The following is a 57,046-nucleotide window of genomic DNA, read 5'->3' on the forward strand; positions in this document are numbered from 1 at the left end:
CATGATCGGCAAGGGGCAGATGAACTGCCCCGCCGGCAAACCCATGTCCGCAGCGCAGCAGTTCTACAGCCTCGCTGTTTGATCTCCAGCTCAGCGACGCAACTTTTTTCGGCTAAGCTCCACTATTGCGACAGAACCGTGAATCCCGCATCCTTGAGTCCGTCGACCAACCAGTACCAATTGAAAGTGGATTCAACCACGACACCTGCCAATTCTGATTGCCAGGGTTTGACAAGCCCAATGATCTTTTCAAGATCATTGGGTAAGCGCTTCTCGGCCACAACGTGATCTTGCTCGTCGAGCACCGACACCACGCTATTGTTTGAATGAAGGTCAATTCCGCAGTATTTCATCTCAGGCTCCAGGTCAGTTAAAGAAAGTTTGCAAACTCACTTTAAGTCCACCACCTGCCTCGGGGGCAGGATGCCGGCTAGATGATTTTCAGAACCCTTTTTCGCGTCCCCGCCAATAGTTGAATATTTCAACCTGCTCAACAAATCTAAGTGACAGCACCCCGTCCATCGAGCACCGGCATCAAGTCATAAGTCAAATGAATGAGGCCGGTCAATGCAGCTTGATGCGCGGATTGCGTGCCCAGTTGATCGTTTCGGCCCAGGTCGACAGCCATGTATGGAACAGGCCGTTGATTGCGATTTGATGATGCTTGTGCAGCCACCAGTACATCCATTTGGCGATAGTGCCTTCAATGAACACAGAGCCGCGCGCAATCGTGCCCATCAGGCTGCCGACCGTATTGTATTCACCTAACGAAACCAGCGAGCCATAATCCTTGTAATGGAATGCCAGCAAGGGCTTATTTTCCAGTGATCGAATCAATGATTTTGCCAACGTGCTGGCTTGTTGGTGCGCCGACTGCGCCCTCGGTGGCACATTCGGCAAGCCTTCGCCTTGCGGGCAGGCGGCACAATCGCCGAATGCAAAAATGGAGGGATCGCGGCTCGACTGCATGGTGTTTCGTACCACCAATTGATTCAGGCGGTTGGTTTCCAGCCCATCGATGTCTTTCAGGAAATCGGCCGCCTTGATACCCGCCGCCCACACAACGATGCCGCTGGGGATGAATTTGCCGCTGGCCATTTGCACCCCATCTTGTGACACGTTGACGACTTTTTCGTCGGTGTGGACGTCGATGTCGAGCTTGCATAACTCGTATGCGACCGAGGTGGAGAGCCGTTCCGGCAACATCTGCAGCAAACGCGGTGCGGAATCGATGATAACGATTTTCAAGTCTTTTTCAGGATCGAAATGCGTCACACCGTAACTGGAAAGAATTCTGGTCGTCATGCGCAGTTCGGCCGATAGCTCCACGCCGGTCGCGCCGCCACCAATAATGGTGACGGTAAAACTGCCTTCGCCAGACGACTTGGCGGCAGTCTGGGCGCGGATGCAGCTGTTGATCAGGCGTTGATGAAAAAGCTCGGCTGCGACGGGCGTGTCGAGCAGGATGCAATGCTCGCGCACGCCGGGCGTGCCAAAATCATTGCCTTGGCTACCCAGCGCGAAAACCAGGCTGTCGTAAGGCACCAGTTGGCGCGGCAATAATTCTGCACCGTCCTCATCTCGCATCGGTGCCAGAACGACCTCTTTGCTGGCGCGCTGCAGGCCTTCCATGCGGCCAAGACGAAAAGAGAAGTGGTGCTTGCGCGCCAGTGCGAAATACTCCATCTCGTCCGCGCGACTATCGAGCGTGCCCGCAGCGACTTGGTGCAGCAGCGGTTTCCACAAATGGATTCGCGCGGCGTCAACCAGCGTGATTTTCGCTTTACCAGTCTGGCCAAGTTTTTTCCCCAGTGTGACCGCCAATTCCAAGCCGCCGGCACCACCGCCTACGATAACAATTCGGTGCAAACTGCGTGCGAGTAACTGGTTCATGTTCATATTCCTGACGCTGTTTTACTCTGATTGTCCTGATTCCGCATGCGAATTGTGGATGCATGCATACGGTACGAATTTGAATTTGAATAATCAACTACTTAGTCAGCCCTACTGAGTTCAACCAAAACTCCTGAGTTGACCCAGTTCAGGTGAAAGTCCCCGTTTTTGACTAACTTTCCCGTAAGCGGGAGAACAAAACGTGGTGAAGCACGCCGACAGTTTCTTAAATCGCGGGCAAGTCTGGCGTTGACTAACTCTTCGTCGAGCGCGACGAAGGTGGTATTGCGGCGCTCGGCCAGATGCCCCAGCCGGGAATCACGGCACCACTCCGGTCGCAACCGATCGCCTTGATCTTCCATACCCCGTTGATAAACTTCAGGTTACCTGCATGCTCGCCCTGGCCTGAGATGACGCGATAAACTTGGCCATCCAACCTGCCGAGCGTCGGCTTATTCAATGCAGTTCAGCCTCTTCGTTTTGCCTTGAGTTTTTCGAGGTTGAAGAAAATCAACCTCAGGTTTTTCCTCGGCAAGTTGACACAACCTAAACGAGCGCACGGCTTGACGGTTAATGCTACAAAACCATCGATCACGCCGCCTTTCTGGACGCCAGTTGACGCAGCACGTACTGCAGAATGCCGCCGTGGCGGAAGTACTCGACTTCCTTGGGCGTGATCAACAACACCTGCGCCTTGAAGGAAACCAGGCGCCCATCACCGCCGGTGGCAACCACATCGACGATTGGGCTGGCACCATCGCGCAGGCCGGTGATGTCGAACGACTCATCGCCCTTCAAGCCCAGCGACACGGTATTCTGGCTGGTCATGAATTGCAGCGGTAATACGCCCATGCCGACCAGGTTGGAGCGATGGATGCGCTCGAAGCTCTCGGCGATCACGGCCTTGACGCCCAGTAGCAACGTGCCCTTGGCCGCCCAGTCGCGCGATGAGCCCATGCCGTATTCCTTGCCGGCGACAACCACCAGCGGCACCCCGTCGGCCTTGTACTTCATCGCCGCGTCGTAAATCGCCAGCCTCTCGTTCGACGGGTAGTGGATGGTGTCACCCCCTTCTTCCCCGCCCAGCATCAGGTTCTTGATGCGGATGTTGGCGAAGGTGCCGCGCACCATCACGTCGTCATTGCCGCGACGCGAACCGTATGAGTTGAAGTGTTGTGGCTGCACGCCGCGCGATTGCAGGAAGCGACCCGCCGGTGAATTGGTCTTGATGTTGCCGGCTGGCGAAATATGGTCGGTGGTGATCGAGTCGCCAAACAGGCCAAGCAGCCGCGCGCCATGGATGTCCTCGATGCGGCCGACGCGCATTTGCATGCCGTCGAAGTAGGGCGGGTTCTTGATATAGGTTGAAGCCTCGTCCCATGCGAACGCTTCGCCATCTGGCGAGGTGATCTGGGTCCAGCGGCTGTCGCCGGCAAAAACATCGGCATAGTTGCGCTTGAACATTTCCGGGCCAACACTTGACGCTATCAAGTCGCCGATTTCCTTGTTCGACGGCCAGATGTCGCGCAGGTAAACCGGCTTGCCGTCGCTGCCGGTGCCCAGCGGGTCGATGGTCAAGTCGATATTCACCGTGCCTGCCAGCGCATAGGCCACCACCAGCGGCGGCGATGCCAGATAATTCATTTTCACTTCCGGATGTATCCTGCCTTCGAAGTTGCGGTTGCCGGACAGCACCGCGGCTACGACCAGGTCCTTGTCGGAGATGCGCCGAGACACGTCGTCGGGCAGTGGGCCAGAATTGCCGATGCACGTCGTACAACCGTAGCCGACGATGAAAAAGCCGAGCTTTTCCATGTCATCCATCAAACCCGCCTTGTTCAGGTAATCGGTGACCACCAGCGAACCCGGTGCCATCGACGTCTTGACCCAGGGCGCGGCCTTTAGACCCCTGGCCACGGCATTGCGGGCGAGCAGTCCGGCCGCCAGCATCACTGCGGGATTGGAGGTGTTGGTGCAGGACGTGATCGCGGCGATAACCACGGCGCCGTCCTTCAGGACGAAGCCATTGTCTTTGATCGACACCTGGCTCGAGGCGTTCACTGAAGCGTCATGCTCGACGGTGACGTCACCGCCCTCATTTTCGAAGCGTTGCACGGAACTCTTGAGCGGCTTGCGGTTGGCGACCATGCCAACCAGATTGGTCGTGAAATTGTTTTTCATGTCGGACAACAGCACGCGGTCTTGCGGTCGCTTCGGTCCGGCGAGCGACGGTAGCACCGTCCCCATGTCGAGGTGCAGGGTCGCGCTGTACTCGGCTTCCTGGTCACTGCGCCACAGGCCTTGCGCCTTGGCGTAGGCTTCGACCAGGCCAATCTGTTCCTCGCTGCGCCCGGTCAGGCGCAGGTAGCTTAACGATTCGCCATCGATCGGGAAGATGCCACAGGTGGCGCCGTATTCCGGGGCCATGTTTGCGATCGTCGCTCTGTTAGCCAGCGGCAGGTCATTCAATCCATCGCCATAAAATTCGACAAATTTGCCGACCACGCCGAGCGAACGCAGCATCTGCGTGACGGTTAGCACCAGATCGGTCGCGGTCGCGCCTTCAGGCAGCTTGCCGGTGAGTTTGAATCCGACCACCTGCGGGATCAGCATCGAGCTCGGCTGACCCAGCATCGCGGCCTCCGCTTCGATGCCGCCTACGCCCCAGCCGAGAACGCCCAGGCCATTGATCATCGTGGTGTGTGAATCGGTACCGAACACCGTGTCCGGGAAGGCGTACTTAACGCCGCCCATGTCGCGTGCCATCACCACGCGCGCCAGGTTTTCCAGGTTCACCTGATGCACGATACCGGTGCTGGGCGGCACCACCTTGAAATCGTTGAAGGCTTTCTGGCCCCAGCGCAGGAAGCTGTAACGCTCGCCGTTGCGGGAAAATTCGATCTGGGCGTTGATGTCGCGCGAGTTGGGCTTGCCGAAAGAATCGACCTGTACCGAATGATCGATCACCAGTTCGGAAGGGATCAATGGGTTGATGTTAGCCGCCGACCCGCCAAGCTTGACGACAGCATCGCGCATCGCCGCAAAATCGACGATGCAGGGCACGCCGGTGAAGTCTTGCAGTACCACGCGTGCCGGCATGAAGGCAATTTCGGTCTTCGGTTCGTCCTTTCCGTTCCACTGCGCGACGGCCTCGATCGAGGCCTTGGTGACCGACACGCCGTCTTCGCAGCGCAGCAGGTTTTCCAGCAGGATTTTCATCGAAAACGGCATTTTTGACAGATCGAAGCACTGTCCCAGTTTCGCCAGGCTGAAGATGGTGTAGTCGATGCCGTTGACGGTGAGATTGTCGCGGGTTGAAAATGAGTCGTTCATTGGATGGTCCTGACTAGGAGAAGAAAAGGATTGGAATGAATAGTGGAAATTTTTAGGCGAGTCCGTCGGTTTTTATTTAGCTCAGACTATTCCTGCCTTATACGCCTGCTGATCGGCATGGTAAGAACTGCGCACCATCGGGCCCGACGCTGCATTTAGAAACCCCATCTTGTAAGCTTCTTCCTCATACATCTTAAAAGTGTCCGGGTGCACATAGCGGCGCACCGGCAGGTGACCGCCGGACGGCTGCAGGTATTGGCCAATGGTCAACATCGTGACGCTGTGCGCGCGCAGGTCGCGCATCACTTGCAAGATTTCGGCATCGGTCTCGCCCAGCCCAACCATGATCCCGGACTTGGTCGGTATGCCTGCATGCCTATCCTTGAAATGCTGCAACAGGTTGAGCGAATTTTGAAAATCGGCGCCGGGACGGGCTTCCTTGTATAGGCGCGGCACTGTTTCGATGTTGTGGTTCAAGACGTCGGGCGGCGCGCCGCTGAGGATTTCCAGCGCGAGGTCAAGTCGACCACCGAAGTCGGGGGTCAGGATTTCGATGCGGGTGTTGGGTGACTGTGCGCGGATCTGGCGGATGCATTCGACGAAGTGGCTAGCGCCGCCGTCGCGCAAATCATCGCGGTCAACCGAGGTAATGACGACGTAATTGAGTTTCATCAACGCAATGGTTTTGGCGAGCCGTTCCGGTTCGTTGGCATCGAGTGCGTCGGGGCGACCCGTACTGACGTTGCAAAAGCGGCAGCGGCGCGTACATTTGTCGCCCATGATCATGAAGGTCGCCGTGCCCTTGCTCCAGCACTCGCCGATGTTGGGGCAAGAGGCTTCTTCGCACACGGTGACCAGTTGGTGGGCGCGCACGATGTCCTTGATCTCGCGAAAGCGGCCAGCGGGAATCGCCGCCTTGACGCGAATCCAGTCGGGCTTGCGCAGGCGGTCTTCGGGGTCGACCGGTTCGCGCTTGGTCTTGAGGCTGCCTCTTTGCTGGTCTGGCCGGGGAGACGTGGCGGAGGCCTGCGGCAGCACCGACACGATGCCTCTGAAGCGGATGGTCTCAAGGGTCATGTTGCGTATGTCCTGGTTAGCTTTGCCACGCTCAGGGCGTTGCAACAGCGATTGAAATGAGGTTCGGTCTTCTGGCGACTATCAGGTGATCAGTTGCTCGCCGGCCGCGGCACGCGGGTAGAACGGCTTGCGGCCGGCCGCGTGGTCGGTCGCATCGACGATTTCCGTGATTTCCGGGGCCACCCGCTTCACCATGACTTCAAAGCCCTGGCGCAACGTGACCTGCGACGATGCGCAGCCCTGGCAGCCGCCGCTCATGGTGATGAAAAGCCTGCCGTCGCGAACGTCCAACAGCGAAATCTTGCCGCCGTGGCTGGCGATGGAACGATTGACTTCCCGGTCCAGCAGCGCCTGAACCGCCGCGCCAAGCTCGGCGTCTGACGGGGCCTGCAGGCTGGTGCGGCCCGCCGCCTCCAATACCGCTGGCATGCCGCTCAGCAGTTGGGTGCGGATGGCCGCGCCGATGGCGGCTTTGAGTCCCGTCCAGGCGGTGCCTGGCACCTTGCCGATGGTCACCACGTTCCCGGCAATCAGCACGCTGGCGACACCGTCAAGCGCAAACAGCCGCTCGCCCAGCGGCGACCCGGCTGCGCGTTCTCTGCCGGCAAAAAAGGAGGAGCCGCCCGGATGTACGCTGGAGCTGACTGTGAATTTGCAGCTGTCGGGATCGACCAGCGATGCCTCGGCGCGGATGCTGACCGGCTGATCCGCCCGAATCTGGTCTGGCGCCAGGGTTTCAGACATCTTCGACGCTTTGCAGACCAGCCCGTTCGCCCAAGGCGCGCAGGTCGTTGAAGGCATAAATCCCGCTGTTGTGGCCGTCGTTCCAGTCGAACTGGATCGCGTAATTGCCGATGCTGGTGATCTGGCGCGGGCTCACATCGGCCCGCACCGTCCGGGGGTCGAGCAGCTTGCGCCCGCTCATCTCCTCCACACAAAGGGCGCAGCGACAGGCCAGGCGCAGGTCGCGCACATCGAGATCGTCGCGATGGCCGTCTTCCCACAGCAGCGACAAGGTGCGCGGATCGCGGCGCAGCAGACCCACCGGGATGGTGCGCGCGCCGGCAGGCTGCACAGCGCCTTCCATCCAGGCTGGCGCACCCTCGTCGCTGTCCCACTTCCAGACAAAGGGCTTGAGCACCGTGACCGCTGCGTGCACCTGCTCGACCAGCGCGTCGGCGATGGCGGCATACACCCGTGCGCTGAGCGACGCCGGTTGCGCGACCACGATGGGACGCCCTTCATCGCCGCAAGTGACGACCTCGGCGGCCAGGGGCAAGGCGCCCAGGAACGGCACACCGAGTTCCTCGCTCATCAGCTCGCCGCCGCCGTGCCGGAAAATATCCGTGGTCTCGCCGCAGTGCGGACAGGTGAAGGTGCGCATGTTCTCGACGATGCCGAGAATCGGGACCTGCACCTTCTCGAACATGCGCAAGCCCCGGCGGGCGATCTTCAGGCTGACGGCCTGGGGCGTCGTCACGATCACCACGCCCGACAGCGGCATGCTTTGCGCCAGCGTCAGCTGGGTGTCACCGGTGCCGGGTGGCAGGTCCAGGATCAGATAGTCCAGATCGCCCCATTGCACGCCACCAACGAACATCTTGAGGTATTTGCCCACCATCGGCCCGCGCAGTACGGCCGGCTGGTCGTCACCGGTCAGCATGCCCATGGACACCACCTTCAGGCCGTGCCGCTGCGCCGGGATCATCCGGTTGTCTGCCGTCATCGCTGGCGGCTCACCGGTCGGGATGCCCAGCATGCCTGGGATGCTGGGGCCCAGGATGTCGGCATCGACCAGCCCGACGCGCGCCCCGCGCTGCTGCAACGCCAGCGCCAGATTGACGCTCACCGTGGATTTGCCGACGCCGCCCTTGCCGCTGCCGACGGCGATGATGTGACGGATGCCCGGCAGTTTCCCGGGGCCGGCGGCTGGCTGGGGTAAAGCGGCTGGTGCGGATTGTTGCGCGGGGTTGGTGGTTTGCATGGCGGTGTTTCTGCCTTATGGGTTCAGGGATGAAGGGCGGTCATGGCGTGTCGTGGGCTGCCGGCCTGTCGCGGCAGCAGGCTAGACCGAAACCACGGCCAACTCCGGCTCGATCGTGCGCACCAGGTTCTCGATGGCGGCGAGCGTGCCGGAGATCGAGCTCGGGCAGCTGCCGCAGGCGCCCTGGTAATGGATGCTGAGGTAGTTGCCGGACAGGCCGACCACATGCAGGTCGCCGCCGTCGGCCTGCAGCGACGGCCGGATGCGCTGGTCCAGCAGCTCGCTGATCAATTCCAGCCGCTCCTGCTCCTCCTCACTCATGTCGTCTATTGCCACGCGCGCGGCAAATACGGCGGCGGCCGACTGTGCAGCGGCCGCCGGCGCCGCGCGCAGCGGCACGGCGATCAGGCGCACCAGCTCCGGCCAGTCGGCGCCGCCGTCCTGCGTCACGGTCAGCCAGCGGTCCACGTAGAACACGTTGCTGACATGGGCAATAGCGAACAGCGCCGAGGCCAGCGCATCGCCTTTGGCTTGGTCTGCATTCTCGTAGGAATGCGAGACACCCCAGGTCAGCGGCTCGTGGAGCGTGAACTTGACCGCATTCGGGTTAGGGGTGTCGTCTATTTCGGCAATTTTCGGCATTCAAGTCTCCTGAAAAATGGGCGCCGGGCGGGCGCTGGACCAGGGTAATTTCAAGGTCATGACGCCCCTGCCGGGTTGACCAGCGTCTGCAGCTCGCCCGACTCGTAGAGCTCGCGAACGATGTCGGCGCCGCCCACCAGCTCGCCGTTGACATAGAGCTGCGGAATGGTCGGCCAGTTGGCATAGGCCTTGATGCCAGCCCGGATGTCCGGGTCGGCCAGCACGTCGACGGCGGCAAAGTCCTGCAGGCCGCAAGCCTGCAGCATCTGCACCGTGGCGCCTGAAAAGCCGCACTGCGGGAACTGCGGCGTTCCCTTCATGTAGAGCACCACGGCGTTGGTGTGGACTTGCGCGTGAATTTTGTCGTGAACGTTCATGTGGGTTCCAAAGTTATTGAGTGATCGATTTCGCCCAGGCCTCGGGCGTGAAGGTTTGCAGCGACAGCGCGTGGATCTCCGAGCGCATGCGATCGCCCAGCGCCTGGTAGACCTGCTGGTGCTGCTGGACCAGGGTTTTTCCCGCAAACAGCGGGCTCACGACCACTGCCTCGAAGTGCTGGCCGTCATCGCCCAGCACCTCCGCGTGGTCGCAGGCCAGGCCGTTCGCGATGTAGTTTTTAAGTTCAAGGGCAGTCAGCATGGGGGCCTTTCAGGGGGTCAGCAGTCATTAACAACATCACGCTTCGGTGCTGGCCGTGCCCTGCGAATTGAAGGCGGCCTGCAGCGTGTGCCACGGCAAGATCGCGCACTTGACGCGCGTGGGCAGGTCGCGCACGCCGGCAAACACCGCCAGCCGCCCGATCTGGTTAGGCTGATTCAGGTCGAGCTTGCCGGTGGCCATGGCCAGGAATTCCTGGGTCAAGGCCTGCGCCTGCGCACGCGTCTTGCCCTTGATGGCGACCGTCATCATCGATGCCGACGCCTTGCAGATGGCGCACGACTCGCCGTGGAACGCGATCTGGTCGACGGTATCGCCATCCAGATTCAACCCCACGCTCAGGTGGTCGCCGCACAGCGGGTTGTGGCCCTCGGCCTGGTGGCTGGGGCGGTCCAGCGTGCCGTAGTTGCGCGGCTTTTTGTTGTGGTCCAGGATGACTTCCTGGTAGAGCGCCTTGTAGTCAGCCATCAGGCAAACACTTTCTGCACGCTGCGGATGCCGGCGACCAGCGCATCGACTTCGGCCATGGTGTTGTAGAACGCAAACGAGGCGCGCGTGGTGGCAGGCACCTTGAAGCGCGCCATCACCGGCTGCGCGCAATGGTGGCCGGTGCGCACCGCAATGCCGTCCTGGTTCAGCAGCGTGCCGACATCGTGCGGGTGGATGCCGTCGAGCGTGAAAGACAGCACTGCCGCCTTGTCCTGGGCCGTGCCAATGAGGCGCAGGCCGGGCAGGTCGCTGAACTGGCTCGTGGCGTACTGCAGCAGCGCATGCTCATGGGCGGCGATAACGTCCATGCCGATGGCCGACAGGTAATCGACGGCCGCGCCCAGCCCGATGGCGGCGGCAATTGGTGGCGTGCCGGCCTCGAACTTGTACGGGATCGCGTTGTAGACCGTCTTCTCGAACGACACCGACAAAATCATGTCTCCGCCGCCCTTGAAGGGCTGCATTTTTTCCAGCAGCGCGGCCTTGCCGTAGAGCACGCCAATGCCGGTCGGCCCGCACAGCTTGTGGCCCGAAAAAGCATAAAAATCGCAGTCCAGGTCCTGCACATCGACCGGCAGGTGCGGCGCGGCCTGCGCGCCATCGACCAGCACCGGCACGCCGCGCTTGTGCGCCAGCGCGATCATCTGTTTGACCGGGTTGATGCTGCCCAGCGCGTTCGAGACATGGCTCACGCCGACCAGTTTGGTGCGGTCATTGAACAGTGGCTCGAACTGGTCCAGGCACAGCTCGCCGGCGTCGTTGATGGGCAACACGCGGATGATGGCGCCGGTTTCTTCGGCCAGCATCTGCCACGGCACGATGTTGGAATGGTGCTCCAGCGTGGTCAAAATGATCTCGTCACCGGCCTGGATGAACTTGCGGCCATAGCCGTGCATGACCAGGTTGATGGCCTCGGTGGTGCCGCTGGTGAAGATGACTTCACGCACGTCGGGTGCGTTGATGAAGCGCTGCAGCTTGGCGCGCGCTTCCTCGTACGCGGCCGTCGCCCGTTCAGACAGCGTGTGCACCGCCCGGTGGATGTTGGCGTGCTCGGTGCTCTGGTAGCGCACCAGCCGGTCGATGACTGGCTGCGGCATCTGGCTCGACGCGGCGTTGTCCAGGTAGACCAGCGGCTTGCCTTCAACCTCAATTTGCAGGATGGGAAAGTCGGCGCGCACGCGTTCGACATCGAAGGCGGGCGTGACGTGTATTGGCTCGGCGCGCGCGTTCATGGCTGGCTGCCGGTTTGCGCCAGCATGCGCTGCTGCAGCTGGTGTTTTAAAGAGGCGACGGGAATACGCTCAAGGATCTCGGCGCCGAACGCGTAGGTCAGCAACTGGCGCGCGGCGCTGCCGGACAGGCCACGGCTTTGCAGGTAGAACACTTCCTCGGCATCGAGCTGGCCAATCGTGGCGCCGTGCGTGCATTTTACGTCGTCGGCAAAAATCTCCAGCTGTGGCTGGGTGTCCACTTGCGCCCGGCTGCTGAGCAGCAGGTTGCGGCTGGACTGCGCGGAGTCGGTGCGCTGGGCGCCCGGACGCACGATCACCTTGCCGTTGAACACCGCATGCGCGCTGCCTTCGGCAATGCACTTGTGCAGCTGGCGGCTGGTGCCGTGCGGCTGGGCGTGGTCAATGCAGCTGTGGGTGTCAGCCAGCTGGCTGCCAGCGAGCAGCGCGAGGCCGTCCACAGCGCATTCGGCGCCCTCGCCCAGCACCACGCTCAGGTGGTAGCGCGACAGCTGCGCGCCCATCGCCACGCTCACCGACTGGTAGTTGGCCGAGCGCCCCACCGACACCGCGCCGTTGGCGATGTGAAACGCCTGCGGGCCGTCGCGCTGCACGCGCACATGCGTGAGCTGCGCCTGGTCGGCCAGCACGATTTCCGTCACCGGATTGACGAGGTAGGCCGCATCCTGCAGCGCCACATAGTCTTCAACCAGCGTCGCGCGGCTGCCCGCTTCGGCCAGCACCAGGCAGCGCGGGTGGCTGAGCGCGCCCGCCTGCGTCGCCACGAACAGCAGATGCACCGGCGCGGCCAGCGCCACATGGCGCGGTACCAGCACGACCGCCGCGTCCTGCATGAAGGCGGTGTTGAGCGCGGCAAACACGTTGTCGCCCAGCATCTGCCGGCGGCCGAATTGCGCCTCCAGCGCGGCGGCATGGGTGGCCATGGCGGTCAGCAAGTTGGTCACGACCACGCCGCCCTCGGGGGCTGGGCTGGACAGCTGCGGCGCGTAAATGCCATCGACAAACACCAGCCGGCACGCAACGTCGTCCAGGCAAAACGGCGCGATGTCCTCTAGCTGCAGGCGGCTGGCCGCCTGCACCGGCTGGAACGTCAGCCGGTGCAGCGGCGCCAGGCTGGTGAAGCGCCAGGCCTCGTCGCGCAGCGTCGGCATGGCCAGCGCGCCCAGCGCGGCATGCGCCTGTTCGCGCAGCGCGTTCACATGCACCCAAGGGCTGGGCGCCAGCAGCGGCTGGTTGGCCAGCAGCGCGCCCAGGTGGTCCACCGTGGGGGGGCGAAGTGCGATGGCGCTGTTCATGCGCTGACCTCCACGCCGCTCGCCGCTTCGTGCTCGGCGCTGACCCAGTCGTAGCCGCGTTGTTCCAGTTCCAGCGCAAGCTCCTTGCCGCCGGTCTTGATGATGCGGCCGGCTTCCATCACATGTACAAAGTCGGGCACGATGTAGTTCAGCAGCCGCTGGTAATGCGTGACCAGAATAACGGCGTTCTCAGGCGTGATCAACTGGTTCATGCCTTGCGACACGATGCGCAGCGCGTCGATGTCGAGGCCGGAATCAGTCTCGTCCAGAATCGCCAGGCGCGGCTCCAGCAGCGCCATCTGCAAAATTTCATTGCGCTTTTTCTCGCCGCCCGAAAAGCCTTCGTTCACGCTGCGGTCCAGAAAATCGGGGTTCATCTCCAGCAGCTTCATTTTCTCGCGCACAAAGTCGTCAAACTCCAGCGGATCCAGCTCTTCCTGGCCGCGCTGCGCCTGCAGCGTGTTGTAGCTCAGGCGCAAGAACTGGCTGTTGGCCACGCCGGGGATTTCGATCGGGTACTGAAAGCCGAGGAACATGCCGGCCAGGGCGCGTGCCTCGGGCGCCAGCGTCAGCAGGTCCTGGCCTTCAAACTGCACTGTTCCCGCCGTGACTTCATAGGCCGTGTGGCCGGCCAGCACCTTGGCAAAGGTGCTCTTGCCCGAGCCGTTCGGACCCATGATGGCATGCACTTCACCGCGCCGGACGGTAAAGTCCAGGCCCTTGAGAATGTCGATGCCGTTGACGCTGGCGCACAGGCCGCGCACGTCGAGTAAAACCGGGCTGTTGGGGTGGATCATCCGACCGCTCCTTCGAGTTTGAAGCCGAGCAGCTGGGTCGCTTCGACCGCGAACTCCATCGGCAATTGTTGAAAAACGTCCTTGCAGAATCCATTGATGATCATGGACACGGCGGCTTCGGCGCTGATGCCGCGCTGGGCGAAATAGAACAGCTGGTCCTCGCCGATCTTGGAGGTCGACGCCTCGTGCTCGACCTGGGCGGTCGGGTTGCGCACCTGGATGTAGGGAAAGGTGTGCGCACCCGACTTGTCGCCAATCAGCATCGAATCGCACTGCGAATAATTGCGCGCCCCGGTGGCCGTGGGCATCACCTTGACCAGGCCCCGGTAGCTGTTGCTCGACTGCCCGGCCGAGATGCCCTTGCTGACGATGGTGCTGCGCGTGTTCTTGCCCAGGTGGATCATCTTGGTGCCGGTGTCGGCCTGCTGGTGGTGGTTGGTCACCGCCACCGAATAGAACTCGCCGACCGAGTGGTCGCCGCGCAAAATCACCGACGGGTACTTCCAGGTGATGGCCGATCCGGTCTCGACCTGCGTCCAGGAAATGCGCGAGTTCGCGCCCTTGGCCAGGCCGCGCTTGGTGACAAAGTTGTAGATGCCGCCGACACCGTTTTCATCGCCCGCGTACCAGTTCTGCACCGTCGAATACTTGATGTCAGCGTTGTCGAGCGCCACCAGTTCCACCACCGCCGCATGCAACTGGTTGCTGCTGAAAGCCGGTGCCGTGCAGCCCTCCAGATAGGACACCGAAGCGCCCTCTTCCGCCACGATCAGCGTTCGCTCGAACTGGCCCGATTCCTCGGTGTTGATGCGAAAGTAGGTGGACAAGTCCATCGGGCACTTCACGCCTTTGGGGATGAAGCAGAACGAGCCGTCGGTGAACACCGCCGAGTTGAGCGCGGCGTAGTAGTTGTCGCTCGTCGGAACTACCGTGCCCAGGTACTGCTTCACCAGTTCCGGGTGCTCCAGCACGGCTTCGGACATCGAGCAGAAAATGATGCCGGCCTCGGCCAACTTGGCCTTGTAGGTGGTGGCCACTGACACGCTGTCAAAAATCACATCGACCGCCACGCCGGCCAGCGCCATGCGTTCGTGCAACGGAACGCCGAGCTTTTCAAAGGTGCGCAGCAACTCGGGGTCCACCTCGTCCATGCTGCTGAGCTTGGGTTTTTGCTTGGGCGCGGCGTAGTAGCTGATGGCCTGGAAGTCGATCTTCCGGTAATGGACGTTGGGCCATAACGGCTCGGTCATCAGCAGCCAGGCCTGGTAGGCCTTGAGCCGGAAGTCGAGAAGCCACGCGGGCTCGCTTTTCTTGGCCGAAATCATGCGGATGGTTTGCTCGCTCAACCCCTTGGGCGCGACATCGGATTCGATGTCGGTGACAAATCCGTGCTTGTAGGGCTGGTTGACGAGTTGCTGCAGCAGTGCACTCATTGGGGTCCTTCTGGCTGGTGATGTGGCTTGAAGAAAACGCGGGCGGTCAGGCCTTGACGTTGATTACGGTGTGGCAGTCCCGGCTTTTTTCTTGACGTTGAAACTTTCGCCGCAGCCGCATTCGTTTTCAACATTGGGGTTGTCGAACTTGAAGCTTTGCTTCAGGCCGTCGGTGACGAAGTCGATGCGCGAGCCGTCAAGGAATTCAAGGCTTTCAGAATCGACCACGATGCGCGCGCCATGCGACTCGAAGCTGTGGTCGCCCGGGCCGACCTCGTCGATCAGGTCAAAAGTGTGCGCCAAGCCGGTGCAGCCAACCTTCTTGACGCCAATGCGCAAGGCAATGCCCTGGCCGCGTTTTTCAAGCTGGCGCTGGATCTGCAACGCTGCGTTTTCAGTCAATGTCATGGTCATGGGTCAAACTCCTTGGTTGCTACCGGGCTGCTGTCAGCGACCGCCTGGCGGGTCTTTTCGGGAGGGATATCTCTGATGGAAAAATAGATACCCGACTTATTTAGTCAACTATAAATATCTTGACCAGATTAGTCAACCATCGGCCTTTTGACATTGGCGTGGGAAGGGGCTTGGCGAGACCGTGCGCGGCATGACGTGCCGGGGTTCTGTCGCGTTGCCGGCTGATGAACGTGTTTCGGGCAGGACGAATGCCAATTCCTCAAACAGGGCGGATTTTTCCTGCCAATGCATAAAACTGGTCGGCAAACGACAGCTCGATCAAGCCTTGCAGCAGTAACTGACCTTTGCGGATCATGTGCATGAGTTCGATGCCGGTCAGGACATTTCTGGCGGCCCGAAATGACTTGAAGTTGAGCATTGGTTTGGTGACCCGCTTGATGGCCCGATGGTCCTGCTCCACGATGTTGTTGAGGTACTTCACTTGCCGCACGATGATCGGTATTTCGCCTCGGACATTGATCTCATCCATGGCCGCCTTGTTGGCGCCGCTCTTGTCCATCGTTACCTTTTCCGGAACACCGTTGGGCTTCATGGCTTTGTCAAAGAACCGCAGGACTGCGGCCTTGTCGCGCCTGGCCGTCAGCAGAAAATCGACCGTCTTGCCTTCCTTGTCCACCGCCCGGTAGAGGTATTTCCAGGTGCCCTTGACCTTGATATAGGTTTCGTCCATGCGCCAGCTGCTGCCCACCGGGCGCTTGTTCTTGCGAAAGGCTTTTTCCAGCAAGGGTAGAAACCGGATCGCCCAGCGGTTGATAGAGGAATGGTCTGCACACACGCCGCGTTCCTTCATCATTTCCTCCAGATGCCGGTAGCTCAACGGATAAGCCGCATACCAGCGAATGCACACCAGAATGACGTCGATTGGGAAGCGCATTCCTTTGGCAGCCAGCATTGCGTTTCAAGCCTTTTCGTTCAAAGCACCCAGCATAGTCGAGCAGGCTGCTTGATCGTCAACGCGACACAACCAGCGGTCTCCGCAGATGGCAGATGGCAGATGGCAGATGGCAACGAGTGTTGCGGCACAACCACCCATGTGCGCCGGGGCTTCTCACCTTTTAGGCGGCATATGCACAGCGACTGACGTAATCTCGATGCAAACGGACCCCCTTGCCAATGCAACGCGTAACCGCTTTGTGGACCTTTCTTGCTCACTATGTCACCGTTAACCCGCCGCATTCTTCAAGCCGTCTTGTACGAGATAATTGCCATCGCAGTCGTGGGACCCGTGCTGAGCTTTGCCTTCGACGAGCCGCCAACGTCCACATTTGGGTTGGCCGTCGTGCTATCCACCATTGCTCTGATATGGAACTACGCGTTCAATTTAATCTTCGAGCGATGGGAGTCGCGACAAACCGTGCGCGGGCGCTCATTCGCCAGACGGCTTACGCATGGGACCGGCTTCGAGGGTGGCTTAGTGATCATTCTTGTTCCAGTCATGTCGCTCTGGCTGGGCATCCCCCCAGCAGCAGCATTCGTGGCCAATCTGGGCCTCCTCCTTTTTTTCTTCGTCTACGCTATCGCGTTCACATGGGCGTTCGATCGAGTCTTTGGACTGCCTGCATCGGCATTGAAGAAGGACTCAAATGCTGCTGACGTCTAGGAAAAAGGGGCAAGGATCCTGGCATGGGCATGTCTGCTTTAGGCTCTTTCCTGACCGCCATGAATGACTGCTGAGGTGTGGGGAAGGCGTAGGAGTTGAACTACCAGAAAGCTGTCGTTGGCCACAGGCAGCAAACGCTGCAATGCCGACCTTGGTTTCGTATCCAATAAAGGATCGTTTTATTGACGGCTGACCACCCCACCGGGTTGACAACATAACGCTATTTCGTCGATTCAGGAAGTCTCGCCCAAGACGTGTCAGGGCTGCTGCGCGATTTCTTCAAAGTCAATGACCGCCACCGGGAACGTTTGTCCGGTCTCCAGTTCAGGTTCGTAGCCGTACATCTTCTCCATCTGCCAGTAATTGCCAATCGGTGTTCCGGACCAATCGTGCTTGGTCTTAGCCACCTGAACGATGCCGACTCCCATGGCGTAGTCCAGGCCTCCTTCACACGGCAACATCACTTCGAGTTCTTGCGGCATCCGCTGCAGCTACGCGATCAAGTCACTGACTTTCATTGAATTTTCCAGATGGGCTGCATGAATTGGTGCCAAATTCCGATTCCAGCTTGATCCCGGCCAGTCCTGCCAGGTCTATCCAATCTTGATCAGTTGGGTAATAGGGGCCACCAGCCGCATCCTCTAGCAACGCACTACGGTCGGTCACAGCCCGTTGAGCAAAGTGAACATCATGTTCGGCCTAAGTTACTCAGTAACTAAAATTGAATCCTGTCGTGCATGGGCTTTGCATTAAATTACTTCTGTAAAGATCACCAAAATATAAAGCTCAGATGACCGCTTCGGGCACGCTGCAGGTCACTATGGATGATCACTGATCGGTCGGGAAAACTTGGAAAGTGAACTTCCAGAAAATTACCGGTGGTGACCGGTAGGTAATGCCGAATGGCTGTTATTCACAGCGAAATCTCGATTGAATTTATGGACCGCCACAACGGGTAGCGCTCAAAGTGTTCAGAATCGACCGTATATGGTCAGCCGTAAAACGTATGTCCGTAAATTAGCTTTACTTGGTTTTGAACACTCCGCATGATTCGGACATCATTTACGAACATGCAGGACTTTTCCCATGACCCGAGTTTTCGTTTACTGCCGAGTTTCCACAGCAGACCAGACCACCAGCAACCAAGATCAGGAAATCGCCGGCGCAGGCTTTGAGGTCACCGCCCCGCGCACCATCACGGAAACTGTATCGGGCTCGGTCGCTGCATCTGAGCGCAAGGGCTTCCGAAAACTGCTGGACAAGCTCGAGTCGGGCGATGTCCTGGTGGTGACCAAGCTCGACCGGCTGGGGCGTAACGCCATGGACGTGCGCGTGACCGTGGAAGCTTTAACGGAATTGGGGGTGCGTGTGCATTGCCTAGCCTTGGGCGGTGTTGACCTCACCAGTGCGGCCGGAAAGATGACCATGGGGGTGATCGCCGCTGTGGCTGAATTTGAACGCGACCTGTTGATCGAGCGGACCCAAGCGGGGCTTGCGCGCGCGAAATCTGAAGGCAAGACACTGGGCAGGCCCCAGAGCCTGAGCCCCTTGCAAGTGCAAGCGTTGAAAACGCGGCTCGCGTCCGGAGAATCCATTGCGTCCCTTGCCCGAGCGTTTGGCACCAGTCGGCAGACAGTCATGCGGGTCCGGGATGGGGCGATCAGTGCTTGTGCGATGGTTTAGCCCGTGAAAAGGGTCACCCGCCCGCACTGACCTCGTTGAGCGCCTGAATATCTGCTGCCGCCAGCTGCAGCCGTGCCGGCCAAAACGGGTGATCCCATCACTGCTTTAGCGCTCAAGAAACGTGCAGCGCTCAACTGAAGCTTTTTCTCCAGGTTGCGCAATTTCAGCGCATCAAATATTCCGTAATTGGCCTATCAGTGCAGAGTATTCATGCTCAGCTTGTACGCCACGCCATCGCGGCCTGGGTCCGCACCGCCATGCAGGCCGTCGGGCTGCACCTGCACGCCGTGCACCCAGCCGATGGTGTAGTTATAGGGGTTGCGACCGATGGTGTAGCCCTCGGCCTCCAGGGCGCGCGTGGTGTAGCGCGGAATCCGATTGCATACGTCGATGGAATTGCTGGTGGACGAAAAGCGTGGTGCCGACACGGCGGCCTGCATCTCCATGCCGCGGTCGATGACGTTGAGCAGCACATGCAGCACGCCCATGGCGATTTGCGTCCCACCAGGCGAGCCGAGCACGATGTCGAGGGCGCCGTCCTTGAAGGTCATGGTAGGGCACGACGAGGTGAAGCGGCTCTTGCCCGGCTTGATGCTGCCCGCGCGACCAGGCCGTGGGTCGAACACGCCCATGCAGCCGTTGTAGAGAAAGCCCATGCCTGGTGTGATGATGCCCGAAGGCATGGCCAGCGAGTGGGTCATGGACACCGCGTTGCCGTCGGCATCCACCACGCTCAGATGGGTGGTGTCGCGCGGCACGGGCGCGCCGTGGTTTACGCGCTCCACGTTGTAGCGGTGGCCTGCGCGAATCTGCTCGGCCACGCCGCGCGCTATGTCCTTGGACAGCAACTGGTCCAAGGGCACGTCCAGAAATCGGGGGTCGCCAATGTGACGATCTTTGTCGATTGTGGCCTTTTTCATGGCCTCGCACACGAGCCGGATGTACTCGGGGCTGTTGTGCTCGATGGTCGCCAGGTCGAAGTGCTCAAGGATGTTGAGCATCTCCAGCAGCATGGCGCCTCCGCCCGGAGGCTGGTTGGTAGTGATGGTGCGGTCGCGATAGGTGCCCACCAGAGGCGGGTTGCGCTGCACCTCGTACTTGGCCAGATCGTCAAGCGAGATCAACGCACCGAGCGATTGCAGATGCGCCACCATCTGGCGTGCTAGGTCGCCCTGGTAAAACGGGTGCGAGCCTTCTTCGGCAATCTGGCTCAGCACCCGGACCATTCCTTCATTGCGCAGGGGAGCTCCGATGGCCTTGGGGCGTCCGTCGGCGCGGCAGTACAGGGCGCGGCTGTCCTCGCAATACTGCAGACGCTCGAGGTTGCCAACGCGGCCCATGCTGGGCTCATCGATCCAGAAGGCGTGCATGCCCGGCCGCACGAAGAAACCTTCTGATGCCCAGCGGATCGCGGGCTCGACCACCTGATTCCATGGCAATCGGCCGTGCGCCTGGTGCATGGCTTCCAGTCCCTTAAGCGTGGCGGGCGTGCCGATGGACTGGGGGCCGATGTCGTTGACGCGACCCTTCAGGATGAAACCAAAGCCGTCTTTGGTCTCGGCTTCGAGAAGGTGCTCCCACATGTCTTCCCTGGCCGCCAGCGGCGCAGGGGAGTGGAAGTCGAAATACTCGTGCACCCTGGCGCCCGGCAGGTAAACGGCGGCGGTACCAAAGCCAGCAATACCGCACATCAGCGGGTCGACCACCGTCTGCGCCAGGGCAGTAGCCACTGCGGCGTCCACCGCGTTGCCGCCAGCGCGCAGGATGTCAATACCGGATTCGGCCGCCTCGGGCTGGGGGCAGACCACCATTGCTTGTGTTTTCATGGCTTCAAAGAAAAAGCCCCGTGCGGCATCAGCGATACGGCAGGGGGTAGATGTAAAGAACTAAAAGGAGAAACGGTTTACGTTACTGGCCGCTCAGGTTCAGTGTTTCCAGCGTGGGACCCCAGGCCTTCATGTCGCGCTCCGTGGTCTCCATCAACAGCGAGGCAGGGCCGGGGAGCGGTATCACGCCCATGCCCTTGAGCTTGGCCTGCACCTGCGGGTTTTTGTGGAACTCTTCAGTGGCCTTGTGCAGTTTGTCGACCAGGCCCGCAGGCGTACCGCTGCGCGCCACAATGCCGCTCCAGCCCATGTTGTCAAAGCCCTTGACGCCCAACTCTGCGGCGGTGGGTACGTCGGGCAGTTCGTTTAGGCGCTGTGGTGCGATCACGGCCAGTGGCACGAGCTTGTTGTTCTTGATGTGAGGCAGCGCTGTGCCGAATACGGGGGCCATCACCTCCGTCTGACCGCCGATGGTGGCCATCACGCCGTCGGGCTCGCCCTTGAAGGGGATGTGCGTCATGGAGATGTCCAGGGCCTTAGCCAGAAGCTCGACCGCCAGGTGCGTGGAGTTGCCCAGTCCGGCCGATGCGAAGTTCAGCTTGCCCGGGGATTGCTTGGCTTTTTGCGTAAGTTCGTTGAGTGACTTCATACCCGTCGCAGGGTTTGTCACCAGGATGAACGGCACGGTTGTCAGCATGCCCACGCCCGTGAAGTCTTTCTCGGGCGAGTAGGGCAGGCTTTTGTACGTGAAGCGGTTGAACACCATCTGGGACACGCCCCCGAAGAACAACGTGTAGCCGTCGGCCGGCTGGCCCAGCACGTACTGGGCCGCAATGATGCCACCTGCGCCCGGCTTGTTTTCCACCACCACGGTGCCGCCAATGGATTTGCCCACGCTTTCGGCCCACATGCGGGCGATGGTGTCAGAACTGCCGCCCGCCTGCTGCGAGACCACCAACCGCACGGGGCGGTTTGGGTAGGCAGCCTGGGCATACACGGTGGTGGTCGTGATGGCCGCTACCGCGAAACCCATCAGGAACTTTGAGACGTTGTTGCTTGCTTGGGACACTGGGAACTCCTAGGGGATCTGCAAAAGAAGATGAGGATGTTGTCAGGAAGAAGGATGAGAACATTTTCATGATGAAACCGGCTTACTGTCTAGCGAAAAGGCAAAATAGCTGTATGAAGGTTTACTCATGATTGATCGTTTCGAGGGCACATCCTGGGCGCGGCGCGTCAAGGTGCGGCACCTGGAGTCGTTTCTGGTGCTGGACGAGGCGGGCACGCTGACCGCGGCGGCGGCGCGGCTTCACATGACGCAATCGGCCATGTCGCACTGGCTGGCCGAACTCGAAAGCGTAGTGGACACGGTGCTGGTCGTGCGCGGGCGCAAGGTGCAGCTCACTCCTGCGGGACAGCTACTCAAGCGGCTGGCCATCAGCGTGCTGGGCGATATCGCCCGCACCGGCCGCGAGTTGAATGCAGTGGCCGAAGGTCGCGTGCCGCGCTTGAACGTGGGCAGCGTCTGGGCGGGCATTGCTGGCGGCCTACCGGAGGCAGTTATTGCCTTTCAGCAGGAGCACCCCGACGTGGTGGTGTCCATCCACGATGGGCCTTTTGACACTTTGCTCCAGGGTCTGGAAAACCGCGCCATGGATGCGGTCATTGGCGTTCTGGACGCGCGGGCGCACCAGCCGGGGCTCGCTCACCAGGTGCTATTTGACGATCAGGTGGCCATTGTCATTGGCCACGGCAGCAGGCATTGGACGTGCAGCGAGACACTGGGCTTCGCCGACGTGCTCCACGAAAAGTGGGTGATGCCGCCCGGTGGCACGCTCACGCGCATTCAGATGGATGCCTACCTCGTCGAGCGGGAGGCATCGTGGCTGGTGCCAAAAGCCGAAACCGCGTCGCTGGCCATGATGCAGGCACTGCTGCAAAAGGGCGACTATGTTGGCGTGTGTTCAGAATCCATGGCGGACTATATGGCCTCGCTCGGGCTGTTCCGAAAGATCGCCATCGAATCCAGCATCCGCTTCGGACCCATCACCGTGGTGTGGAACCGTGAGCACATCTCGGCCACACTCATGGAGTTTGTCACCTGTCTGAAGACCCATGCGCAGGACTCACCGGCCCCGCGCCCTTTCACACCGCCAAGTGCTTAGAACGTGTTCACGATCTTCTAAGTAACAGAGCCAGGAACGCCAAGTGAATGAACTGCAGGCTGGTGTCGAGCTTTCTCTCGCAGTTCTTCCATAGCCGCCTGTTCTTGTCCAACCAGGAAAAAATGCGCTCCACAACCCAGCGCTTGGGGATCACGGTGTCATCAGCGGAAGTAAAGTGATACAGGCAGCGGTTTAAAACGGACACACCTATTTTGAGAAGATGGCTGCCTTTAGGGTAGCTGTGATAACCAAAGAGGTGTTTGTGGAAATCGAGTTACTTAAAAAGCATGGATTTAGCCTGAGGCAAATTGTCGGCTCTGCAGCATTGAGCAACCATCACAAAAAAATTTTCAATGAAATCAATGTCATTTTATGAAAAAAACCGCTTAATGCGACAGAGCCGCGAGACGTGCTGGACGTTCATTTACCTAAAAGTGTTATCAGGCGTCTGGCGTAAGGCATCGATTTGCTTGATTTTCAAAAAATCCAGTATCAAAATTAGGCCAAATACCTTGACCTAAAAACGTTCTTGAAGTGTCGCTTGGCCTAAAAGTGTTCTCGAGATGAACGAATTTGCATCCGGGTGGCCATTTTTTGGGCTGGAGCAGCGCATTTGACCGCAAGTTTGCGTCAGCGGTTGGTCTGGAACTTTTTTAGGCCAAAGATAGCAACACTTTTAGGCAAATGAACGGCAAATGAACGTCAACCGTTCATTCACATAAAACTGTTCCCAGCACGGCTGGCATTGGGCGTTGATTTGCTTGCATTTCCAAAAATCCAGTACCAAAATTATGTAAAGTTCTTTCACACAATAACGTACCCCGCATGGAATTTCACATAAAAACGTACCCGGACTGAACGCAATCCTCAGGGATGAGAAGCGCCGCGTGGGGTAGCAGACCCTTCGTCCACGCAGGTGCATTTTTATGTGAAATCCGGGTACGGTTTTATGTGAATGAACGGGTGTCGTTCATTTTCATAAATCCATACCCAACCTGTGCACGCAAGGAGTTGATTTCCTTGAACTCCGGAAAATATGGGCTCAAAATCATGAAAAAATATTTTTCACAATAATGTTCCCCGCATGGAATTTTTCATAAAAATGTTCCTGAGTTGAACGAAATCACATGGCGATGAGAACTCAGGCGGGCCTGTTGCCGCAGCCTACGAAGATCGAAGCGGGCTGTCGGCTTCCTTCGTCGGTGCCAGGCACAGATTGATGAAAAATCTGGGTACGGATTTATGAAAATGAACGCATGCCAGGGGGTTTTCAAGACACCCCCCTAAGATAACGCTCATTATCTCAGGGTAAAATCCAGTGGTCAAAACCTCCGCCTGCCTGCAGCCTATGAAAAACTCCAAGCCTGACAAGGCCTTGCGCGGCCCCGCGCCAGCGTTCCCACCCCCGGCGCGTGCGCTGGTACAGGGCTGGGGTGCGGGCCACCGTCACCCTGCTCCGCGCCGCGCCAGTCGCCCGGCACGCGACAGCAGCCCCGCCAGCGGTTTTTACGCATGCGCCCTGACACCACCCCTGGCCAGGGTGCAATCGGCGCGCCTGGCGCGTCCTGGCAGGCCGCGTTTTGCCTGTTCGCTGCCGACCCGAGCACGGTGTACGCGCCTTTTCTGCGACGCCGGGAGGCCGGAAGGCGCGCACCCCGCACGCCCGGCTAATCCTTTCACCCCCCGATGGACCCGTCCATGACGCCCCTGCCCGCCAAGCCAACGCAGCCCGCGCTGGCGCATCCCCGCTTCGTGCGCCGCCTGGGCCCGCACCACTTTGCCCAGTTGCGCGCCGCCGCCGAAGGCTTGAACCTAGCCGAATGCGCCCGGCGGTACCTGGGCATCGAGCACGGCCATGAAGCGAAGACGGCGCACCAGGAAGCGGTCGACGCGGTGCGCGCGGTGGCCAGGCGGCGGGGCGAGTCCGCCTGGCGCTTAGTTGGCCTCACGATCCGGGTCCCCGGCGGCGAAGTGCGCCCCTCGCTCGACGCCTTTGCGCAGCAGCACGGCCTGGACGGCTTTTCCGAAAGCGAGGTGCTCACGCTCTATGCCGAAGCCTTTCCCCTGGAGCGAAAAGCCGCGCGCAGCCAGCGCCTGCGGGAGCGCCAGTTGGAACTCCTGCGCCGCCTGGAGGGCGTGGCCGCCGAGACGCCGCAGCCCTCCGACATGGTGGCCGGCTGGTTCGAGGAGGCGCTGGCGACAAAATTAGTCACGGCGGGCCTCTTGACACTGGGGGCCCTGAACGCCCGCATCTCGGCGGGCGGGCGCTGGTTTGCTGCGCTGCCCGCGGTCGGGGTTGCCAAGGCTAGGCGCATCGAGCGCCACCTGGCCACGCTCTTGCCGAGGGACGTGCAGCCGCCCAGGCCGCTCTTTGCACTGAGCGCGACACCGGCGCTGTTTGGCGCGCCTTCGCCTGCGCGCACTTCCCGCGCTCCTGACGCGCCAACGGACGAGGCGTCAGGCCTTCGCGCTTTGGAGGAGGTCACGCAGACCGCTGTGGCGCGCCCGCTGCTGGACGTGAATTCAGACGGGCAGGCGGTGCAAAGCTGGATCCAGGCGCGGGCGGGCTCGCTGGCCACCGTGCGCGTCTACCAGCGCGAAGCCCACCGCCTCTTGCTGTGGCTGCAGTATGAACGGGGTGGCGCCAGGCTCGCGCAGATGACGGTGGCCGACTGCGGGGCGTTCATGGCCTTCCTTCAGAATATTCCGCCGCGCTGGATCTCCCGGGCTCGGGCCGCGCCCGGCCAGCCCGGCTGGGCGCCCTTTCGCGGTCCCCTGTCGCACGCGAGTTGCCGCCAGGCAGTAGTGATCATCGCTTCGCTGTTTGCCTGGCTGCAGTCGGCGCAGTACTTGAGTGCCAACCCCTGGGTGCTGGTGAACCAGGCCACGGGGGACGATCCGGGCCACAAGATGCTGGACACCAAGGCTTTCAGCGAAGCGGCGATGCTCGAAGTGCTGCGCTTCGTGGACGGCCAGGCGCCCTCGCCTTCCAGCGCGCGCATCCGCTTCATCCTGCTGTTCGTCGAGGCCGTGGGCCTGCGCTCGGCCGAGCTCCTGTCGGCCACGCTGGGCGACCTGCGCCTGGAGCCCGAGGGCTGGGTGATGCAGGTGCGTGGCAAGGGGGCGAAGAACCGGATCGCCGCCGTGCCCGGGCAGGCGCTGGCCGCGCTGCAGGACTACCTCCAGGTGCGCGGCCTGGGTTCAATCCAGGAGGCCCCGCCGGATGCGCCCCTGCTGGCAAGTAGCCTGGATCCCATGGCACCCATCGGCTACCAGGCGCTCTACGAGCATGTCAAGGGCTGGCTGGCCAAGGCGGTGCGGGCTTCCAGCCTGCCGGCCAACGAAAGAGAAAGACTGGCGGGGGCCACCACCCACTGGCTGCGCCACACCTTTGGCACCAGAGCCATTGCCCGGCAAGTGCCTCTGGACGTGATCCAGGCGCAGATGGGGCATGCCTCCATCCAGACCACCACGGCGATCTATGGCCGGGCACCCATCAAGCGGCGGGTGGATGAGCTGGGGAAGGCATTTTCCGGATAGGTTTGCGGGGGCCTACAACATCCTACAGACAAGGCCGCAATCTGTGTTCACGCCCGCTTGTCCAAAAATTCTTGTATCAGCTTGACCAGCGCTTCGCTGTCACCGGCAGTCATAACTGATTTGAAGCGAACCATAGCGCGACCCTTGCTGTCCATTGAAAACGTCGCCATATTTTTCCCTCGACTTCCGATTACGATTTTCTTAGTCTTCCTTTCTGCGTCGGTCACTTGGCGCCCAGACGCTGAATCAAGGTGCTGCCTTTGAGGTAATTCTTGTTCAGAAACCAGCAGTTCAAAAATTTCCTTTGAGGAAAGCTTTTCCTTGAACTCTTTCAATTCCCTTGCGCGATGAGTAACAGCCTCTGGGTCAACAAGCAACCGGTCTGTGAGAGGTTTGGCCCAGCGATATTGAATCTCAAGCGGTGTGGGAAAGGCATCAACAACGGTAGAAGGCAGCCTGGCAAGGGAAAGCGCTTTGCCAATTACTCCCGTATCACGGCCAACTGCTGACGCCAGGCGGGCATTGGAAGAAAATAGACCCCCGTCCAGCGCTTTCGCGTACATCACTCCCTGTTCCCAAGGTGAGAGATCAGCGCGCAGCCTGTTTTCCCGGTCCATGTCGACAAAGAGTTCTTGCTCGGTGGTTTCCTCAATCAGGGCAAGCACTGGAATCCCCAGGTCTAAACATGCTCGATGGCGCCGGTGCCCAAAAACAATTTCGTATTCGTAGGGGGGGTTGAACGGTTCAACCCCCTCTTTTTCCGGAGATTTCGAAGGCTGCGATGCAATCTTGTTGTGGTCTTGCTCAATCGAGTCATTGGGCAGGGGACGAACTTTGATGGCCTGGACATTGCCGCCCGCGTTGTCAATCTCTGCTCGTAAGCTAATAAACTCCTCAGTTCGAAAGGAGTCTTCATGACGATTAGCCCATTGCGATGGTTTGATTACCTGCGGATCGAGCAACCGCGCTGGTTTGGCTCCTTCATGTTTTGCATACTCAGCACGCAATGATTCGAGTTCAAGCCGGACCTTGGATTCATCAACAACGAATTGCGCCATTCCACCGATTGCTGTTCGAGGACGGCCCACACTGGACGCTTGAATTGCTGATGCGCCAACACTTGCGGGCAAAGTTACTGAGTCACCCTTCTCAAATAATTTACGTGCCATGTTCAGTTAAATTTTGATTTACGATTGGACGAATCACGTAGCCATACGGCATGAACAAGGCGCTCCACATAAGCGACCAAACTGTCATAGGCTTCACGCGCGCGCTTGTAGGTTCGGGCAGAGCCGTCGTATCGAGATATATCGTAGACAGTAGCAAACTCTGCGCTTGATGTTGACGTAACGATTGTTTTTGGAATCTCGACAGGCAGTACCTTGTCACCATAAGTGGAGATAATCCACTTGCGGACCATCGCGCTTGCAGCGTCAGTTTCGACCCTTGACAGCAGAACGTTGATGAAATCGTATGTTTTGTTCAAATGTCCGCTGCCTGAAAGACTCTCAGACAGATCTGCAAACAAACTCCAAAACTGAGCACCCGATGCAAAGTCGAGTGCATTTGGTGGCAGCGGCATGATGATCCCATTGCTGGCCATCAATGCATTCACAGTGCCATACGATAAAGCTGGAGCAGTATCAATGATGATGACATCGTAGTCTTCACGGACATCATCTATTCCAAGATTCAAAACGTTCCAAAACTCAAAGCCCGCTTCGCGTACTTGTCTGGACGGAAGGGTAAATTCAATGCTGAATAACAATGGGGCGGCCGCTACAAGGTCAATTCCATCCCAATATGTAGGCCTAATAGCGTAACGAATCGATTCTTCTTCCCCGGAGACCAGAAGCAAAAATGTGTCCTTGTCTTCGACATCCAAATCCGGGAGCAAGCCGGTCAACGTGGTGAGCGAGCCTTGAGGGTCTGCATCAATCAGGAGAATGCGGTGCCCCAGCAATGACAGGCCCTGTGCTAAAGCCATGGCTGTGGTAGATTTTCCGACACCCCCCTTGAAATTGGCAATGCTGATGACTACCGCTTCAGCGCCTTCAGGACGAAGTTTGTCTTTTCGCACATCTCTTACCCAGGTCCGCGCTTCTGCTAACGTAAATTCCTTTCCTCGGCGCTCGGGCCTGGTTACGCCTTGAGGAAGGGTGCCTTGTTCATCATTCTTCATTCTGTAAGCAAACGGACCACGGTCTATTCCGCAAAGCGTAGCTACTTCCGTCTGGTTGTAGGTGGGACTTACTTTTTTCGCTGTTGGTGCGAGCATGGTCGTTCTTACTGCACTGACCATGTCACTGGCCCTTGCTGCTTGCTGAACGATATCGCTCATGGTCATGGGCTGCAGTAAGTTCTCGCTAACAGATTTCATTTGCTTTTCTTTTATGTAATTGCACGCACGATGCGTGTTTGCACAATTTTCGCTTGTGAAGCTAATTTGTGCAAACTTTTTCTGGAAAAATCCTGCATTCACTCATGCGAAGGCTTTTGTTTTCAAAAATCAATCCTGATGGACTGTCTACAGGGATTTATAAGTTTGTAACTCTTCAAAACCCTCTAATACCTTTAGGTATTGTTTTTCTTTTTAAAATCAACAACTTAGATTGTTTTTTTGAGCCATTACAGGATACTTCCGAGGCACTTCGGGAGCCTTTTGCAGGGGATACAGGACATTTCTGCGGAACTTCAGGATGCTGGCAGGGTGGATACAGGAAAGAAACTGCACACTTAAAAGGCCGCTTTTTGCTACCTGAGCAACGGCATTTTTTACTTTTAGCGGAGCTTCAGCGCTAAGCCGGCTTCCCTCACATGAGACGTTTCAGGAAAAATCCTCGCGATTTTTCTCCTCTTAGCACTTTTCCAGCGCCGCAGTGAAGAAGAAATTTACATGAAATCTTTTATTCATCTAAAGGAATCCTGCGATACAGTCAAAGGCATGAAGTCCCTAGATGCCGTCAAAAAGCCTCACGTTCGCGATGTTGACCTGAAAAAGCCCGTCACGGCGCTAGCCATTACGGCCAGGAGCGAGCGCATCTCTGCATTGGCCAGGAAAACCTATAACGTATTACTTCACCTGTCCCAAAATGACAAGGAAGCAGGACATGATCGCGAAGTTCATACGGCCCCGCTTTCAGACATTGTTCATTTGCTTGAATACGATTCAAATGACTTGAATCTGATCAAAAAGCATCTGAAGTCGATGATCTCGACGGTGGTTGAATGGCAGTCGCCGACGACAGGCGAGGGTACCGACTGGGATGCCTGCGGTTTGCTAGCGCATTGCAAGATCAGAAAGCAGCGCGCCGAGGTGTGGGTTGACTGGTCATTTGCTGTTAACTTGCGCAGCGAACTGCTCAATCCGACAATCTTTGCCCGCATCAAAATGGAAGTGGTTTCCCAGCTGCGTACCCATCCTGCAGTCTTTCTATACGAATTGGCCTGTCGCTACCAAAACATAGGCCGCAGCCCACGCCAGCCTTGGCGCTGGTGGCATGACCCCATGACAGGCCGGATTCCCGATGAGGCCAGGCTGGAAAAACTTGAGTACTCTTTTTTTAAACGGGACACTTTAAAGCCAGCCGTTGCTGAAGTAAATGCTGCCTCGCCTTTTGATATAGAGTTGGTTGAGCATCGTCGTGGTCGCTACATATCGGAAGTGCAGTTTTTTATCAAGAAAAAGGCAGTTGATGCCTGTGCAGACCGAAAGGCCCCTGAAAAAGTCGATCTGCAATCCATTCACTTGGCGCGCCAATTGGGTATACCTGATGAACGCATTGAGCATATTGTCGAGACCTACGGTAACGAAGCGCTGATCACGGCCTTGCCAGAACTGTCCCGGCGCGTTCAGTCTGCCTATCCAGAGCCCGTGCGAGATCCCACGCGATACTTGGTGTCGATCATGCCGGGACATGCTACTCAGGCGACGCGGGCCGCAGCTGAAAAAGCTGCCAAGGCCATTCCTACGAGTAGCCAGGCGCTGGCTTCCAAAACTCAACGCCAACTCGCTTGGCGCAACGCTTGGACCAGCCAGCGTCTGGCCGTCATTGAATCAGACTTCAAGGCCATGTCTGCTGCCGAGCAAGAAGCATTAACCCAACAGGTGATCAACGCCATGGAAACAGCGGGCCTTCATTCTCAGATCATCAAAAGGCTTCGAAAGGATGGGTGGCAGCATCCCCTAGTCAAGTCCAAGTTTCTCGGTACCTATGCCGAGGCGGCTTTTGGTGAGAACTGGAATCAGCCGAGCGACAAGGAGCTACTAACAGTCGCTGCGACGATGGGCGATATTGGCGTAGCCTGAACATTTCAATGTTGAAGATGATGATGCGCTTTCCGTGCGCCAGGCATTGACAATCCGCTTGCACATATCTTCGGTCGACTGACGATAGGCTGGTCAAGATGGCTCGGCAAATACTGCCTTGCTGACTGCAGCTACGTGCTTGCTGGCCGGCGGGTGCTTGCGACAAATGAGAAAACTCTTTGGGTTGTTGATGAGCCAGAGGTACGTGCCGGTGCTTAGCACCGTCAGGCTCTCGGGCTACGCCCCGTGCCCGGAGTCCCGGTCACGGCCCTGGCGGGCTTCGATCCTTCACGCCTTCGGCCCTGCCGGGCCTGCGCGCTGCGCTTGCCCACTCGATGCGGGAGCGGGGAGGGCGGGTTTGCTGATTTCCTTCACCGTACCACGGCGTTCTCGCCGTCAAGGTCTGCGTGCGCTGTGCGCGCTGGCGTCCTGGCGGCCGTCTTCGAACCTTGACCGCTGCGCTGTGAACCGAGCCGGAACCGGGCAATCCCGCCGGAGACTGACATGTCACACGAATTTCCTTCATCTTCTCTTGATGCCTGCGCTCTTTTGGTTCGCGAGCAGACCGGGTCGTACCCAATCTACCCAAGTTAAGGATTTGACTCTGGAAGTCAGAAAAATAGTTGGGAATCGATCAAATAAAGCTTGACAAAGTGCAGTAATTTTTTTGCCAGTGAGAATTTTTTATCTCATTGGCGAACATGTCTCTTTCTGCTCTTTTTTCCGATATTTCTGCGCACCTGACGTCCCCCGAGTTTCTCAAGTCCGCTCGTCATCCCGCGCATCCCACTGCATTTACGCGAATACGCAAGTTGCCATTGCCGTCTCTGGTGGCGCTGCTGTTGTGCGGCATGCGCATGAGCATCCAGGCCGAACTCGACCAGTTTTTCGCCCATTTACGCCAACAAGCCCAGCTCGTGCGCAACGTTTCTGAACAAGCCTTCTCTCAGGCGCGCGCGAAACTGTCCTTGGACGCCATCCCGCAGCTCAACGACTGGCTGATTGAGCGCGCCCGACACTATGGCTTTTTGCCCCTGTGGCGTGGTTTACGCTTGGTCGCCGCCGATGCCTCCACTGTGCGCTTTGGCGTGCGCACCAGCAATGTCAATTGTCCTGCGCTGGCCGATCAAATTGCCTTTGGTCTGTTTCTGCCCACGGCGGAGTTGATGCTTGCCACCTCGCTGTACAGCGTGCGTGACAACAACGAGCGTCAGATGCTGTTCGAGCACCTTGATCGCCTGTCCAGCAGTGATTTGCTGCTGATGGATCGGGGCTATCCCTGCTGCTGGCTGGTGTCGGTGTTGAACCAGCGCAGACTACCGTTTTGCATGCGCGTGGAGAAATCCGGAAGCGGCAATTTCGCCTGCGTGCGCGACTTCCTGCGCAGCGGATTGACAGAAAAAAACGTGATGCTGCGCGCCCCCAATAAACGCGATTGCGAAGACTACGAATGCCCGCGCGAACCGCAAACCGTGCGTCTGGTACGCCACATCGCCCCCAATGGAGCTGTACGTGTCTTGATGACAAACCTGCTGGATAGACAGCGCTTCCCGGCGGCTTGCTTTAGCGACCTGTACCACCAGCGTTGGGGTATCGAAGAGGCGTTCAAACGTCTCAAGCACAGGCTTAATCTGGAGCATGTATCGGGCTTGTCACAGCAAGCCGTTGTTCAAGATGTCGCGGCAAAAATCTTGTGCGACAACTTGCAGGCATTGACCTCCAGGGCCGCCCATGAGGGCGCCCACCTGCCTGAGTCAGGGCGCATCAATCATGCCTATGCACACACCGTCCTCAAGCCCCTGCTGCCAGGTTTGCTGCTTGCCAAGAAAGTCGGAAAAATGCTTCGTGAGGTGCTGCGACTGATCGCCAAAATGACATACCGCCACCGCGATGGCGTGTCAAAGCCGCGCAAGCCCAGGCCAAAACCACACAAATACATGACTCAGAAAAATTGCTGATGTGACTCGATTTGTCTTAACTTGGGGAGATTGGGGTCGTACCGGCCGGCACAGACCGCGCTGGTCGGTGCAGAGCCGATGGTTCAGGCGCAGGCCGCCGAGGTGCAGCGGCTGCAGTTTTTCCTTTCCGAGGCCGCCTGGGACGCCGAAGCGATCAATGCCCAGCGCCTGGCACTGCTGGTAGATGAGCCGGCCACGGCCCCGGCGGCGCACGGAGTCCTGATCATCGATGACACGGGCGATCGCAAGGACGGCAGCGCCACCGACCATGTGGCGCGCCAGTACCTCGGCTCGGTGGGAAAAATCGACAACGGCATCGTGGCGGTGACCACGCTGTGGGCTGATGAGGCGCGCTACTATCCGCTGCATGTAGCGCCGTACACGCCGGCCGTGCGACTGGCGCACGGCAAGCACGATGCGGCGTTTCATACCAAGCCGCAAATTGCACTGGAGCTGGTCGAGCGCGCGCAAGCAGCGGGCATCGCGTTCAGCTCTATCGTGGCAGACTGCTTTTATGGCGACGACAGGGCTTTGGAGAAGGCACTGCTCGATCGCCGTTTGCCGCATGTTCTGGCGCGCCGCGGCGCCTTTGGGCGCGGCTGGGCACCGGCCGAGGCGGACCATTCGTTTGCCGATGCGGCCGAGGCGCTGCCGCTGAGTGCCTGGCGTGAAGTGACTCGCCGCTTCCGGGACGGTCACACCGAGCACTGGTGGGCCGCCGAGCTGACCCTGTTCGGCTATGGGCCGGACCAGCCGGTGCGCGCTGTGTGCGCCACGACCAATCGGCGTGCGTTGCCGGCCCTGTCGACCTGGTACCTCACTACCAACTTATCACGCGAGCAGGCCCCGCTGGGCGAAGTCGTGCGGCTGTACGGTCTGCGCAATTGGGCCCGGCAAAGCTACAAGCAGATGAAAGATGAGCTCGGCTGGGCCGACTTCATGGTTCGAAGCGACCGGGCCATTCGTCGCCACTGGACGCTGGTGTGCTGCGCATTTGCCTTTTGCTGGTGGCACGCTGCCTGTCAAGCCTGCGCGGACGACTCGTCCACGCAACTCACTGGTATCGCCGAAGCGCCGTCCGAGGCGGGGGAAAAAAACCGGCCCCGTCAAGGCGCTGCCGTGCTGGCCGCGCCTGCTGCGCGCGGTGCGCGCCTGGCTGACCCCGGCGTACTGGCTGGCACGCTGCTGGGCCGCCTTTGCCAGCGCGCCCCCGCCGGCCGAGCTCGCCGAACTGCTCGGCGCCCTGAACGCCGGCCACGGGATTAACCTCTATCTCCAGCTTTAACAAACTACCGCTAAAGTAGCTGATTAACCCGAGCCTTCACGGCCGACTAAAACTGGCTGCCTGTCCTAGCCCGCCTCGCCGACGGGTGTTATGTTTAGATTTTGAGCGTTATCTTAGGGGGGTGCTGGAGTTGGGTCTCGTTGGCTGGCCTAAAGAAGCACCTCCACGCCGTAGGAATTTAGCATCCCCTGCGCGTGCGGGTGCGTGAACTTCAAGGCGTTGTTCAACAAATTCATCAGGGCCGCCAGCATCAGGTTGTGGTTGCCTCCAGCTCGGCCCCGTCTTTGGCGTCGGCGATGAATTCCACCAACTAGAGCAACTGCAGACGCAATTGTGGGCTCACAAAGCCTCGAATCCATAAAGTTCGGCCGGGTTGTCTACCAGCAGGCGTTGACGCATGGGTGCATCGCCTGCCAGCCGCAGCGTCCAGTCCAGCAGGGCCGAATTGCTTGGCACGGGCATTACATTGAGGTGCGGCCAGTTGCTGGCCCACAAGCAGCGCTCGGGATGGGAAGCCGCTAGCGCCTGAACCAGCGGTGCGATATCGGTATAACCAGGCGGTCCGCTGCCCGAGCTTTCATACGGTGCCGACAGCTTGATCCAGGCCTTGCCGTGGTCTAGTATGCGACGCAGTGACGCGAAAGCAGAATTTTGTGTGTCCACAGGACCGAGAAATTTTCCGATGTGGTCGATGGCAAGCCGGCACGGCAGGCGCAATAGCATGGGCTCGTGTTGCGGCAACTCGTGCCCATTGAGCTGCAGGTTGATGTGCCAGCCCCGAGCAGCCAGGCGTACGGCCATCGGCTCAAGATGGCTCCACGGTAGCAAGCCGCCGGGCAACATCATGAAGCGTACGCCACGGATGCCGCTTTGGTGCAACTGGTCCAGTTCTTCATCGCTGACCGACAGCGGCACGGTGGCCACGCCGCGCGCGTCCATACCCCCTTGAGCGAGTTCGGCAACGGCGGCCTGTGTGCAGGCGTTGTCAAAACCATAGCCTGTGGGCTGCACGACCACGGCGCGCTGCAAGCCCAGTGCGCGCTGGACCTCGCGGTAGCGGGTGGCTGGGGCAAGGGGCGGCGTGAAGGTCGCCATCGGTGCCAGTGCATAACCCCTTTCAAAGACATGAAGGTGGCAGTCGCAGGCGCCTTGTGGCAGCATGGCGGTCATGGGCGTGTTATTTTTAGACGGGTTTGGGTGCGGCCAAGGCGTGGCTCCAGCATTTCAGCCGGAGGGCGTGTTCTGGGTTCACCGCGCCGGCCGGCAGTTGTCCCTGCAACAGCATGCGTAATTGAGTAACGGTTTCCATCGCTTGGTGCTCGATGGCTGGCAGCGTCAGGCCACCAATGTGTGGCGTCGCGATTACGCTGGGGTGGCGGGCCAGCTGTGGTGTCGGCATCTGATCGGGTGCCAGACCTACGTCGAGCGCGCAGCCGGCCAGCTTGCCGCTGTCCAGAGCTGCCAGCAACGACGCCTCGTTGACCAATTCGCCGCGCGATGCGTTGATGAAAAAAGCCCCTGGTTTCATGGCCGCAAAAGCGGCTGCGCCGAAAAGGTCCACAGTTTCAGCATTAGCCGGCGCCAGGCAGGTCACAAAGTCGGCGCCCGCCAGCAATGCGGGCATCGCGACTTGCTGCACGGCATCGCACTGCTCGATAAGCTGCGGCGTGGTGACGAGCACCTTCATGCCGAAAGCCAGCGCCAAATCACACAAATAACGTCCGATGCCGCCAAAGCCAACGATGCCCAGGGTGGCCCCCCGCAGTTCGCGACCCATGAAGGGCGTCAGCGGTCCGCCGCGCTGCCAAGCTAGGGCATGGCGGGTCGTACCTCGGCCCAGATCGATCATCATGCCAATGATCAATTCGGCCACGGCTGCGTTGAAACCTGGGCTGGCCCGCGTCACCAGCACGCCGTGGGCGCTGGCCGCAGCGACGTCGACGTTGCGGATGTCCATGGCGCAGCGCAGGAAAACCGCCAGTTGTGGCAGGCCCTGAAACAGCGCCTCGGGGCCGGGCGTCTGGCGGTACGCGATCAGCGCCTCGCAGTCTTGCGCGGCCTCGATCAGTTCGCCTGTGGAAAGCTCGCGCGCCTGCGGGTTGAATCGAATATCGGCCGTGGCACGCAAGGCTGCCGTCGCGCGGTCGCCGAAATACATCGCGAGCTGATCAATCGGGTGGCTGACAAATATGGTGGTCATACGGAGGGTTTCGCAGTATGGAGTTTGTGGGCCTGGTGCTTACGGTCAGCTGTGGGCGGCGACGCAACGGATCCGCGTTCAATCAGCCCGGCAGGCGCAAAGACCAGCTCGCAAGTGCCGCTCCCTGTCCAAGGTGTCATGACTTGCTCCACCATGGCGTGCGCCATTTCGCGAATCGGCAATTGCACTGTGGTGAGCGTCGGGTTGGACACTGCCGACAAAAACAGGCCGTCAATCCCGATCACAGAGACATCGTGCGGCACGCGCAGCCCGGTTTCGCGCAGTCCCGCCATCAGCCCGATCGCCAGCAGGTCGTTGAGCGCCACAATGCCAGTCGGCCGCTCGGTGTCGCTGCCCAGGCGCAGCCCGGTGGTTCGGCCGACCTCCGCGATGACCGAGTCGCCGTACTCGTTCAAGGCCCCGCCGTCGAGTACACGGGCGTCCTTGTGCAAACCGGCCGCCTCGGCCGCAGCGTGAAAGCCGGCGATCTTGTCGCTGCGGCTCAGCGTCAGGCCGCTGACGGTGGCAAAAGCGAGTCGGCGGTGGCCCTGGTCAATCAGGTGCTGCGTTGCCAGGCGCGCGGCTTCAAAATTGTCAGGCGTCACATGGCCCACGCTGGCCGGCCGCCCGGCAACGGCACGGCGGTCGTAGCTGACGATGGACATGCCGCGCGCTGCAGCCGATTCGAAATGCTGCTCATCGGCCAGCGACGAGATCACAATGACGCGGCGCACGCCATGGTCCAACAGGTCTTCAAAAAACGCCGCTTCCTTGGCTTGGTCGCGGTAGGTGCTGCCAATCAGGAGCCGGTAGCCGAAGCGTTCCTGCGCCGCCGCCTCGACCTCGCGCGCGATCGAGCCATACATCGGGTTGGCCAATGACGGCACCAGCAGGCCCAGCAAGGGCGTCTGCCCTGTCTTGAGCTGGCGGGCCAGCTTGTTGGGGCGAAATCCCAGCAGGCCGATGGCTGCCTCGACACGCGCCAGGGTGTCCGGCCGCATGCGGTTGCCGCGCCCGTTCAGCACGTTGGATACGGTGCTGACCGACACGTCGGCCTGCCGTGCAACGTCTTGAATGGTAGTCATGTTGATCTTTTTCTTGGCGCCCGCACTGTCGCTGCCGCGAACGAAATGATAGCCGTGGCTAGGGCGTTCATCGGGCCGCAGCCAGGCGGGTCTGCCAGGGCTTCACTTGACTTCAGCGATGCGTTTCATCAAGTCGGCAAACTGCACGCCGTATTTGGCGCGCACCGGCGCCGTCGCTTCGTAAAACGGCTTGTTGTCGATGTCGATGAACTCGACCCCTGCAGCCTTGAGCTTGGCGACGTACTCGGTCACGCTTTTATTCCACAGTTCGCGCTGCTCGAGCTGCGCTTCGCGGCCAAACTTCTTCACCAGCGCTTGGTCGGGTGCGCTGAGCTTGTCCCATGTGACCTTGGACATGACGAAAATTTCCGGGATGATTAGGTGACGCGTCTGCGTGTAGTACTTCATGCCGGCGGTGTACTGATTGGAGGTGAAAAACGTGGGCGGATTGTTCTCAGCACCGTCGATCACGCCCGTCTGCAGCGCGCTGAATACCTCGCCGTGGCCCATGCTGATGCCATTGCCGCCCATCGCGTTCATTGTGTCCACAAACAGTGGGTTGCCCATCACGCGGATCTTCTGGCCCTTCAGGTCTTCGGGCTTGCGCACCGCCTTGCGTGAATACAGGTTGCGCGTGCCGCTGTCCATGAATCCCAGGGCGATTAGCCGCGCCGAACTGCTGCTGATCTTGTCCAGCAATTCCTGCCCGATCGGGCCGTCAATGATCTGGCGCAAGTGCGCTTCGTCGCGAAACATGAAAGGCATGTTGAAGATGTTGACCTCGGGCACAACCGGACCGAGCACGCCCAGCGAAATGCGCGCGATCTGTATGGCGCCGATCTGGGTTTGCTCGACCACTTCCTTTTCGCTGCCCAACACGCCGCCGGGAAACATCTGCATTTTGATACGGCCACTGGTGGCAGCTTCAAGCTTCTTACCAAGGTTTTCAACGGCCACCACATTGGGATAGCCGGTAGGGTGCACATCGGCCGCCTTCAGGACAATGTTTTGGGCCGACACGCACAGCGGTGCAATCAGTGTCAGCGCAGCGAGCGAATGGCGAAGGATCTTGAACGGGGGCATGGACTTCTCCGTAATGAAAATAGCGGCTTTCATGACAGGGTCACTTCAGCCAAGGGGGAAATAGAGACCGAAACACTGGACTTGAGAAGTCTGTGTATCGATTTACTAAGTTATTTAGTGTATCGATACACTCAATCTAATCCATAAGTAAAATCCCTGTGTCCGGGGTTTTTTACCGACTTACAGAGAGCCAGCAACTGGGGAGTTTGCGCAAATAAGGAGTCGTCGTAACAACAGTTTGGAGTAAAAACTGCCCGATTGCGTCCGTATCCCGGCCGACCCTCCTGATGAGTACATGACGGGCAAAACGACTGCCATCGCCTCCACCCCCTCCACGGTCAATCTCTTGTCCAGTTTGACGTTTGCTTTTCAGCATGGGGTCTCTTCAGGAAAATAAAGCACTACAAGGGCGTTTCCCGAAGTCAAACAACACTTTCCCCTCGCAACTTGTTGCACCCCGCCGCCAACTGATTTTCTCCTCAGTCTGCGAGCACTTCCCGAGGAAGATTGACGATAAAGTCCGTCAGGCCCATGGCATCGCTGGCCGGACGCATGTGGGAAACCATGGCGCTGGAAGCAGCCTCGGCATCGCGCCGTACGAAGGCATCGACGATCTTGCAGTGCTGCTCGAACGATGCCTTAATGCGTCCCAGCGCGCCAAAGGCATGGCGGCGGTAGTAGCCGGTGCGGGTGCGCATTCGCAGTACCTCCTGACGCAGATACGGGTTGCGCGCTGCGCGGTAGATCAGTTCATGAAACCGCAGGTTGGCCTCCTGCCAACCTGCAATGTCCTCGGCTTCCATCACTGCACGACTTTTTTCATGTGCCTGCACGATGGCGGTCAGCTCTTTGGGGGTCATGCGCTGGCAGGCCAGCCGTACCGTTACACCTTCAAGCTCGGCCAGCAGTTCCCAGAGCGACAGCAACTGTTGCAGGTCCATCTTGGCCACGATCATGCCGCCACGCGGCAGGCTGGTAATCATGCCTTGAGCCTGCAACTGGATTAGCGCCTCGCGGATCGGCGTGCGCGACACCTGATATTGGGCAGCCAGCTCGGCGTCGTCGATTGGGTCGCCCGGCAGCAAGGAACCCTGCTTGATGGCGTCCTCGATTTTCATGCGAATCTTGTCGCTGGCCTTGACGAAAGCGTGCTTAGGATTCCTCATGCCTACAAGTTTCCCACATTGCAGTGCATCTTTAATTAAAGTATATTTATATCTATGTACTTTATTTTTATATAAATGGCTGTCGAACTCGGCATCAGGTTGGCGAACGGCACGTCCGCTGCAAGGAGCGCTTCGGCTTCGTTGTATGCACACGTTGCCGAGGCCCTGCTGGCAAGCAAGAACGAGGCCGCCGAGCCGGAAATCCTCCGACTATCGAAAGTTCTAGCCCGCCTGCAGGCCACTGCCGAATTAGCCCTAGCGCAATCGCTTGACGCGACTGGCAAGACGTCTGCCTCCTTCACTAATTTGCTGGACGCCCTGTCGCATGACTGAGTGCCCTAGCACCATCGCCGGTCTGCAGCAGGCCATTGCCCAGGGCCATGTAACGGCTAGCCAGGCCATCGAGCGCCAGCGTCTCGGCCTGCTACGCGCTGATCGCGATTTGCATGCGGTCATCGATGTGCTGCCTGCTGATTTGATGCCGCCAGCGGCCACTGGCTCGCTGGCCGGTGTCGGCCTGGCGCACAAGGACATCTTCGACCTGCCCGGCCGAGCGCCCGGTTTGGGTAGGGGCTATTTCAAAAACATGGATGCCGAAGCGACTGGCCGCCCCTCCGCTATCGTGCTTGAACGCCTGTCGCGCCACGGCGCTGCCCACCTGGCCACGCTGACCATGGCTGAATACGCCTGCGGGGCGACCGGCGACAACCCTCACCTGGCGCGCTGCATCAATCCGCTACATGCCGATGCAGTAGTTGGCGGCTCGTCGAGCGGCAGCGCGGTGGCCGTCGCCTGTGGCATGACCTACGGCTCACTCGGCACCGACACCGCCGGTTCAGTGCGCATGCCGGCAGCAACGTGCGGCGTGCTCGGCCTGAAAACCACCCACGGCCTGTTGCCGCTGGACGGCGTGTTTCCCCTCGCGCCCAGTCTCGACAGCGTTGGCGTGCTGGCCCGCACGGCCGATGATGTGCAGTTGATCCTGCAAGCCGCCTGCGACGGCATGGGGCTTCGCGCTGCAACCGGCGCAACACGCAGTCATGCCGCGATGGCGTGGATTCCGTACGCGCAAGTGGATCGCGCCATCTCCACCGCCATGCACGCGCTGGCTGCCGCGTTCGAGATGCCTGTGCAGAACACTCTGGACAGTCACCCCGTGCTGACGCAACTCGCCGAGATCGTGTTGCACGCCGAGGCCGCACAGACACACCAGGCCGCCCTGTTGGCACGCACGCTCTCGCCGTCGGTCGCGGCCGTCGCGCTGCCGGGCGCGGTGATGCCTGCCGACTGGCTCGCTGCCGCGCTGGCCGACCGGGCACGGCGGCTGCATGACTTCGTTCAAGCCCATTTCCAGGACCATGACATCCTCGTGGTGCCCGCGCTACCCGCTCCCATTCCGGACTGGCAGGCGGTCACCCCGGGGCAGGCAACGTTCGACGTGCGCCGACTGCTGGCGCTGCACCGGTTCATGGGCTTCATCAATTACCTCGGCTTGCCCGCGCTGGCTGTGCCCATTGCGCTCGATGCGCGCAGCCTGCCCATCAGCGTGCAACTGGTCGGCCGGCCCTTTCACGAACTCACGCTGCTGCGCTTCGCCGCGCGGATTGAAACACAGCATTTCCGCATGCAAGGCGCCTTGCCTGCTTTTTCTCCAGAGGATTGATCCAAAACATGGCAAAAATTCAGGCTTCCACCGCCCTGGCCAGGTTCCGCGTGCTCGACCTGTCGCGCGTGCGCGCCGGCCCCAATTGCGTGCGCATGCTGACGGACTTCGGCGCCGACGTGATCCGCATCGAGCCGCCGCGCGGCATTGACCCCAACGAGGCAATGTTCGCCGCCAACCGGGAAGGCGGCGACTTCCAGAACATCAACCGCAACAAGCGCTCGATGACATTGAACCTGAAGCGCCCCGGCGCCTTGTCCATCTTGATGCGCCTGGTCAAGGAGGCTGACGTGGTGGTCGAGAACTGGCGGCCCGACGTCAAGAAGAAGTTGGGCGTTGACTACGAATCGCTGGCCGCCGTCAACCCGCGCATCATTCTGGCCAGCATCTCCGGCTTCGGCCAGGACGGTCCGCATGCTTCGCGTCCAGGCTTTGACCAAATTGTGCAGGGCATGGGCGGACTGATGTCAGTGACCGGCATTCCTGGCTCTGGACCGGTGCGCGCTGGCCTGGCCGTGGCCGATATGAGCGCCGGACTCTACGCTGCGTTAGGCATTTTGACCGCGCTGCTGGAGCGCGAAGTCTCGGGCAAGGGTCAATGGGTGCATACCTCACTGTTGCATGCGCAGATCGCGATGATGGACTTCCAGATGGCGCGCTACCTCAACGAACAGGATATTCCCATTCAGCAGGGCAACGACCACCCGACGAGCAGTCCAATGGGCCTGTTCGAAGCAAGCGACGGCGTTTTCAATCTGGGCGCCTCAGGCGAAGGCAACTGGGTGCGCCTGTGCAGCGTGCTCAGTAAACCTGAGTGGCTGCAGGACCCCGAGTTCACCACCGAAACGCTGCGCGTGAAAAACCGCGGACGTCTTAATGTGGAACTGGCCGAACTGTTCACCCATCGCAGCGTGGCGGAGTGGGTCACTGGTCTCACCGATGCGGGCGTGCCTGCAGGCCCGGTGTACACCGTGCCGCAGGTCTTCGAGGACGAGCAGGTGCAGCACTTGGGCGTGACGGCCTCGCTGATGACCGGCTTCGGCAAGGAGATGCAGTACATCACCCAACCGGTCACGCTGGCACGCACACCGTCCCGCGTCGTGGCACCCGCGCCGGGATGGGGCGAGCATACTGACGAGGTGCTCGCCGAGGCCGGCTATTCGGACGAGGAAATCCGGCAGTTCCATGCCGACACGGTGGTCTGACCATGACAAACGTCCTTTGTTCAATCGACGGCCACGTGGCCACCATTACCCTTCGCAATGAAGGCCGCTACAACGCAATGTCCATGGCAATGTGGCAGCAGTTGGGAACGACGCTGACCGCGCTCGAAGGCGATACGAATGTGCGCGCCGTGGTTCTGCGGGGCGACGGTGATAAGGCCTTCGTTTCGGGCGCCGATATCTCCGAGTTTGGCGAAAAGCGCAATGACCCGGCAAGTGTGGCTGCCTACGACGCAGCGGTGGCCAACGCACAGTCTTCGCTGGCAGGCTTTCGTTGCCCCATCATCGCAGCCATCAGCGGCATCTGCTATGGCGGTGGCCTGGGCCTGGTGCTGGCATGCGATATCCGATACGCCTCATCAACCGCAAAATTCCGCATGCCCGCCGCACGGCTGGGCCTGGGATATGCCTATAGCGGCATGAGGCGCATGGTTGCCGTTTTGGGTGTGGCCAGAGCCAGCGAGGTCTTTTACACCGCCAACGTCTACAGCGCAGACGACGCACTGCGCATCGGCTTGGTGGCAGGTGTGCATGACGATGTGTTCGAAGCGGCCTCAAAAACGGCTGCGATGATTGCTTCAAATGCCCCCCTGACCATCCGCTCAGCCAAGCAGGCTTTCAACGCCTTGCTGGCCGGCGGTGAACCCGCTGATGTGGCAGCCGTCGATGCCGCGGTCAAGGCCTGCTTCAAGAGCGAAGACTATGCCGAAGGCCGCGCTGCATTTGCCGAAAAACGCACGCCGCAATTCGTAGGCCGTTAGACCTCGCTACTTTTTAATGTGTCGCTTTTTTTCAATGTCACCGTCCTGCTAACTTTTTTACCAACCTGGAGTGTGGAAGATGAAACTCAGTACCGCCATCACCGCAGTGCTCACCGCCGTTTCGGCGCTTGCGGCCACCGCCGCCCATGCCGTTGGGCCGGCACCCGCTCCCCTGGCTCAGCGTGAAACGCTGACCATTGGTTTCGTGAAGGTTGGCCACCTAGCGCCGCTGCTCAACATTGAGGAGGAACTTAAGAAGTTCAACATCGACGTTAAGCGCGCTGAGTTCGTGCGCTACGCCGACGCGCGCACTGCATTGATGTCCAACTCCGTCGATGTCTCGGCCGTTGGCCCTGGCGATCTGGCCATCGCGGCGTCGCAGGGCAGCAAGAACCTCATCGGCTTGACCGGCGTGGCCGGCTCGGGCAAAAACCTAGTGGTGCGCAAGGGCGTGGTCATCAATGATTGGAAAGACCTGGCCGGCAAAAAGATCGGCATCGCGCCTGGCTCTGCCGTGTGGTTTCAGTGGGCCATGACAATGATCGAAAAGGGTGTGCCTTACAACACGTTCACGCCGGTCAATATTCAAGGCGGCGGCACCGCCTTTATCCAGGCGCTCAAGAAGGGCGACATCGACGCCATGGTTTTGTGGGAACCGTTCGAGTCACAGGCTGTAGCCGAAGGCGATGGCTATTTCGCCAAGGGTCTAGAGTACAGCAAGTCCAAAGCAGTTGGCGCCGAGCTCGGCATGCTGGCGGCCTCAGGCGAGGCCATGACGAACAAACAAGAAGCCATTCGTCGCTTCCTGTGGGTCTATCTCAACACAGAAGAGCAAATGGCCAAGAACAACAACATGTTCGCCGATGCCTATGCTAAATACTCCGGCCTGCCGCTGGCAGTGACGAAGGAGTCGTCGAAAATCATCAAACTCGGCGGCGTGCTCACGAAGGAACAGGTCAAGCTGCAGGCCGAAGCCGCCTTCAAGCAGGGCATTGTCCTAAAGGACGTCGGTGACGAAGCCGCCGCGCTGTATGACGATTCCATGGCTCAAAGCATCAAACGCGGAACTGTCCCATGAAACGCTTACAACAGATTCTCATCGGCCTGGCTGTACCTTTGCTTGTGCTATTGGTCTGGCAGATCGCCGGAAGTCGCGAAAGCATGGCTGGCATCGTGCCCACACCTCTGGCTGTGCTTGAAGGCTGGAAGGACTGGATTTTTGGCGAGCCAGGCTTGGGCCTTAATGCCTACAAGGGAACATGGCTGTCGAATGTGCACTACTCTGCGCTGCGCGTAGTACAGGGCTTCGTCTTGGCCGCGCTGCTGGGTATTCCACTGGGTTTGATGATTGGCTGGAGCCGGCTGGTTTCACAGCTGTTTGACCCGCTGGTGCAAAGCCTGCGGCCAATCCCCATCACCGCCTGGCTGCCGTTTTCCATCGCGCTCTTCGGAATTCGCGACATCGGCTCGATCTTTCTGATTTTCCTCGGTGGCTTCTACGCCATCGTGGTCAATGCCACGCAGGGCGCGCGTGATGTCGAACGTAACCTGGTGCGCGCCGCGCTGATGATGGGCACAACGCGCGCTCAGCTGCTGCGCCGAGTGGTACTGCCCTCGGCCATGCCGTCGATCTTCACCGGCCTGCGCATCGGCTTGGGTATCTCGTGGACGGCAGTGATCGTCTCCGAGATGGTGGCTGTGAAGTCGGGCCTGGGCTATGTCCTGTGGGACGCGTATTACGTCGGCCGCATGGACATCGTACTGGCCGACATGGTCTCCATCGGCGCTATGGGTTACCTCAGCGACCGCCTCATCGTGCTTGTCGAACGGCGCGTGCTGCGCTGGCGCATTCTCCAAAACCATTGAGTCCCAATGCCTGCCATCCACATCCAAGAACTTAGCAAGATTTACCCCGGCGAGCCACCCGTGCTGGCGCTGGACAAGGTCGACTTGACCATAGAACCCGGCGAATTCGTAGCACTGCTGGGGCCGTCGGGCTGTGGCAAATCCACGCTGCTGAACCTGGTCGCCGGTTTTGAAAAGACCAGCAGCGGCAGCCTGACCGTGCACGGCAAGCCCGTGGACAAACCTGGACCCGACCGCGGCGTCGTGTTTCAGGAAGCCGCACTGTTCCCCTGGCTTAGCGTATGGGAAAACGTGATCTTCGGCCCCAAGACGCAAGGCGTGCCAGCCAAGGATTACGAAGCCCGCGCCAACGAGATGCTGCGCATCGTCGGTCTGGCGGACTTCAAGCAGCACCTGCCGGTGCAACTGTCGGGCGGCATGCGCCAGCGTGTCGGTATCGCCCGAATCCTGACGATGGGCTCTCAGGTGCTGCTGATGGACGAGCCCTTTGGCGCGCTGGATGCTCAGACGCGGCTGAGCATGCAGGAGCTGCTGCTATCGGTGTGGCAGCAACTCAAGCCGACCATCGTCTTTGTCACGCACGACATCGACGAAGCGCTGTTCCTGGCCGACACGGTTTACGTGATGTCGGCCCGACCGGGCCGCATCCAGGCGCGCATCACCGTACCGCTGGCACGCCCACGCACCATCGAAGACACGACCGGCGAAACCTTCAACACCATGAAGCGAGAAATCCTTAAGCAGATTCGCCACTAAAACGGAGCAAGACAAAGGAGACAACCCATGGCCAACCCACGCATCCCCTACCGCTTTTCCAACGAAGGCCCCGCATTAGCGTCGCACGCCGGCGGCAACATCTTGGTCCACCTTGTCGTCAATGTCGAGCATTGGGAGTTCGACGCGCCCATGCCGCGTACCATCATCACACCGCCGCACGGTAAGGAAACCGTGCCCGACGTGCCCAACTTCAGCTGGGTTGACTACGGTATGCGCTGTGGCCTGCCGCGCATTATCGAAGCCATCACTTCGCGCGGCCTCACCGCGTCCACCAGCTTCAACGCCAGCGTGATCGGCGCCTATCCTCGCGCAGCCGAGGCCATGCACACGGCTGGCTGGGAATTCATCGGCCACGGCATCCACCAGAAGGCACTCAACCATGCCGGCGCAGAAGCAGAAGTGGTCACCACCAGTCTAGACATGATCGCCGCCTTCACTGGCACGCGCCCGCGTGGCTGGCTCGGCCCGGGCCTGCGCGAAAGCCACACGACGCCCGAGACGCTTAAGGCCGCCGGGGTCGACTACGTATTCGACTGGGTCGTCGACGACCTACCCAACTGGCTGTCGACCGCCAATGGACCGCTGCTCAGCCTGCCTTACAACCTGGAACTCAATGACTCCATCATTTATGCAATTGAGAAGCACTCGTCAGAAGAAATGTTCACGCGCGTGAAAAGTACCGCCGAACTCTTCGTGCGCGAGGCGCAGCGGCGCCCGCGCATCTTGACACTGGGCTTGCACCCGCACCTCATCGGCGTGCCGCACCGCTTCGGCTCGTTCGAACGCATGCTCGACCTGCTAATGGCCACGCCCGGCACCAGCTTTGTGCAGGGTCACGACATTGCCGACTGGTACACGGCTCAAGTTCCCGCTGCGCCAGACTGCGCAACCTGATCACGAAAGCTCACATATGGATCTCCAACTCCAAGACCGGCGTGTGCTGGTTACCGGCGGCTCACGCGGCATCGGCCTGGCCACTGCACTGTCGTTCGCCCGAGAAGGCGCGCGGCCCTTGCTGGTCTCGCGTTCCCCTGAAGCGCTGGAGGCGGCCGTCGCCACCATCCACAGTCAAACCGGCGTGCGTGCCTCGGTGCTGGCGCTGGACATGGGCCAGCCCGGCGCCGAGGCCAAGTTGCTGTCACAGGCCGGCGACATTGACATTTTGGTCAACAACGCAGGCGCCATTCCGGGCGGTGGGCTGACCGACATCGACGAGGCGCAGTGGCGCGAAGCCTGGGAGCTCAAACTTTTCGGCTATATCAATTTAGTGCGCGTCATGCTCCCGGTGATGGCGGCACGCCGCAGCGGTGTGATCGCCAACATCATCGGCATGGCAGGGGCCGCACCGCGCAGCGAATACATCGCCGGCTCGACGGCCAATGCCGCGCTGATGGCTTTCACCCACGCGCTGGGCGCGACCAGCCCGCGCAACGGCGTGCGCGTGTTCGGCATCAACCCTTCGCCCACCCGCAGCGACCGCATGGAAACCATGCTGCGTGCAAAGGCAGCTGCAACCCTGGGCGATGAAGCGCGCTGGATGGAACTGACCACTGCCCTGCCATTCGGCCGCCTGGCCGAGCCGCGCGAGATCGCTGACATCACTGCTTTCTGCTGCTCGCCGCTGGCGGGTTACCTCAGCGGCACAACGATCAATGTGGACGGCGGGCAGATGTACGCATCTCCTGCCTGAACCACAACCCAAAGACAACGAGTTTTTCAAATGATGTTCAAACAACGAAATCCCAAATACGAATTTGCCGACCTGCGCGACGGCGTGCGATCGGTGGTCACCCAGTTCGATGCGCGCTACTGGCAGGACGTGGACGATGCCCGAGCCTTCCCGGAAGCCTTTGTCAACGCCCTAACGGCAGCCGGCTGGCTGTCGGCGCTGATCCCCGAGGCATACGGTGGCTCCAGCCTGTCGCTGACCGAGGCCAGCGTGGTGATGGAAGAGATCAACCGCGCCGGCGGCAACTCCGGCGCCTGTCACGGCCAGATGTACGTGATGGGCTGCATCGTGCGCCACGGCTCCGATAAGCAGAAGCAGGATTTGCTCCCCCGGATAGCCAGCGGCGAGATCCGTCTGCAGTCGATGGCGGTGACCGAGCCCACCACCGGCAGCGACACGACCAAGCTCAAGACCACTGCCGTGCTGAAGGGCGACCGATACATCGTCAACGGCCAGAAGGTCTGGACCTCCCGGCTGCAGCATTCGGACTACATGCTGCTGCTGGCGCGCACCACGCCACTGGCCGAGGTGAAGAAAAAGTCCGAAGGCCTATCAGTTTTTCTGGTGGACCTACGCAGCGAAATCGGCAAAACTATCATCGTACGGCCGATACGCAATATGGTCAACCACGAAACCAACGAGATCTTCATCGACAAGCTGGAGATTCCGGTCGAGAACCGCATCGGCGAGGAAGGCAGGGGGTTGAAGTACATTCTTGATGGTCTCAATGCCGAGCGTGCACTGATCGCCGCCGAATGCGTGGGCGACGGCTACTGGTTTGTAGAAAAAGCCACGGCCTATGCCAACGACCGGGTGGTATTCGACCGGCCGATTGGCAAAAACCAGGGCATTCAGTTCCCCATCGCGCGCGCCTACGTCAACGTCGAGGCGGCCAGCCTGATGCGCTACGCTGCCTGCGAACTCTTCGACGCCGGCAAGGACTGCGGCGCCGAAGCCAATATGGCCAAGCTGCTGGCGGCAGACGCGTCGTGGGAGGCGGCCAACGCTTGCCTGCAGACGCACGGAGGCTTCGGCTTCGCGGCCGAATACGATATCGAGCGCAAGTTCCGCGAGACACGGCTCTACCAAGTTGCGCCGATCTCGACCAATCTGATCCTGTCGTATGTTGGCGAGCATGTGTTGGGCATGCCAAGATCGTACTGAGATGACGTTTACCACTGATTTCAGTGCCTGGGTCGGCCGATGCCAGACGGTGGTCGATACCATCAGCCCGGTGCAGGTACGCCAGATGGCGGTTACGCTGAACGACAATGCCATGCTATCGCAGCCGAACGCGGCCGCACTGCCAGCCGGCTGGCACTGGCTGTACTTCAACCCGCTTGAAATGCAGTCGCGCTTGGGCGTTGACGGCCACCCTGCCCGCGGCGACTTTCTGCCACCGGTGGCCCTCCCGCGCCGTATGTGGGCCGGCAGTCGGCTGCAGTGGTCGCGTGCATTCGCCGTGGGTAGCGTGGTCACCAAGACGTCCGAGATTTTGAAGGTAACGCAGAAGTCAGGTCGCAGTGGAGAGATGGTTTTCGTTACGGTCGCGCATAACTATGTCGACGGCCTTGGCCCGTTGCTGCGGGAAGAACACGACATTGTCTACCGCGGTTGGCCGTCAGCCGATGAGAAAATGGCTCTCGCTGCTCTGGGCGCACGAGCAAGAGCGGGTGGTCACGTCTTTGAGCGCACAAGTGCCAACCCAAAGGTTGTGAGCGCCGACGCGGTGACCCTTTTTCGCTATTCAGCGGCCAGCTTCAATGGACATCGCATTCATTACGACGTGGACTACTGCCGCGAGGTGGAAGGCTACCCGGGTCTGGTGGTGCACGGCCCGCTGATCGCCACGCTGCTGCTCGGCCACATCGAAACCAAGATTGCGCCGGGCCAATTCATCCGAGCCTTCGAATTCCGCGCCTTGCGGCCAACTTTCGACTTGGCCCGTTTCCATTTACATGCCGAGGGCAACAGCGAAAACTTCAACGTGTGGTCGACCAACAATATCGGCGAGGTCGGCATTGACGGCTGCGTTACATTGGGCTAACGCTGCAGTCCAAAGCATTGCACCAATCACAGTTTCAAATTCAAACGCAACACATGGATCATTGAGCAATAGCGAGCGAGGAGTGGCGATTGAGCAATAAATTGCGGTAGATTTTAGGTGGTCTGGCTCATTTCGTTATACAAAACTCCTGCAAAACCTCTCTCCGGATAAAAGTTGAAGGAAAACGATGAGTTGGCCAGGCACTGAATTCGAAACGATAGACCTAGGCGATGAGCGGCGCAACAAGCGGGCCATTTGTCTGATCGAGTACCTGAGCGCACAGCCCACAGCAAGGGTGCCGCAGGCCTACAGGGACTGGACCGACACCATGGCGGCGTACTGGTTCTTCGGCAACGAGGAAAGCGACTGGCGGGCGATTCCGGGCGCCCACACGGACTGCGCCAAGACGCGCATGGTCATCCACGAGGTGGTGCTGTGCATTCAGGATATGACCGAGTTGGACTTCAATGGCCAGGAGTCCAGCGGCTTGGGGTTGCTTAGCTACGAGCCGCAGCGCGGCATGTATGCGCACCAGACCTACGCCGTTTTAACATCGCGTGAACCACTGGGCGTCCTGGACGCGTATATGTGGGGGCGAGAACCCAAGGATAGGGACGGCAGCCGCCCCAACACCAAGGAGAGCGTGCGCTGGGTTGAAGGCTACGAACGGCTCGCCGAGATGGCCCCGCAGCTGCCGGGCACCTGAATGGTGTACGTGACTGACCGCGAGGCCGACACCATGGAGCTGATGCGGCGCGCCGATGCACTGACCACGCCCGTGGACTGGCTGCTGCGCTCCAAACACAACCGCACCCTGAGCGGGGGCGACAAGCTGTGGAGCCGGGTAATTGCGTCTGAGTCGTTGCGCGAAATACGCTTCGTGATGGCCTCGCGCATGCGCCAGCGCGCCCGTGAAGTGCTCCAACAGGTGTGGGCGCAAACGCTGGAACTGCCCGATGGTCGGTGCGGCTATGTGCAGGCCAGCTGCATTGTGGCTAAAGAAACGAAGCCTGCCTCAGGCGACAAGCCGGTGGAGTGGCGGCTGCTGACGAATCTTCCTGTGCAGAGCTTAAAGCAGGCCGCCCAGATGATTGACTGGTACCGCTCCTGCTGGGAAATCAAGATGTTCTTTCATGTGCTCAAGAACGGCTGCAGCATAGAGGCGTTGCCACTGGGCAGCATTAAGAGGATTGAGCGTGCGCTGGTGCTGTACATGGTGGTGGCCTGGCGTATCGCCCGGCTGATGCGCCTGGGGCGAAGTTGCCCAGACCTCGATGCCCAATTGATGTTGAGCCTGATGAGTGGAAGGCCGCCCTTATCCTGAACCAAAAGCGACATCCAGAACAGGCGCCCACGCTCAACGAGGTGGTGCGCCTGGTCGCCCGGCTCGGAAGCTTTCTTGCTCGTGCGGGTGATGGCGAGCCAGGTATAAAAACCATTTGGTTGGGCATGCAGCGCATCCTGGACTTTGCCGCTGGCGTCAGGTTCTACAAAAAACTTCAGGCGGCGGAGAGTTGTGTATGACGAAATGCCCTAACCCCCATCACAAACAAGCTCAATCCCTTTGCGCTTTGTCGCAAGCTACTTATCAACGCATCTCGCACCGCCTACGCCCAGCTTCAGCTTCAGCTTCAGCTTCAGCTTTTTCGGGCAGCTGCGTAACATCAGTTACACAGTAAAGCTAGAGAGTAAGGTGTAATTTTTTTACTGTATACGAGGCAATCTACGAACCTTTACCATGGAAATAAATTACTCAACCGCCACCGTTGCTGCAGGCCATCGCTTTGAATATTGGAGCAATGTCGTCTGCAGTCACTTCATTCCCGCGTCGAGCCGCGTGTCAAACCGGGAGAACTTCAGTGCGAGCTTCTCAGTGCGCGCACTTGGCAACCTAACGCTCGCCGAAATTTCATCTCCTCAGCACTACTGGGAGCGCACGCCGCAACATTTACGGACAGGCCCAAATGATGATTTCATGCTCAGTCTCATGGTGGCGGGTCGTGCCTTCTTGTCGCAATCGGGCCGCAACATGGTGCAGCAAGCAGGCGACATTGCACTGTATGATGCGGCGCGTCCATTTACGTATGACCTCGAACCGAAGTCAGTGCTGCTGCTGCGTATACCCAGAAAACAGCTGCTGTTTCGAGTGCCTGAAGCAGAAAAATATACCGCTATGCGACTTGACAAAAGTCATTCGATTTCGTTCTTGCTCGCCAGCACGATGCGTGAGGCGGCTGTCATCGACGTTACCGGACACCAAGGTGTACAGGTGCCGTTGGCAGCGTCGTTGATCGACTTGCTGGCCGTTGTGTTGCGGACGCAGGTGGCTGGTGGAACTTCCATGCTGTCGTCTCGCGAGAAGTTGTACAGGCTATCAAAGGACTTCATCAACGAATATCTCGACGACTGTGAACTCGATGTTCAACGCATCGCCGCCGCGCAGCATGTGTCGGCTCGAACTATCACGCGTGTATTCGCCGAGCACGGCACAACGCCTATGCACTGGATTTGGCAGCGGCGTCTCGAAGCCAGCCATAGCGCACTGGTTGAAGGTCGCGTGCAACAGGTCACGCAGGCAGCGTTTCAGAACGGTTTTAGCGATCTTTCGCATTTTTGCCGTGTTTTCAAAAAGGCGTATGGCATCACGCCACATACGCTGCTGCGGCATAACTGATTGTGCTCGCTAGTCGCGACAGGGCTGACTGGCGCCGCAGCTAAAGATGCCGGCAGCGCCCGGTGCGAGGCGCTGCTTCGCAGACCACTCATTTCAGCATACCTCCAAACTCCACGCGGGCACATCTACCCTGACGTAATGTCAGATTTACAGAAATTTCAAAGTTGGCGGTATCAACACACCTGATGGCGGAACGGGACAAGCTGTACGCACAGTTGGCGCGTAGAGTACATATGTTGACTACACCTTACCTGTCGTTATACCTTCCACTTTCACTACACACACCATGACACAAAAAGATCTGCATTACCTTGAATTGTTGGAGATTGGAAAACTCATCCAGTCAAAAGAACTGTCTTCCGTCGAGGCCACTCAAGCGCAGCTCGATCGCATCGGAAAACTCAATGGGGTGCTCAAAAGCTACGTCACCGTGATGGCTGACAGCGCACTGGTCGATGCCCAAAAGGCGGATGCCGAAATTGCTGCCGGGGAACTACGGGGCCTTCTGCATGGCGTGCCCATCGCGGTCAAGGACTTGTGCTGGACGAAAGGCGTCAAGACGGCCGCCGGCATGACCATCTATGAAGACTTCGTGCCCACGGTCGATGGCACGGTCGTCAAGAAACTCCGTGAGGCTGGTGCGATCATTCTTGGCAAGCTGCAGATGACAGAGAGCGCTTACGCAGACCACCATCCAACTATCTCACCACCGGTCAATCCATGGAATGCGGCGCACTGGACCGGTGTGTCTTCGAGCGGCTCGGGCGTCTCCACAGCTGCGGGTCTTTGCTATGGCTCCCTCGGAACCGACACGGGGGGATCAATCCGCTTTCCATCGGCAGCCAACGGGCTCACCGGACTAAAGCCTACGTGGGGCCGCGTCAGTCGCTACGGTGCATTTGAGTTGGCTGCCACACTTGACCACATCGGGCCGATGACGCGCAGCGCGGCCGACGCTGGAGCCATGCTCGGAGTAATTGCTGGTTCGGATATCAACGACCCGACGGCCAGCCTGCGTCCAGTGCCCAACTACGTGGCAGAAATGCCGCAGGGCATTAAGGGGTTGCGCGTGGGTATCGACTCCCGCTGGAGTAGCGACGGCGTCGATGAGCCGACCAAGCAGGTGCTGGCCGCAGCAATTGCGGCCGTGAAAACGCTTGGTGGTGAAATTCGTGAAGTTGTTGTTCCAGATCCGGCGCATGCCATAGAAGATTGGTTCCCGCTGTGCGGCATGGAGGCTGCAGTGGTGCACGAGAAGACCTATGCCGCACGCAAGTCTGAGTATGGCCCAGGCCTGGCCGGTCTTATCGAACTCGGCCTAGCGCAGAAGGGGACTGACTACCAGAAGATCATGCTGAGGAGACTCGACTTTACTGGCCGTGTGAAGGCGATGTTCGAAGATATCGACCTGCTACTGGTGCCTGCTACTGGTATTGCCTCACCGACCGTGGATCGCATGTCAAAGATGGGTACCGACGCTGAATTGATCTCCGCGGTGTTGCGCTATACGTGCCCATTCGACATGACAGGCAGCCCGACCATCACGCTGCCCGGTGGCTTTACCGAAGGCGGCATGCCGCTCGCATTTCAGTTCGTCTCGCGGCATTTCGAAGAAAGCTTGCTGCTGCGTGCAGGCTGGGCCTTCCAACAAATTACCGATTGGCATCGTCAGCATCCGAGCCTTTGATTTCATTGTTCCTTCTCGTCCCTTTCGTTCATTTCACATCGACCTCCCAAACTCCTGAAGTACACCATTATGAAATTCTGCAACACGTTTTTTTCAGTCGCTGCGATACTGACTGTGGTGGGTATTTCGTCTACTGCACTGGCTGCAGATCCTTTGAAGATTGGCCTGATGGAAGACGTCTCGGGCGATCTGGCCTTTATGGGCCTGCCCAAGATGCATGGATCGCAACTTGCGGTGGAAGAGATCAATAAGGCGGGCGGTGTGATGGGTCGTCCGCTGGAACTTATTCACCTCGACCCCCAGGGCGGCAACGCGCGATATCAGGAATTTACGCGGCGCTTGCTGAACAAGGACAAGGTCGACGTTCTGATCGGCGGCATCACATCGGCGGCGCGTGAGGCGATCCGGCCGATCGTTAATCGGACGCAGACCCCTTACTTCTATACCAACCAGTACGAAGGCGGCGTCTGCGATGCGAACATGATCAGCATGGGTGCAGTGCCCGAGCAGCAGTTCTCAACCCTTATTCCTTACATGGTTGAGAAGTTCGGCAAGAAAGTTTATGTGGTCGCAGCCAATTACAACTTCGGCCAGATATCCGCCGAATGGAACCGGTCAATCCTGAAGGATGTGGGCGGCACGATCGTCGGTGAGGAGTTCATTCCATTGGGCGTATCGCAGTTTGCACAGACTATCCAGAACATCCAAAAGGCCAAGCCCGACTGGCTGCTGATGCTCAACGTGGGCGCAGCACAAGATTCATTCTTCGAGCAGGCGACGGCAGCCAAGCTGAACCTGCCAATGGGCTCATCTGTGAAAGTAATGCTTGGCTACGAGCACAAGCGTTTTGCGTCCCCTGCGCTGAATCAGATGAATGTGACAGCCAACTGGTTCGAAGAAATTGACACCGCGCCGGCTAACGATTTCAAGAAGCGCTGGCATGCCAAATTTCCGGATGAGCCGTACATCAATGACGCGGGTTATAACGCGTACTCCGCAATTTATATGTACAAAATGCTGGTTGAGAAAGCCAAGTCAACTAAGTTGGCGGACCTGCGTCAGGTTATTGCAACAGGTGAAGCATGCATTGACGCCGCCGAGGGGCAAGTTTGTATCGATCCTAAAAGTCAGCACACCTCACATCAGATGCGCTTGATTGCGGTCGATGACAAGCATAAGGTAAACGTGCTCAAGAACTATGGCCTGATCCAGCCCTACTGGCTTGGGCAAGTCGGTTGCGACCTGACGAAGAAGAACGCTAAAAAGCAATATACGCCGTCAGACTTTCCCAAGAAATCCTAAAGAAAGGTAGCGCCAGGTGCTCGCCGAAATATTCTCCTACGTTTATCAGTTTGCCGACGTCTTTGCTTTTCTGATTCTGGCGGCAGCGGGGTTGGCAATTATTTTTGGAATGATGGGTGTCATCAACATGGCGCATGGCGAATTCATCATGTGTGGTGCATATGTGACCGTTTCGCTTGTGCATGCAGGCCTACCGCTGCCAATTGCACAGGCTTGCGGGACGATTGCGGCCGGTGCCATTGGCGTGCTGGTTGAATGGAGCCTAGTGCGCAAGCTTTACAAACGGCCACTGGATTCCCTGCTGGCCACATGGGGCCTGAGCCTCATGGTCACGCAGGGGATGTTGATCATCTTCGGTTCGTCACTCCCGGGTATCGGCACGCCAGATGGCAGTTTCTCAATCGGCATCTACACATATTCGAACTACCGCATGGTGTTGTTCGGCTGCGCTGTGGCTGTGCTGGCCTTCATCTACGTCATCTTTATGAAGACCCGCTTTGGCGTGCATGCACGGGCCACCATGCAGAACGCGTCGATTGCGCAGGCAACTGGCGTAAAAGTAGGCAACGTCTACGCGCTGAGCTTCGGCATTGGTGCTGCTCTTGCCGGCTTCTGTGGTGCGATGTATGCACCGACCATGACGCTGATTCCGACCATGGGGGCCACATTTCTTATTGAAAGCTTTGTTACCGTGGTGGTAGGTGGCGCGAATGTCCTACTCGGCACTGCACCAGCTGGCATCCTACTGGCTATCGTTCGAACCGGACTCAACGGATGGGGCGGACAGATTGTCGGACAGATCGGCATGCTTCTCGCAGTGATTATTGTCATTCGAATCCTCCCCGAAGGTTTGTCGGGCTGGTTCGCCCGCAGGACTCGATAAATTGCTACTGACCTAAAAGTTTCTCATGTTCAAACTTATCAATGGCCCGCAGACACTTGGCACTAGCCGATTTTTTTGGATGAGTTTTATGGCAGTGCTGACCGTCATGCTTATCTACCCCCTATTTGCTGATGCTTACAGCGTCGGCAACATGGCCTATTTGCTGCTCTGGGTCTTTATGGCCATGGGGCTTTGCCTTGTGTGGGGCTATGGCGGCATGCTGTCATTTGGACAAACCCTTTTCTTCGGTATAGGCGGTTATGCTTATGGCGTTTTGGCGATTAACCTTGGCGGTGAAGCCGGCACAACGGTTTTAGCGTTGCTGGCCGCGTTGCTGGTCGCCGGAGCGGTGGCCGCAATACTGGGCTACTTTATGATCTGGGGCCAGATCGGCGGCGTATTTTTCGGCATTGTGACGTTGTCAGCGGCACTGGTCCTTGCTTTTTTTCTTGGTCAAACGGCCGGACCTGAATGGCACATCGGATTGGCGCGATTGAACGGGTTCAACGGAATGGGCGGTATGGCGTCGCTCAATATTCCCTGGGTCGGCGACGATCCACTTATCTTTGAAGGCTTACCGCTATATTACTTGGTAGTCAGTCTGTTATTGGTGGTTTACCTAAGCTTGCGAATTTTTCTCAACTCACGCTTCGGCAACGTCATAGTGGCTATTCGGGAAGACCCACAGCGTGCCGAACTGCTGGGCTACGACGTACGCAAATACCAGCTCGCAACATTTGTTATCGGCTCGATGCTAGCCGGGTTGAGCGGTGTGCTTTACACCTCGTGGGGCCAGTTCATCACGCCTGCCAGTGTTGGTCTTCCCGCCGCAGCCATGCCGATTGTCTGGGTAGCGTTTTCGGGACGAAGCGACATAACGGCGACCCTGGTCGGTACTTTTTTGGTGCTGTGGGTGTTTCAAATTCTTACGATTTACAGCCAGCAAGCCGCACTGCTTTTAATGGGGACCATGTTGCTGTGCACCGTCATGGTCGCGCCCCAGGGTTTTGTTATCGGTGTGGTGCAGTCGATCAAGCGCGTCTTTGCTTTTCGCAGCAAGCAAGGTGCCCAAGTGGCTGATGAGGGGAAGGCATGAGCGCGCTATTGCAGACAACTCGACTGTCGAAAAAATTTGGCGGTCATGCAGCGGTGTCGGAGGTTGATTTAACGGTGAAGAATGGGGAAATCCATTGTCTGATCGGACCCAATG

Annotated in this window: 52 protein-coding genes and 3 pseudogenes (1 of these 55 cut by a window edge); 28 read left to right on the plus strand and 27 right to left on the minus strand. The window is 59.3% G+C overall.

The features are described 5' to 3' along the window. Positions 1-82, plus strand: a pseudogene (locus tag IWX87_RS16775) (IS6 family transposase); the annotation flags it as partial. 40 nt (positions 83-122) lie between these two features. On the opposite strand, the gene IWX87_RS16780 reads toward IWX87_RS16775, so the two are convergent. The 16 genes from IWX87_RS16780 to IWX87_RS16855 form a co-directional block, all read right to left on the minus strand. Then, positions 123-353, minus strand: a complete 231-nt coding sequence (locus IWX87_RS16780) for an IS110 family transposase (protein ID WP_231374870.1) — start codon at positions 351-353, stop codon at positions 123-125. Between the two features lie 211 nt (positions 354-564). Beyond that, the gene (locus IWX87_RS16785; protein WP_196864669.1) at positions 565-1,893 is read right to left on the minus strand and encodes an NAD(P)/FAD-dependent oxidoreductase; all 1,329 of its coding nucleotides are present in this window, start codon (positions 1,891-1,893) and stop codon (positions 565-567) included. Between the two features lie 591 nt (positions 1,894-2,484). Beyond that, complete coding sequence (gene acnA, locus IWX87_RS16790) at positions 2,485-5,226, minus strand: aconitate hydratase AcnA (RefSeq protein WP_196864670.1); 2,742 nt, start codon at positions 5,224-5,226, stop codon at positions 2,485-2,487. Between the two features lie 81 nt (positions 5,227-5,307). After that, positions 5,308-6,303, minus strand: a complete 996-nt coding sequence (lipA, locus tag IWX87_RS16795; RefSeq protein ID WP_196864671.1) for a lipoyl synthase — start codon at positions 6,301-6,303, stop codon at positions 5,308-5,310. Between the two features lie 81 nt (positions 6,304-6,384). Next, positions 6,385-7,047 (minus strand): NifU family protein, encoded by a 663-nt coding sequence (locus tag IWX87_RS16800; RefSeq protein WP_196864672.1) that lies wholly within the window; start codon positions 7,045-7,047, stop codon positions 6,385-6,387. Further along, the gene (locus IWX87_RS16805) at positions 7,040-8,287 is read right to left on the minus strand and encodes a P-loop NTPase (RefSeq protein ID WP_196864673.1); all 1,248 of its coding nucleotides are present in this window, start codon (positions 8,285-8,287) and stop codon (positions 7,040-7,042) included. Before IWX87_RS16805 ends, IWX87_RS16800 begins: the two co-directional genes overlap by 8 nt. A gap of 81 nt (positions 8,288-8,368) precedes the next feature. Next, the gene (locus IWX87_RS16810) at positions 8,369-8,929 is read right to left on the minus strand and encodes a NifU family protein (RefSeq protein ID WP_181374768.1); all 561 of its coding nucleotides are present in this window, start codon (positions 8,927-8,929) and stop codon (positions 8,369-8,371) included. A gap of 56 nt (positions 8,930-8,985) precedes the next feature. Further along, positions 8,986-9,306, minus strand: coding sequence for a Grx4 family monothiol glutaredoxin (gene grxD / locus IWX87_RS16815; protein ID WP_181374767.1), 321 nt, complete (start codon positions 9,304-9,306; stop codon positions 8,986-8,988). 13 nt (positions 9,307-9,319) lie between these two features. Next, positions 9,320-9,568: a BolA family protein gene (locus IWX87_RS16820; RefSeq protein WP_181374766.1), complete on the minus strand. Its 249-nt coding sequence runs from the start codon at positions 9,566-9,568 to the stop codon at positions 9,320-9,322. 36 nt (positions 9,569-9,604) lie between these two features. Further along, a complete protein-coding gene (gene sufU, locus IWX87_RS16825) occupies positions 9,605-10,054 on the minus strand; it encodes a Fe-S cluster assembly sulfur transfer protein SufU (protein WP_181374765.1) in 450 nt (149 codons plus the stop codon). Then, positions 10,054-11,307 (minus strand): cysteine desulfurase, encoded by a 1,254-nt coding sequence (locus IWX87_RS16830; protein WP_196864674.1) that lies wholly within the window; start codon positions 11,305-11,307, stop codon positions 10,054-10,056. Before IWX87_RS16830 ends, sufU begins: the two co-directional genes overlap by 1 nt. Then, a complete protein-coding gene (gene sufD / locus IWX87_RS16835) occupies positions 11,304-12,620 on the minus strand; it encodes a Fe-S cluster assembly protein SufD (protein WP_196864675.1) in 1,317 nt (438 codons plus the stop codon). The genes IWX87_RS16830 and sufD overlap by 4 nt, the downstream gene beginning before the upstream one ends. Beyond that, entirely contained in the window at positions 12,617-13,417 is an 801-nt protein-coding gene (gene sufC, locus IWX87_RS16840; protein ID WP_196864676.1) for a Fe-S cluster assembly ATPase SufC, read from the minus strand. The genes sufD and sufC overlap by 4 nt, the downstream gene beginning before the upstream one ends. Continuing rightward, on the minus strand, positions 13,414-14,850 hold the full coding sequence (gene sufB, locus IWX87_RS16845; protein WP_196864677.1) for a Fe-S cluster assembly protein SufB: 1,437 nt from the start codon (positions 14,848-14,850) through the stop codon (positions 13,414-13,416). Before sufB ends, sufC begins: the two co-directional genes overlap by 4 nt. A gap of 63 nt (positions 14,851-14,913) precedes the next feature. Next, positions 14,914-15,264, minus strand: a complete 351-nt coding sequence (locus IWX87_RS16850) for an iron-sulfur cluster assembly accessory protein (protein WP_181374760.1) — start codon at positions 15,262-15,264, stop codon at positions 14,914-14,916. A gap of 259 nt (positions 15,265-15,523) precedes the next feature. After that, positions 15,524-16,216, minus strand: coding sequence for an IS6 family transposase (locus IWX87_RS16855; RefSeq protein WP_196864678.1), 693 nt, complete (start codon positions 16,214-16,216; stop codon positions 15,524-15,526). Positions 16,217-16,477: 261 nt separating this feature from the next. On the opposite strand from IWX87_RS16855, the gene IWX87_RS16860 reads away from it, so the two are divergent. Beyond that, a complete protein-coding gene (locus IWX87_RS16860; protein ID WP_196864679.1) occupies positions 16,478-16,924 on the plus strand; it encodes a PACE efflux transporter in 447 nt (148 codons plus the stop codon). Between the two features lie 257 nt (positions 16,925-17,181). Here IWX87_RS16860 and IWX87_RS16865 read toward each other — a convergent pair whose 3' ends face one another. Further along, positions 17,182-17,385, minus strand: coding sequence for a hypothetical protein (locus IWX87_RS16865; RefSeq protein WP_196864680.1), 204 nt, complete (start codon positions 17,383-17,385; stop codon positions 17,182-17,184). Between the two features lie 625 nt (positions 17,386-18,010). Here IWX87_RS16865 and IWX87_RS16870 point away from each other — a divergent pair. Then, a complete protein-coding gene (locus IWX87_RS16870) occupies positions 18,011-18,607 on the plus strand; it encodes a recombinase family protein (RefSeq protein WP_196864681.1) in 597 nt (198 codons plus the stop codon). 194 nt (positions 18,608-18,801) lie between these two features. Here IWX87_RS16870 and ggt read toward each other — a convergent pair whose 3' ends face one another. Then, the gene (gene ggt, locus IWX87_RS16875) at positions 18,802-20,433 is read right to left on the minus strand and encodes a gamma-glutamyltransferase (RefSeq protein WP_196864682.1); all 1,632 of its coding nucleotides are present in this window, start codon (positions 20,431-20,433) and stop codon (positions 18,802-18,804) included. 82 nt (positions 20,434-20,515) lie between these two features. Next, positions 20,516-21,466, minus strand: coding sequence for a tripartite tricarboxylate transporter substrate binding protein (locus tag IWX87_RS16880; protein WP_196864714.1), 951 nt, complete (start codon positions 21,464-21,466; stop codon positions 20,516-20,518). A 163-nt stretch (positions 21,467-21,629) separates the two neighbouring features. Between IWX87_RS16880 and IWX87_RS16885 the strand changes: the two genes are divergently transcribed. Continuing rightward, a complete protein-coding gene (locus tag IWX87_RS16885) occupies positions 21,630-22,598 on the plus strand; it encodes a LysR family transcriptional regulator (protein ID WP_196864683.1) in 969 nt (322 codons plus the stop codon). 7 nt (positions 22,599-22,605) lie between these two features. Here the strand turns inward: IWX87_RS16885 and IWX87_RS16890 are convergent. Then, a pseudogene (locus tag IWX87_RS16890) lies at positions 22,606-22,752 on the minus strand (transposase); the annotation flags it as partial. Between the two features lie 1,358 nt (positions 22,753-24,110). Here IWX87_RS16890 and IWX87_RS16895 point away from each other — a divergent pair. Next, positions 24,111-24,269, plus strand: a complete 159-nt coding sequence (locus IWX87_RS16895) for a hypothetical protein (protein ID WP_196864684.1) — start codon at positions 24,111-24,113, stop codon at positions 24,267-24,269. Between the two features lie 27 nt (positions 24,270-24,296). After that, positions 24,297-26,138 carry a tyrosine-type recombinase/integrase gene (locus tag IWX87_RS16900; protein ID WP_196864685.1) on the plus strand — a complete coding sequence of 614 codons (1,842 nt, stop codon included), beginning with the start codon at positions 24,297-24,299 and terminating at the stop codon, positions 26,136-26,138. Positions 26,139-26,185: 47 nt separating this feature from the next. Here IWX87_RS16900 and IWX87_RS16905 read toward each other — a convergent pair whose 3' ends face one another. Then, positions 26,186-27,307 carry a ParB/RepB/Spo0J family partition protein gene (locus IWX87_RS16905; protein ID WP_196864686.1) on the minus strand — a complete coding sequence of 374 codons (1,122 nt, stop codon included), beginning with the start codon at positions 27,305-27,307 and terminating at the stop codon, positions 26,186-26,188. A gap of 2 nt (positions 27,308-27,309) precedes the next feature. Then, positions 27,310-28,479: an AAA family ATPase gene (locus IWX87_RS16910; RefSeq protein ID WP_231374871.1), complete on the minus strand. Its 1,170-nt coding sequence runs from the start codon at positions 28,477-28,479 to the stop codon at positions 27,310-27,312. Between the two features lie 107 nt (positions 28,480-28,586). Between IWX87_RS16910 and IWX87_RS16915 the strand changes: the two genes are divergently transcribed. The 4 genes from IWX87_RS16915 to IWX87_RS16930 all read left to right on the plus strand — a co-directional run bounded on the left by IWX87_RS16915 (position 28,587) and on the right by IWX87_RS16930 (position 33,671). Continuing rightward, on the plus strand, positions 28,587-28,940 hold the full coding sequence (locus tag IWX87_RS16915) for a hypothetical protein (protein WP_196864688.1): 354 nt from the start codon (positions 28,587-28,589) through the stop codon (positions 28,938-28,940). A gap of 94 nt (positions 28,941-29,034) precedes the next feature. Next, positions 29,035-30,447, plus strand: a complete 1,413-nt coding sequence (locus IWX87_RS16920) for a RepB family plasmid replication initiator protein (RefSeq protein ID WP_196864689.1) — start codon at positions 29,035-29,037, stop codon at positions 30,445-30,447. Between the two features lie 701 nt (positions 30,448-31,148). Then, positions 31,149-32,405, plus strand: coding sequence for an IS4 family transposase (locus tag IWX87_RS16925; RefSeq protein WP_196864690.1), 1,257 nt, complete (start codon positions 31,149-31,151; stop codon positions 32,403-32,405). Between the two features lie 78 nt (positions 32,406-32,483). Further along, complete coding sequence (locus IWX87_RS16930; protein ID WP_231376563.1) at positions 32,484-33,671, plus strand: IS701 family transposase; 1,188 nt, start codon at positions 32,484-32,486, stop codon at positions 33,669-33,671. A gap of 358 nt (positions 33,672-34,029) precedes the next feature. Here the strand turns inward: IWX87_RS16930 and IWX87_RS16935 are convergent, their stop codons facing one another. The 5 genes from IWX87_RS16935 to IWX87_RS16955 form a co-directional block, all read right to left on the minus strand. Continuing rightward, the gene (locus IWX87_RS16935) at positions 34,030-34,851 is read right to left on the minus strand and encodes an amidohydrolase (RefSeq protein WP_196864715.1); all 822 of its coding nucleotides are present in this window, start codon (positions 34,849-34,851) and stop codon (positions 34,030-34,032) included. A 22-nt stretch (positions 34,852-34,873) separates the two neighbouring features. After that, positions 34,874-35,890 carry a D-isomer specific 2-hydroxyacid dehydrogenase family protein gene (locus IWX87_RS16940; protein ID WP_196864692.1) on the minus strand — a complete coding sequence of 339 codons (1,017 nt, stop codon included), beginning with the start codon at positions 35,888-35,890 and terminating at the stop codon, positions 34,874-34,876. Next, positions 35,887-36,975: a LacI family DNA-binding transcriptional regulator gene (locus tag IWX87_RS16945; RefSeq protein WP_196864693.1), complete on the minus strand. Its 1,089-nt coding sequence runs from the start codon at positions 36,973-36,975 to the stop codon at positions 35,887-35,889. The genes IWX87_RS16940 and IWX87_RS16945 overlap by 4 nt, the downstream gene beginning before the upstream one ends. A gap of 102 nt (positions 36,976-37,077) precedes the next feature. Then, positions 37,078-38,058, minus strand: a complete 981-nt coding sequence (locus IWX87_RS16950; protein ID WP_196864694.1) for a TRAP transporter substrate-binding protein — start codon at positions 38,056-38,058, stop codon at positions 37,078-37,080. Positions 38,059-38,537: 479 nt separating this feature from the next. Continuing rightward, positions 38,538-39,224 carry a GntR family transcriptional regulator gene (locus IWX87_RS16955; protein ID WP_196864695.1) on the minus strand — a complete coding sequence of 229 codons (687 nt, stop codon included), beginning with the start codon at positions 39,222-39,224 and terminating at the stop codon, positions 38,538-38,540. Between the two features lie 75 nt (positions 39,225-39,299). On the opposite strand from IWX87_RS16955, the gene IWX87_RS16960 reads away from it, so the two are divergent. The 18 genes and pseudogenes from IWX87_RS16960 to IWX87_RS17045 form a co-directional block, all read left to right on the plus strand. Next, positions 39,300-39,557 carry a hypothetical protein gene (locus IWX87_RS16960; RefSeq protein ID WP_196864696.1) on the plus strand — a complete coding sequence of 86 codons (258 nt, stop codon included), beginning with the start codon at positions 39,300-39,302 and terminating at the stop codon, positions 39,555-39,557. Continuing rightward, complete coding sequence (locus IWX87_RS16965; RefSeq protein WP_196864697.1) at positions 39,550-40,887, plus strand: amidase; 1,338 nt, start codon at positions 39,550-39,552, stop codon at positions 40,885-40,887. Before IWX87_RS16960 ends, IWX87_RS16965 begins: the two co-directional genes overlap by 8 nt. 8 nt (positions 40,888-40,895) lie before the next feature. Next, positions 40,896-42,092, plus strand: a complete 1,197-nt coding sequence (locus IWX87_RS16970; protein ID WP_196864698.1) for a CaiB/BaiF CoA-transferase family protein — start codon at positions 40,896-40,898, stop codon at positions 42,090-42,092. A gap of 2 nt (positions 42,093-42,094) precedes the next feature. Further along, entirely contained in the window at positions 42,095-42,871 is a 777-nt protein-coding gene (locus IWX87_RS16975; RefSeq protein WP_196864699.1) for an enoyl-CoA hydratase, read from the plus strand. A 79-nt stretch (positions 42,872-42,950) separates the two neighbouring features. Then, complete coding sequence (locus tag IWX87_RS16980; RefSeq protein ID WP_196864700.1) at positions 42,951-43,949, plus strand: ABC transporter substrate-binding protein; 999 nt, start codon at positions 42,951-42,953, stop codon at positions 43,947-43,949. Next, entirely contained in the window at positions 43,946-44,737 is a 792-nt protein-coding gene (locus IWX87_RS16985) for an ABC transporter permease (protein ID WP_196864701.1), read from the plus strand. Before IWX87_RS16980 ends, IWX87_RS16985 begins: the two co-directional genes overlap by 4 nt. 6 nt (positions 44,738-44,743) lie before the next feature. Beyond that, positions 44,744-45,493, plus strand: a complete 750-nt coding sequence (locus tag IWX87_RS16990) for an ABC transporter ATP-binding protein (RefSeq protein ID WP_196864702.1) — start codon at positions 44,744-44,746, stop codon at positions 45,491-45,493. A gap of 27 nt (positions 45,494-45,520) precedes the next feature. Beyond that, the gene (locus tag IWX87_RS16995; RefSeq protein ID WP_196864703.1) at positions 45,521-46,408 is read left to right on the plus strand and encodes a polysaccharide deacetylase family protein; all 888 of its coding nucleotides are present in this window, start codon (positions 45,521-45,523) and stop codon (positions 46,406-46,408) included. 16 nt (positions 46,409-46,424) lie between these two features. Beyond that, positions 46,425-47,204, plus strand: coding sequence for an SDR family oxidoreductase (locus IWX87_RS17000; RefSeq protein ID WP_196864704.1), 780 nt, complete (start codon positions 46,425-46,427; stop codon positions 47,202-47,204). A gap of 33 nt (positions 47,205-47,237) precedes the next feature. Further along, the gene (locus IWX87_RS17005; RefSeq protein WP_196864716.1) at positions 47,238-48,407 is read left to right on the plus strand and encodes an acyl-CoA dehydrogenase family protein; all 1,170 of its coding nucleotides are present in this window, start codon (positions 47,238-47,240) and stop codon (positions 48,405-48,407) included. A gap of 1 nt (position 48,408) precedes the next feature. Then, positions 48,409-49,290 carry a MaoC family dehydratase N-terminal domain-containing protein gene (locus tag IWX87_RS17010; protein ID WP_231374873.1) on the plus strand — a complete coding sequence of 294 codons (882 nt, stop codon included), beginning with the start codon at positions 48,409-48,411 and terminating at the stop codon, positions 49,288-49,290. 217 nt (positions 49,291-49,507) lie between these two features. Next, a pseudogene (locus IWX87_RS17015) lies at positions 49,508-50,814 on the plus strand (IS4 family transposase). Positions 50,815-51,028: 214 nt separating this feature from the next. Then, complete coding sequence (locus tag IWX87_RS17020) at positions 51,029-51,964, plus strand: helix-turn-helix domain-containing protein (RefSeq protein ID WP_196864705.1); 936 nt, start codon at positions 51,029-51,031, stop codon at positions 51,962-51,964. Between the two features lie 286 nt (positions 51,965-52,250). Beyond that, a complete protein-coding gene (locus IWX87_RS17025) occupies positions 52,251-53,651 on the plus strand; it encodes an amidase (RefSeq protein WP_196864706.1) in 1,401 nt (466 codons plus the stop codon). Between the two features lie 69 nt (positions 53,652-53,720). Then, positions 53,721-54,953 (plus strand): urea ABC transporter substrate-binding protein, encoded by a 1,233-nt coding sequence (locus IWX87_RS17030; RefSeq protein ID WP_196864707.1) that lies wholly within the window; start codon positions 53,721-53,723, stop codon positions 54,951-54,953. A 16-nt stretch (positions 54,954-54,969) separates the two neighbouring features. Beyond that, positions 54,970-55,836 (plus strand): branched-chain amino acid ABC transporter permease, encoded by an 867-nt coding sequence (locus IWX87_RS17035; RefSeq protein WP_196864708.1) that lies wholly within the window; start codon positions 54,970-54,972, stop codon positions 55,834-55,836. A 25-nt stretch (positions 55,837-55,861) separates the two neighbouring features. Continuing rightward, positions 55,862-56,932, plus strand: a complete 1,071-nt coding sequence (locus IWX87_RS17040; protein ID WP_196864709.1) for a branched-chain amino acid ABC transporter permease — start codon at positions 55,862-55,864, stop codon at positions 56,930-56,932. Then, positions 56,929-57,046: the 5' portion of an ABC transporter ATP-binding protein gene (locus tag IWX87_RS17045; RefSeq protein ID WP_196864710.1), read on the plus strand. The gene runs 605 nt beyond the window's last position; only the first 118 of its 723 coding nucleotides appear in the window; it begins with the start codon at positions 56,929-56,931; its stop codon lies off the right edge, out of view. Before IWX87_RS17040 ends, IWX87_RS17045 begins: the two co-directional genes overlap by 4 nt.

The sequence above is a fragment of the Polaromonas sp. CG_9.7 genome (assembly GCF_015752205.1).
Lineage (GTDB): Bacteria > Pseudomonadota > Gammaproteobacteria > Burkholderiales > Burkholderiaceae_C > Polaromonas.

Excerpts from the sequence above, each read along its gene's own strand:
- IWX87_RS16780 (WP_231374870.1), bottom strand. The coding sequence starts at position 353 with ATGAAATACTGCGGAATTGACCTTCATTCAAACAATAGCGTGGTGTCG.
- IWX87_RS16785 (WP_196864669.1), bottom strand. The coding sequence starts at position 1,893 with ATGAACCAGTTACTCGCACGCAGTTTGCACCGAATTGTTATCGTAGGC.
- acnA (WP_196864670.1), bottom strand. The coding sequence starts at position 5,226 with ATGAACGACTCATTTTCAACCCGCGACAATCTCACCGTCAACGGCATC.
- lipA (WP_196864671.1), bottom strand. The coding sequence starts at position 6,303 with ATGACCCTTGAGACCATCCGCTTCAGAGGCATCGTGTCGGTGCTGCCG.
- IWX87_RS16800 (WP_196864672.1), bottom strand. The coding sequence starts at position 7,047 with ATGTCTGAAACCCTGGCGCCAGACCAGATTCGGGCGGATCAGCCGGTC.
- IWX87_RS16805 (WP_196864673.1), bottom strand. The coding sequence starts at position 8,287 with ATGCAAACCACCAACCCCGCGCAACAATCCGCACCAGCCGCTTTACCC.
- IWX87_RS16810 (WP_181374768.1), bottom strand. The coding sequence starts at position 8,929 with ATGCCGAAAATTGCCGAAATAGACGACACCCCTAACCCGAATGCGGTC.
- grxD (WP_181374767.1), bottom strand. The coding sequence starts at position 9,306 with ATGAACGTTCACGACAAAATTCACGCGCAAGTCCACACCAACGCCGTG.
- IWX87_RS16820 (WP_181374766.1), bottom strand. The coding sequence starts at position 9,568 with ATGCTGACTGCCCTTGAACTTAAAAACTACATCGCGAACGGCCTGGCC.
- sufU (WP_181374765.1), bottom strand. The coding sequence starts at position 10,054 with ATGGCTGACTACAAGGCGCTCTACCAGGAAGTCATCCTGGACCACAAC.
- IWX87_RS16830 (WP_196864674.1), bottom strand. The coding sequence starts at position 11,307 with ATGAACGCGCGCGCCGAGCCAATACACGTCACGCCCGCCTTCGATGTC.
- sufD (WP_196864675.1), bottom strand. The coding sequence starts at position 12,620 with ATGAACAGCGCCATCGCACTTCGCCCCCCCACGGTGGACCACCTGGGC.
- sufC (WP_196864676.1), bottom strand. The coding sequence starts at position 13,417 with ATGATCCACCCCAACAGCCCGGTTTTACTCGACGTGCGCGGCCTGTGC.
- sufB (WP_196864677.1), bottom strand. The coding sequence starts at position 14,850 with ATGAGTGCACTGCTGCAGCAACTCGTCAACCAGCCCTACAAGCACGGA.
- IWX87_RS16850 (WP_181374760.1), bottom strand. The coding sequence starts at position 15,264 with ATGACCATGACATTGACTGAAAACGCAGCGTTGCAGATCCAGCGCCAG.
- IWX87_RS16855 (WP_196864678.1), bottom strand. The coding sequence starts at position 16,216 with ATGCTGGCTGCCAAAGGAATGCGCTTCCCAATCGACGTCATTCTGGTG.
- IWX87_RS16860 (WP_196864679.1), top strand. The coding sequence starts at position 16,478 with ATGTCACCGTTAACCCGCCGCATTCTTCAAGCCGTCTTGTACGAGATA.
- IWX87_RS16865 (WP_196864680.1), bottom strand. The coding sequence starts at position 17,385 with ATGTTGCCGTGTGAAGGAGGCCTGGACTACGCCATGGGAGTCGGCATC.
- IWX87_RS16870 (WP_196864681.1), top strand. The coding sequence starts at position 18,011 with ATGACCCGAGTTTTCGTTTACTGCCGAGTTTCCACAGCAGACCAGACC.
- ggt (WP_196864682.1), bottom strand. The coding sequence starts at position 20,433 with ATGAAAACACAAGCAATGGTGGTCTGCCCCCAGCCCGAGGCGGCCGAA.
- IWX87_RS16880 (WP_196864714.1), bottom strand. The coding sequence starts at position 21,466 with ATGGGTTTCGCGGTAGCGGCCATCACGACCACCACCGTGTATGCCCAG.
- IWX87_RS16885 (WP_196864683.1), top strand. The coding sequence starts at position 21,630 with ATGATTGATCGTTTCGAGGGCACATCCTGGGCGCGGCGCGTCAAGGTG.
- IWX87_RS16895 (WP_196864684.1), top strand. The coding sequence starts at position 24,111 with ATGCGCCCTGACACCACCCCTGGCCAGGGTGCAATCGGCGCGCCTGGC.
- IWX87_RS16900 (WP_196864685.1), top strand. The coding sequence starts at position 24,297 with ATGACGCCCCTGCCCGCCAAGCCAACGCAGCCCGCGCTGGCGCATCCC.
- IWX87_RS16905 (WP_196864686.1), bottom strand. The coding sequence starts at position 27,307 with ATGGCACGTAAATTATTTGAGAAGGGTGACTCAGTAACTTTGCCCGCA.
- IWX87_RS16910 (WP_231374871.1), bottom strand. The coding sequence starts at position 28,479 with ATGAGCGATATCGTTCAGCAAGCAGCAAGGGCCAGTGACATGGTCAGT.
- IWX87_RS16920 (WP_196864689.1), top strand. The coding sequence starts at position 29,035 with ATGAAATCTTTTATTCATCTAAAGGAATCCTGCGATACAGTCAAAGGC.
- IWX87_RS16925 (WP_196864690.1), top strand. The coding sequence starts at position 31,149 with ATGTCTCTTTCTGCTCTTTTTTCCGATATTTCTGCGCACCTGACGTCC.
- IWX87_RS16930 (WP_231376563.1), top strand. The coding sequence starts at position 32,484 with ATGGTTCAGGCGCAGGCCGCCGAGGTGCAGCGGCTGCAGTTTTTCCTT.
- IWX87_RS16935 (WP_196864715.1), bottom strand. The coding sequence starts at position 34,851 with ATGCTGCCACAAGGCGCCTGCGACTGCCACCTTCATGTCTTTGAAAGG.
- IWX87_RS16940 (WP_196864692.1), bottom strand. The coding sequence starts at position 35,890 with ATGACCACCATATTTGTCAGCCACCCGATTGATCAGCTCGCGATGTAT.
- IWX87_RS16945 (WP_196864693.1), bottom strand. The coding sequence starts at position 36,975 with ATGACTACCATTCAAGACGTTGCACGGCAGGCCGACGTGTCGGTCAGC.
- IWX87_RS16950 (WP_196864694.1), bottom strand. The coding sequence starts at position 38,058 with ATGCCCCCGTTCAAGATCCTTCGCCATTCGCTCGCTGCGCTGACACTG.
- IWX87_RS16955 (WP_196864695.1), bottom strand. The coding sequence starts at position 39,224 with ATGAGGAATCCTAAGCACGCTTTCGTCAAGGCCAGCGACAAGATTCGC.
- IWX87_RS16960 (WP_196864696.1), top strand. The coding sequence starts at position 39,300 with ATGGCTGTCGAACTCGGCATCAGGTTGGCGAACGGCACGTCCGCTGCA.
- IWX87_RS16965 (WP_196864697.1), top strand. The coding sequence starts at position 39,550 with ATGACTGAGTGCCCTAGCACCATCGCCGGTCTGCAGCAGGCCATTGCC.
- IWX87_RS16970 (WP_196864698.1), top strand. The coding sequence starts at position 40,896 with ATGGCAAAAATTCAGGCTTCCACCGCCCTGGCCAGGTTCCGCGTGCTC.
- IWX87_RS16975 (WP_196864699.1), top strand. The coding sequence starts at position 42,095 with ATGACAAACGTCCTTTGTTCAATCGACGGCCACGTGGCCACCATTACC.
- IWX87_RS16980 (WP_196864700.1), top strand. The coding sequence starts at position 42,951 with ATGAAACTCAGTACCGCCATCACCGCAGTGCTCACCGCCGTTTCGGCG.
- IWX87_RS16985 (WP_196864701.1), top strand. The coding sequence starts at position 43,946 with ATGAAACGCTTACAACAGATTCTCATCGGCCTGGCTGTACCTTTGCTT.
- IWX87_RS16990 (WP_196864702.1), top strand. The coding sequence starts at position 44,744 with ATGCCTGCCATCCACATCCAAGAACTTAGCAAGATTTACCCCGGCGAG.
- IWX87_RS16995 (WP_196864703.1), top strand. The coding sequence starts at position 45,521 with ATGGCCAACCCACGCATCCCCTACCGCTTTTCCAACGAAGGCCCCGCA.
- IWX87_RS17000 (WP_196864704.1), top strand. The coding sequence starts at position 46,425 with ATGGATCTCCAACTCCAAGACCGGCGTGTGCTGGTTACCGGCGGCTCA.
- IWX87_RS17005 (WP_196864716.1), top strand. The coding sequence starts at position 47,238 with ATGTTCAAACAACGAAATCCCAAATACGAATTTGCCGACCTGCGCGAC.
- IWX87_RS17010 (WP_231374873.1), top strand. The coding sequence starts at position 48,409 with ATGACGTTTACCACTGATTTCAGTGCCTGGGTCGGCCGATGCCAGACG.
- IWX87_RS17020 (WP_196864705.1), top strand. The coding sequence starts at position 51,029 with ATGGAAATAAATTACTCAACCGCCACCGTTGCTGCAGGCCATCGCTTT.
- IWX87_RS17025 (WP_196864706.1), top strand. The coding sequence starts at position 52,251 with ATGACACAAAAAGATCTGCATTACCTTGAATTGTTGGAGATTGGAAAA.
- IWX87_RS17030 (WP_196864707.1), top strand. The coding sequence starts at position 53,721 with ATGAAATTCTGCAACACGTTTTTTTCAGTCGCTGCGATACTGACTGTG.
- IWX87_RS17040 (WP_196864709.1), top strand. The coding sequence starts at position 55,862 with ATGTTCAAACTTATCAATGGCCCGCAGACACTTGGCACTAGCCGATTT.